This window comes from Candidatus Nanosyncoccus alces (assembly GCF_004138395.1).
GTDB lineage: Bacteria > Patescibacteriota > Saccharimonadia > Saccharimonadales > Saccharimonadaceae > Nanosyncoccus > Nanosyncoccus alces.
This window is the reverse complement of sequence record NZ_PRLM01000006.1, coordinates 111,846-168,209: the sequence shown is the minus strand read 5'-3', so window position 1 is coordinate 168,209 and position 56,364 is coordinate 111,846. Positions and strand designations below refer to the sequence as shown.

The 56,364-nt window shown below is 44.1% G+C and carries 56 protein-coding genes and 2 tRNA genes (2 of these 58 running past the window's edge); 10 read left to right on the top strand and 48 right to left on the bottom strand.

Annotated features, from left to right (window positions below):
- The 5 genes in view from gatB to murJ are tightly spaced (at most 16 nt apart) and all read right to left on the bottom strand, a layout consistent with a single transcriptional unit that may run on beyond the window.
- A protein-coding gene (gatB, locus tag G3RUM_RS03475; RefSeq protein WP_129735409.1) for an Asp-tRNA(Asn)/Glu-tRNA(Gln) amidotransferase subunit GatB crosses the window boundary here: on the bottom strand, positions 1-453 show its 5' portion. The gene continues 960 nt to the left of window position 1, outside the view; only the first 453 of its 1,413 coding nucleotides appear in the window; the start codon lies at positions 451-453; its stop codon lies beyond the left edge, outside the window.
- Positions 453-872: a hypothetical protein gene (locus G3RUM_RS03470; RefSeq protein ID WP_129735407.1), complete on the bottom strand. Its 420-nt coding sequence runs from the start codon at positions 870-872 to the stop codon at positions 453-455. Before G3RUM_RS03470 ends, gatB begins: the two co-directional genes overlap by 1 nt.
- Positions 872-2,242, bottom strand: coding sequence for an Asp-tRNA(Asn)/Glu-tRNA(Gln) amidotransferase subunit GatA (gene gatA / locus G3RUM_RS03465; RefSeq protein ID WP_129735405.1), 1,371 nt, complete (start codon positions 2,240-2,242; stop codon positions 872-874). The genes G3RUM_RS03470 and gatA overlap by 1 nt, the downstream gene beginning before the upstream one ends.
- Positions 2,242-2,529: an Asp-tRNA(Asn)/Glu-tRNA(Gln) amidotransferase subunit GatC gene (gene gatC, locus G3RUM_RS03460; protein ID WP_129735403.1), complete on the bottom strand. Its 288-nt coding sequence runs from the start codon at positions 2,527-2,529 to the stop codon at positions 2,242-2,244. Before gatC ends, gatA begins: the two co-directional genes overlap by 1 nt.
- A 16-nt stretch (positions 2,530-2,545) precedes the next feature.
- Positions 2,546-4,186 carry a murein biosynthesis integral membrane protein MurJ gene (gene murJ, locus G3RUM_RS03455; protein WP_129735401.1) on the bottom strand — a complete coding sequence of 547 codons (1,641 nt, stop codon included), beginning with the start codon at positions 4,184-4,186 and terminating at the stop codon, positions 2,546-2,548.
- Between the two features lie 99 nt (positions 4,187-4,285).
- On the opposite strand from murJ, the gene G3RUM_RS03450 reads away from it, so the two are divergent.
- Entirely contained in the window at positions 4,286-7,015 is a 2,730-nt protein-coding gene (locus G3RUM_RS03450; protein ID WP_129735399.1) for a transglycosylase domain-containing protein, read from the top strand.
- A gap of 52 nt (positions 7,016-7,067) precedes the next feature.
- On the opposite strand, the gene G3RUM_RS03445 is transcribed toward G3RUM_RS03450, so the two are convergent.
- The 4 genes from G3RUM_RS03445 to G3RUM_RS03430 are packed head-to-tail and all read right to left on the bottom strand — an operon-like array spanning position 7,068 to position 11,977.
- Complete coding sequence (locus tag G3RUM_RS03445) at positions 7,068-7,751, bottom strand: PIN/TRAM domain-containing protein (RefSeq protein ID WP_129735397.1); 684 nt, start codon at positions 7,749-7,751, stop codon at positions 7,068-7,070.
- A 7-nt stretch (positions 7,752-7,758) separates the two neighbouring features.
- Complete coding sequence (locus G3RUM_RS03440; RefSeq protein WP_129735395.1) at positions 7,759-8,898, bottom strand: phosphoketolase family protein; 1,140 nt, start codon at positions 8,896-8,898, stop codon at positions 7,759-7,761.
- A complete protein-coding gene (locus G3RUM_RS03435; protein ID WP_129735393.1) occupies positions 8,895-9,830 on the bottom strand; it encodes a phosphoketolase family protein in 936 nt (311 codons plus the stop codon). The genes G3RUM_RS03440 and G3RUM_RS03435 overlap by 4 nt, the downstream gene beginning before the upstream one ends.
- Positions 9,831-9,865: 35 nt before the next feature.
- Positions 9,866-11,977: an excinuclease ABC subunit UvrB gene (locus tag G3RUM_RS03430; protein WP_206660906.1), complete on the bottom strand. Its 2,112-nt coding sequence runs from the start codon at positions 11,975-11,977 to the stop codon at positions 9,866-9,868.
- A 74-nt stretch (positions 11,978-12,051) separates the two neighbouring features.
- Between G3RUM_RS03430 and G3RUM_RS03425 the strand changes: the two genes are divergently transcribed.
- Together G3RUM_RS03425 and G3RUM_RS03420 are read left to right on the top strand one after the other, a co-directional pair.
- The gene (locus G3RUM_RS03425) at positions 12,052-12,558 is read left to right on the top strand and encodes a flavodoxin (RefSeq protein ID WP_129735391.1); all 507 of its coding nucleotides are present in this window, start codon (positions 12,052-12,054) and stop codon (positions 12,556-12,558) included.
- Between the two features lies 1 nt (position 12,559).
- Positions 12,560-12,778, top strand: a complete 219-nt coding sequence (locus tag G3RUM_RS03420; RefSeq protein WP_129735389.1) for a DUF167 domain-containing protein — start codon at positions 12,560-12,562, stop codon at positions 12,776-12,778.
- Here G3RUM_RS03420 and lysS read toward each other — a convergent pair.
- The 9 genes from lysS to rpsB all read right to left on the bottom strand — a co-directional run bounded on the left by lysS (position 12,775) and on the right by rpsB (position 20,800).
- Positions 12,775-14,223, bottom strand: a complete 1,449-nt coding sequence (gene lysS, locus G3RUM_RS03415; RefSeq protein WP_129735387.1) for a lysine--tRNA ligase — start codon at positions 14,221-14,223, stop codon at positions 12,775-12,777. The two genes, G3RUM_RS03420 and lysS, sit on opposite strands and share 4 nt — an antisense overlap.
- 18 nt (positions 14,224-14,241) lie before the next feature.
- Positions 14,242-14,688, bottom strand: a complete 447-nt coding sequence (gene greA, locus G3RUM_RS03410) for a transcription elongation factor GreA (RefSeq protein WP_206660905.1) — start codon at positions 14,686-14,688, stop codon at positions 14,242-14,244.
- 69 nt (positions 14,689-14,757) lie between these two features.
- Entirely contained in the window at positions 14,758-15,984 is a 1,227-nt protein-coding gene (locus G3RUM_RS03405; RefSeq protein ID WP_129735385.1) for an aminoacyl--tRNA ligase-related protein, read from the bottom strand.
- Positions 15,985-16,002: 18 nt separating this feature from the next.
- Positions 16,003-16,857: a CPBP family intramembrane glutamic endopeptidase gene (locus tag G3RUM_RS03400; RefSeq protein WP_129735383.1), complete on the bottom strand. Its 855-nt coding sequence runs from the start codon at positions 16,855-16,857 to the stop codon at positions 16,003-16,005.
- On the bottom strand, positions 16,857-18,167 hold the full coding sequence (locus tag G3RUM_RS03395; RefSeq protein ID WP_129735381.1) for a M50 family metallopeptidase: 1,311 nt from the start codon (positions 18,165-18,167) through the stop codon (positions 16,857-16,859). The genes G3RUM_RS03400 and G3RUM_RS03395 overlap by 1 nt, the downstream gene beginning before the upstream one ends.
- A gap of 15 nt (positions 18,168-18,182) precedes the next feature.
- Positions 18,183-18,854 carry a polyprenyl diphosphate synthase gene (gene uppS, locus G3RUM_RS03390; RefSeq protein WP_129735379.1) on the bottom strand — a complete coding sequence of 224 codons (672 nt, stop codon included), beginning with the start codon at positions 18,852-18,854 and terminating at the stop codon, positions 18,183-18,185.
- A gap of 31 nt (positions 18,855-18,885) precedes the next feature.
- On the bottom strand, positions 18,886-19,431 hold the full coding sequence (gene frr / locus G3RUM_RS03385) for a ribosome recycling factor (protein WP_129735377.1): 546 nt from the start codon (positions 19,429-19,431) through the stop codon (positions 18,886-18,888).
- A 58-nt stretch (positions 19,432-19,489) separates the two neighbouring features.
- Complete coding sequence (gene tsf / locus G3RUM_RS03380) at positions 19,490-20,080, bottom strand: elongation factor Ts (RefSeq protein ID WP_129735375.1); 591 nt, start codon at positions 20,078-20,080, stop codon at positions 19,490-19,492.
- A 33-nt stretch (positions 20,081-20,113) separates the two neighbouring features.
- Positions 20,114-20,800 carry a 30S ribosomal protein S2 gene (rpsB, locus tag G3RUM_RS03375; RefSeq protein WP_129735373.1) on the bottom strand — a complete coding sequence of 229 codons (687 nt, stop codon included), beginning with the start codon at positions 20,798-20,800 and terminating at the stop codon, positions 20,114-20,116.
- A gap of 204 nt (positions 20,801-21,004) precedes the next feature.
- Between rpsB and G3RUM_RS03370 the strand changes: the two genes are divergently transcribed.
- Together G3RUM_RS03370 and G3RUM_RS03365 are read left to right on the top strand one after the other, a co-directional pair.
- Positions 21,005-21,646: an ATP-dependent Clp protease proteolytic subunit gene (locus tag G3RUM_RS03370; protein ID WP_129735371.1), complete on the top strand. Its 642-nt coding sequence runs from the start codon at positions 21,005-21,007 to the stop codon at positions 21,644-21,646.
- Positions 21,647-21,719: 73 nt separating this feature from the next.
- Complete coding sequence (locus G3RUM_RS03365; protein WP_129735369.1) at positions 21,720-22,052, top strand: type B 50S ribosomal protein L31; 333 nt, start codon at positions 21,720-21,722, stop codon at positions 22,050-22,052.
- Between the two features lie 18 nt (positions 22,053-22,070).
- Here the strand turns inward: G3RUM_RS03365 and G3RUM_RS03360 are convergent, their stop codons facing one another.
- Positions 22,071-22,268 carry a hypothetical protein gene (locus tag G3RUM_RS03360; protein WP_129735367.1) on the bottom strand — a complete coding sequence of 66 codons (198 nt, stop codon included), beginning with the start codon at positions 22,266-22,268 and terminating at the stop codon, positions 22,071-22,073.
- A gap of 147 nt (positions 22,269-22,415) precedes the next feature.
- On the opposite strand from G3RUM_RS03360, the gene G3RUM_RS03355 reads away from it, so the two are divergent.
- Positions 22,416-22,506 (top strand) — tRNA-Leu (locus G3RUM_RS03355).
- A gap of 89 nt (positions 22,507-22,595) precedes the next feature.
- Here G3RUM_RS03355 and G3RUM_RS03350 read toward each other — a convergent pair.
- The 6 genes from G3RUM_RS03350 to G3RUM_RS03330 form a co-directional block, all read right to left on the bottom strand.
- Positions 22,596-23,114: a hypothetical protein gene (locus G3RUM_RS03350; RefSeq protein ID WP_129735365.1), complete on the bottom strand. Its 519-nt coding sequence runs from the start codon at positions 23,112-23,114 to the stop codon at positions 22,596-22,598.
- A complete protein-coding gene (locus tag G3RUM_RS03830) occupies positions 23,107-23,259 on the bottom strand; it encodes a hypothetical protein (protein ID WP_164998358.1) in 153 nt (50 codons plus the stop codon). The genes G3RUM_RS03350 and G3RUM_RS03830 overlap by 8 nt, the downstream gene beginning before the upstream one ends.
- A gap of 131 nt (positions 23,260-23,390) precedes the next feature.
- Positions 23,391-25,127 (bottom strand): ABC transporter substrate-binding protein, encoded by a 1,737-nt coding sequence (locus tag G3RUM_RS03345; RefSeq protein WP_129735363.1) that lies wholly within the window; start codon positions 25,125-25,127, stop codon positions 23,391-23,393.
- A gap of 1 nt (position 25,128) precedes the next feature.
- Entirely contained in the window at positions 25,129-25,356 is a 228-nt protein-coding gene (gene secG, locus G3RUM_RS03340; RefSeq protein WP_164998357.1) for a preprotein translocase subunit SecG, read from the bottom strand.
- 16 nt (positions 25,357-25,372) lie between these two features.
- Complete coding sequence (locus G3RUM_RS03335) at positions 25,373-26,695, bottom strand: GIY-YIG nuclease family protein (protein ID WP_129735361.1); 1,323 nt, start codon at positions 26,693-26,695, stop codon at positions 25,373-25,375.
- A gap of 24 nt (positions 26,696-26,719) precedes the next feature.
- Entirely contained in the window at positions 26,720-28,102 is a 1,383-nt protein-coding gene (locus tag G3RUM_RS03330; protein WP_129735359.1) for a hypothetical protein, read from the bottom strand.
- A 60-nt stretch (positions 28,103-28,162) separates the two neighbouring features.
- Here G3RUM_RS03330 and eno point away from each other — a divergent pair, with 60 nt between their 5' ends.
- On the top strand, positions 28,163-29,449 hold the full coding sequence (gene eno, locus G3RUM_RS03325; protein ID WP_320410494.1) for a phosphopyruvate hydratase: 1,287 nt from the start codon (positions 28,163-28,165) through the stop codon (positions 29,447-29,449).
- On the opposite strand, the gene G3RUM_RS03320 is transcribed toward eno, so the two are convergent.
- From G3RUM_RS03320 to G3RUM_RS03235, 18 genes are all read right to left on the bottom strand, one after another.
- Positions 29,435-30,145: an LOG family protein gene (locus tag G3RUM_RS03320; RefSeq protein WP_129735357.1), complete on the bottom strand. Its 711-nt coding sequence runs from the start codon at positions 30,143-30,145 to the stop codon at positions 29,435-29,437. The two genes, eno and G3RUM_RS03320, sit on opposite strands and share 15 nt — an antisense overlap.
- A gap of 8 nt (positions 30,146-30,153) precedes the next feature.
- Positions 30,154-31,116 (bottom strand): carbohydrate kinase family protein, encoded by a 963-nt coding sequence (locus G3RUM_RS03315; protein WP_129735355.1) that lies wholly within the window; start codon positions 31,114-31,116, stop codon positions 30,154-30,156.
- Positions 31,116-31,772, bottom strand: a complete 657-nt coding sequence (locus tag G3RUM_RS03310) for a beta/alpha barrel domain-containing protein (protein WP_129735353.1) — start codon at positions 31,770-31,772, stop codon at positions 31,116-31,118. The genes G3RUM_RS03315 and G3RUM_RS03310 overlap by 1 nt, the downstream gene beginning before the upstream one ends.
- Positions 31,765-32,214 (bottom strand): RpiB/LacA/LacB family sugar-phosphate isomerase, encoded by a 450-nt coding sequence (locus G3RUM_RS03305; protein WP_129735351.1) that lies wholly within the window; start codon positions 32,212-32,214, stop codon positions 31,765-31,767. The genes G3RUM_RS03310 and G3RUM_RS03305 overlap by 8 nt, the downstream gene beginning before the upstream one ends.
- Positions 32,214-33,218 (bottom strand): type I glyceraldehyde-3-phosphate dehydrogenase, encoded by a 1,005-nt coding sequence (gap, locus tag G3RUM_RS03300; RefSeq protein ID WP_129735349.1) that lies wholly within the window; start codon positions 33,216-33,218, stop codon positions 32,214-32,216. Before gap ends, G3RUM_RS03305 begins: the two co-directional genes overlap by 1 nt.
- Before the next feature lie 85 nt (positions 33,219-33,303).
- Entirely contained in the window at positions 33,304-33,780 is a 477-nt protein-coding gene (gene rpsG, locus G3RUM_RS03295; RefSeq protein ID WP_129735347.1) for a 30S ribosomal protein S7, read from the bottom strand.
- A 2-nt stretch (positions 33,781-33,782) separates the two neighbouring features.
- Positions 33,783-34,196, bottom strand: coding sequence for a 30S ribosomal protein S12 (rpsL, locus tag G3RUM_RS03290; protein WP_129735345.1), 414 nt, complete (start codon positions 34,194-34,196; stop codon positions 33,783-33,785).
- A gap of 191 nt (positions 34,197-34,387) precedes the next feature.
- A complete protein-coding gene (gene tig, locus G3RUM_RS03285) occupies positions 34,388-35,668 on the bottom strand; it encodes a trigger factor (RefSeq protein WP_129735343.1) in 1,281 nt (426 codons plus the stop codon).
- A gap of 24 nt (positions 35,669-35,692) precedes the next feature.
- On the bottom strand, positions 35,693-37,285 hold the full coding sequence (locus tag G3RUM_RS03280; RefSeq protein ID WP_129735341.1) for an FAD-binding oxidoreductase: 1,593 nt from the start codon (positions 37,283-37,285) through the stop codon (positions 35,693-35,695).
- Positions 37,286-37,393: 108 nt separating this feature from the next.
- On the bottom strand, positions 37,394-38,299 hold the full coding sequence (locus tag G3RUM_RS03275; RefSeq protein ID WP_129735339.1) for a hypothetical protein: 906 nt from the start codon (positions 38,297-38,299) through the stop codon (positions 37,394-37,396).
- A gap of 113 nt (positions 38,300-38,412) precedes the next feature.
- Positions 38,413-38,497 (bottom strand) — tRNA-Leu (locus tag G3RUM_RS03270).
- Positions 38,498-38,565: 68 nt separating this feature from the next.
- Positions 38,566-39,060, bottom strand: coding sequence for a hypothetical protein (locus G3RUM_RS03265; protein WP_129735337.1), 495 nt, complete (start codon positions 39,058-39,060; stop codon positions 38,566-38,568).
- A gap of 103 nt (positions 39,061-39,163) precedes the next feature.
- A complete protein-coding gene (locus G3RUM_RS03260) occupies positions 39,164-39,679 on the bottom strand; it encodes a hypothetical protein (protein ID WP_129735335.1) in 516 nt (171 codons plus the stop codon).
- Positions 39,680-39,823: 144 nt separating this feature from the next.
- Positions 39,824-40,246, bottom strand: a complete 423-nt coding sequence (locus G3RUM_RS03255; RefSeq protein ID WP_129735333.1) for an S-ribosylhomocysteine lyase — start codon at positions 40,244-40,246, stop codon at positions 39,824-39,826.
- A gap of 104 nt (positions 40,247-40,350) precedes the next feature.
- Positions 40,351-40,875, bottom strand: coding sequence for an RsmD family RNA methyltransferase (locus G3RUM_RS03250; protein WP_129735331.1), 525 nt, complete (start codon positions 40,873-40,875; stop codon positions 40,351-40,353).
- Positions 40,875-42,890, bottom strand: a complete 2,016-nt coding sequence (gene recG, locus G3RUM_RS03245; protein ID WP_129735329.1) for an ATP-dependent DNA helicase RecG — start codon at positions 42,888-42,890, stop codon at positions 40,875-40,877. Before recG ends, G3RUM_RS03250 begins: the two co-directional genes overlap by 1 nt.
- 647 nt (positions 42,891-43,537) lie before the next feature.
- Positions 43,538-44,281, bottom strand: a complete 744-nt coding sequence (locus tag G3RUM_RS03240; protein WP_129735327.1) for a tRNA (guanine(37)-N(1))-methyltransferase — start codon at positions 44,279-44,281, stop codon at positions 43,538-43,540.
- Positions 44,282-44,357: 76 nt separating this feature from the next.
- On the bottom strand, positions 44,358-44,849 hold the full coding sequence (locus tag G3RUM_RS03235; RefSeq protein WP_129735325.1) for a DUF5680 domain-containing protein: 492 nt from the start codon (positions 44,847-44,849) through the stop codon (positions 44,358-44,360).
- A 231-nt stretch (positions 44,850-45,080) separates the two neighbouring features.
- Here G3RUM_RS03235 and G3RUM_RS03230 point away from each other — a divergent pair, with 231 nt between their 5' ends.
- Positions 45,081-45,632, top strand: coding sequence for a hypothetical protein (locus G3RUM_RS03230; protein ID WP_129735323.1), 552 nt, complete (start codon positions 45,081-45,083; stop codon positions 45,630-45,632).
- Between the two features lie 376 nt (positions 45,633-46,008).
- Here G3RUM_RS03230 and G3RUM_RS03225 read toward each other — a convergent pair whose 3' ends face one another.
- Positions 46,009-47,610, bottom strand: coding sequence for an SPFH domain-containing protein (locus tag G3RUM_RS03225; protein WP_129735321.1), 1,602 nt, complete (start codon positions 47,608-47,610; stop codon positions 46,009-46,011).
- Between the two features lie 192 nt (positions 47,611-47,802).
- Between G3RUM_RS03225 and obgE the strand changes: the two genes are divergently transcribed.
- The gene (gene obgE, locus G3RUM_RS03220; RefSeq protein ID WP_129735319.1) at positions 47,803-49,239 is read left to right on the top strand and encodes a GTPase ObgE; all 1,437 of its coding nucleotides are present in this window, start codon (positions 47,803-47,805) and stop codon (positions 49,237-49,239) included.
- 1 nt (position 49,240) lies between these two features.
- On the opposite strand, the gene topA is transcribed toward obgE, so the two are convergent.
- Complete coding sequence (topA, locus tag G3RUM_RS03215; protein WP_129735317.1) at positions 49,241-51,628, bottom strand: type I DNA topoisomerase; 2,388 nt, start codon at positions 51,626-51,628, stop codon at positions 49,241-49,243.
- A gap of 424 nt (positions 51,629-52,052) precedes the next feature.
- Here topA and dprA point away from each other — a divergent pair, with 424 nt between their 5' ends.
- Entirely contained in the window at positions 52,053-53,045 is a 993-nt protein-coding gene (dprA, locus tag G3RUM_RS03210) for a DNA-processing protein DprA (protein WP_129735315.1), read from the top strand.
- An 8-nt stretch (positions 53,046-53,053) separates the two neighbouring features.
- Here the strand turns inward: dprA and G3RUM_RS03205 are convergent, their stop codons facing one another.
- The 3 genes in view from G3RUM_RS03205 to G3RUM_RS03195 are tightly spaced (at most 52 nt apart) and all read right to left on the bottom strand, a layout consistent with a single transcriptional unit that may run on beyond the window.
- On the bottom strand, positions 53,054-54,109 hold the full coding sequence (locus tag G3RUM_RS03205) for a LysM peptidoglycan-binding domain-containing protein (RefSeq protein WP_129735313.1): 1,056 nt from the start codon (positions 54,107-54,109) through the stop codon (positions 53,054-53,056).
- The gene (gene mltG, locus G3RUM_RS03200) at positions 54,106-55,539 is read right to left on the bottom strand and encodes an endolytic transglycosylase MltG (protein ID WP_129735311.1); all 1,434 of its coding nucleotides are present in this window, start codon (positions 55,537-55,539) and stop codon (positions 54,106-54,108) included. Before mltG ends, G3RUM_RS03205 begins: the two co-directional genes overlap by 4 nt.
- Before the next feature lie 52 nt (positions 55,540-55,591).
- Positions 55,592-56,364: the end of a hypothetical protein gene (locus G3RUM_RS03195; RefSeq protein ID WP_129735309.1), read on the bottom strand. It continues 898 nt past the right edge of the window; only the last 773 of its 1,671 coding nucleotides appear in the window; the start codon falls outside the window, past its right edge; it ends in the stop codon at positions 55,592-55,594.

The window sequence follows — 56,364 nt, the reverse complement described above, 5'->3', positions numbered from 1 at the left end:
GGAGACGATTTCAATTAGCGGTGTATCTACACGATTCAGATCTACCAGAGAGTACGTATCGAAATGCGTCAGCTTCCCAGCGTCACCCTCCAGGTGCGCGTGCTCTATCCGAATTTTCGTCCCCGACGGGAGTTCTACGTACCCTGCACCGATGATCGGATGATAGAATTGAGTGATCTGATAACCTTTAGGTGAATCCGGGTAAAAATAATGCTTACGGTCGAACCTAGAGGAAGCGTTAATTTCGCAGTTCATTGCCTTTCCTGCTAAGATTGCAAATTTTATCGCCTCACCGTTTAATCGTGGTAACATCCCAGGCAGAGCGTAATCTACCGGAGATACACAAGAATTCGGCTCTTTATTCCTAGCGTCGTTGTCCACTTCCGAAAATAGCTTTGTCTTTGTTGCTAGTTGCACGTGACACTCAATACCGATCGTTGGAATATATTTCATTAAATTGCTCCTAAATCTTTTAAGGCTTGTTTGTAAATCGCAATGGCATTGGCCGCCTGTTTGTACCCGATCTCTAAATCTGCTTCATGCGCTATAGCGTTACGCAATTTGTGTGCGCGCCATACAGCATTAACGTCGGTAAATTTATCTCCTGACCTTTTCAGTCTATCACCCATAGTCTTGCCCGGAACACCCATTTCCATTAATGCCTTATCCAGTAATTTGTCCGCCTCTATAATCGTAGTCATGAAAGTCGCAGAATTCTCTTTGTTTAATTTATTTTCAATCGCCAAAAACCTTGCCTGGTAAGCCTCCATATTAAAATGGTGCCCACGTTTGCCAGTTAGTAAAATTGCTACGAATATAAAAACTGCGACAATTAAGATTGCCAAAATAAAAATCACTACGCCACCGTCCATTATACTAGCTCCTTAGAAAACTCAATCAAGCTCTTGTCACTACGGCGTGGGCCAATTAACTGTAATCCTAATGCCACCCCGTCTTTGGTTTTACCGGCAGGGATGGTCAATCCTGGCACACCAGCCAAATTAAGTGGTACCGTCATGGCGTCTTCCAGGTACATCGCTACCGGATCGTTGGTTTTCTCGCCTAATTTAAAAGCTGGGTTTGGCGTTACTGGCGACAGCAAGACATCGCATTTCTCAAAAGCTTTCTCGTATTCTTTTACGATGAGAGTACGCGCCTTAGCTGCCTTCAAGAAGTAGGCATCGTAAAAACCACTAGATAATACAAAATTCCCTACCATGATACGACGTTTATTTTCTGGCATGAATCCCTCACCACGGGTGTTTTTGTACAGTGCATCCAAATCTTTCGTATCTTTTGCACGGAATCCATAACGCACTCCGTCATAGCGTGAAAGATTACTAGCTACTTCTGCGGGTACGATAATATAATAAGCCGCTAATGCATACTTTAATGCTGGCATTTCAATTTCTACCACTTCATAACCTTTAGACCTGGCAAGCTCCACTTTTGAAACGAGCGCGTTCCTAATTTCCGAATCGACAGAGGTATTATCAAAATCTTTAATGATGCCAATCTTCTTTATCTTTTTAGCTTCAGACTCATCGTAATAATCTGGTAAGGTAGTTAAATCCTTAGGATCTTGTCCATTCGCAATTTCCATTAGTAAATTCATATCATCTGGGGTTTTAGTGAAAAATCCAATGCAATCTGTGGAAGAGGCCATTGCTACTACCCCGTAGCGGCTAATCGTACCGTAAGTTGGTTTCAGCCCGTATACGCCGTTAAACGATGCCGGCTGGCGAATCGATCCACCGGTATCGGTGCCAGTTGCAAATTCTACAATATCTAGGGCCACCGCTACGGCCGAACCGCCCGAAGATCCGCCTGCTACGCGTTCGCGATCGTGTGCATTCAAGGTTGGACCGTAATAAGAACTTTCGGTCGAAGACCCATGGGCAAATGCGTCCATGTTGGTGCGGCCAATCATAATTGCTCCTTCGCGCTCTAGCTTTTCTACTGCAGTCGCTGTCACTGGTGAGACAAATCCCTCTAAAATATGTGCCGCGGCCGTAGTTTGCCCTTCTGTGCTCAAAAAATTGTCTTTCAAGGCATATGGCACACCAGCCAAACGGCCTACTTTTTCGCCTTTCGCAATTCTTGCATCAATCTCGCGGGCCTTTTTTATCGCACCTTCTTCATTCAGGAATGTAAATATATTATAGTCCGCAAAATGCCTCGCCTTTTCTAAGGCATCTCTTACTAATCTCTCGGCCGTCACTTTTCTATTTGCGATTTTCATTATAGTACCTTCGGAACTTTAATTTGATGATCTTTTTCTTCTTTAGTGAGCGCCAAAAGCTGCTCTCTGCTAGCATCCTGCGATTTAATCTCGTCCTCGCGCCACACATTTTCCATCTCAAACACTTGATAAGTTGGCTCGATATTATCGGTGTCCAACTCCTCTAACTGCGAAATATATCCAATAATGTCTTGTAGATTCCTACCCAGTACATCAATTTCTGATTCCGGCAAAGCAAAATCCGACAAATCTGCCAGGTGTTTAATATCCTCGCGGTTTATATCCATACCCTAAATTATATCATTATTTTGCGTTTCTAAACAAGATTCTCTTGATGTAGGCAAAAATCGGTTTAGCTTCCTTTAAATTCAAGAAATAACTTGCCACTAGGTACGCAATTATCGAGATTGCCGAAATTACCAAAAATTTTGGTATCGTGATAACTAGTGAATTGTCAGTAGCCATCAGCGGAATAAACTTTGTCATCGAAAACGCTACGCATCCCGTAATCGCAGTAGCAAACAGCATTCTAAAGGTTGCCTTCCAGAAGGCTTTATCCAGTAATTCCCCCTTTGACCGACGCTGAAGAATATACATTAAGACAACAATTTCCACAATCGCGCCGAGTGACTGCGCCATGCCTAGCCCATCTACCCCCCAGCCTAAGAAATAGAACCATACCGACAACAGAATTGTCAGCCCAATTGCGAAAATTGACACAACAAAAGGCGTTTTGGTGTCCTGATAGGCATAGAATCCCCGCGATGCAATATGGAACACCGACCTTGCAAAGATCGCAATACACAAGGTCCCCAAAATTGACGCGATGGTGCCGTTGCTGTCGTTGTTGCCAATGTTGGAAATAAAACTTGTCACGTACCCGCGCCCAAAAAACGCGATTATCGACACCGGCAAAGCTATCCAGATAATCGTTCTAAGCGCTTGACGAAAAGTACTGTTGAATTCTTTTTTGTCGCCATTACCGAGTTCTTCAGTTAATTTTGGAAAAAAAGCCGTGGAGATTGCTACGCCAATTAGGTTGACTGGCATCTGATGTAACGATGAGGCTTGGTTAAATGACCTCACCGCACCCGCCCCCATCCGTGAAGAAAGGTTTGTATTAACTATACCATTCACATAATCTATTCCCTGGTCTAACGAACGCGCCGGTAGTAATCTTAAAATCGACCTAAAACCTTGGTTTTTCCAATTTATCTTAAAGTTGTAGTCCATTCCCAAACCAAACAATCCGACTAGTGACACAATTAGCTGCATAATTGCCCCTAGTATCACGCCAAGAGCCACGCCCATGATGCCGCCCTCAAAAATTTGCACGCCAAAAATATTAATTCCACCGGTAAAACAAGTAATACCTATTATGATACCTACGTTGTATATGGCTGGTGCAAAAGCGTAGAATACGAATCTGCCAACTGCCTGCTGGATAGAAGTTAAAACCGTCGCAATACTAAACAAGAAAGGGTTGATTGCAATTACACGAGTCATATTGATGGCGAGTATCATGCCAGACTCATCCAGCCCTGGGCTTACAATATAACGAATCAAAGGATCGGCAAATATCATAATTAATATACTAGTCACGAAAGTCAAAATCGCGAATAGGTTTAGTAGACTAGATGACAGTTCCCAAGCAGATTTTTTGTTCCCTGAAGCTAACCTCTGGTTAAACACAGGTATAAAAGATACCGAAAGTGCCCCAGACGTTAAAATAAAAAACATAAAGTCTGGTATTGTAAATGCTGCAGTGTAGGCGTCTATCCCAGTAGGATAAGTACCTAGGTAATAAGAGTTTAAAAGCCGATCGCGGAAGAGCCCGAGCAAGGCGGACACTAAAGTAGAACTTGCCAGCACTATGGCTGCCGATTTTACCGAAAGCTTCATATTCGCCAATTTTACAACTGACTTAAATCGAAAATGCTTCATGCCTAACTAACATTGTAACATACGGCACGGCCTAAATAAGTTAATTATGCCGATAAAGTTTAATTTCTATTTATAAAACTTTAATGTTATAATCGTTACATGAATAAGAAAAAATCTGAGGTAATTTTGCCGTCCCAAACCAAAAAGACCGCAAAAAAACCTAAAAAAACTGCGAAAAAGAAAATGAATCTATATTCTAGCTTGAGTTATAAACACAAAGCCAAGAAAGAAGCTGATGCTAGGCGCCGCGCAGAAGATTTAGCTAAATTGCCAAAAGATCCGGTCAAGCGCTTCTTTGCCAGACTTCATCCGAAACGCGTTTTTAAATGGTGGTTTTCTAAGCGCGGTCAAAAGACCATCCTTAAGACTATTGCTGCCTGTATTCTAATTTTTATCATTTTCATTGGTGGACTATTCCTCTATTATAAGAAAGATCTCGATGAAATTCGTCTCGATGAAATGTCAATTTCCGAAACAGTTAACACTTATCTAGACCGTAACGGTGAAGTGCTCTGGCGTGATACTGGCAACGAAGACTATCGTCTGGTTGTAGAAGCGGACGAGATTTCCGAGTACATGTATCAAGCTACGGTTGCCATTGAAGACCGCAACTTCTACAATCACGTAGGTGTAGATTTTGGGGCCCTCGTTCGTGCTGCCTTTTCTACTCTGAGCGGGCACGGAGTCCAAGGGGGGTCCACTCTCACTCAACAGCTCATTAAGCAGGTTTATTTCTCTGACGAGGCAGCCAGTGCCAACCGTGGTGGGCTCACTCGTAAAATCAAAGAATTAATTCTCGCCATAGAGTTAGAGAGGATGTATTCCAAAGACCAGATTCTCACGATGTATCTTAACCAGTCTCCTTATGGTGGCCGTCGTAATGGCGTAGAATCCGCTGCGCAGACCTACTTTGGCAAGCACGCCAAAGATCTGACTCTTGCCGAGTCTGCCCTGCTCGCTTCCATTCCAAACAACCCAGGCGTCTTTAATCCGTACAATGAATATGGGCACGAACAACTACTCTGGCGCCAACACTACACTCTAGACGTAATGGCCGAGATGGGCTATATAACCGAAGACGAAGCCGAAGAAGCTAAACAGGTTGCTATTCTTGACACCATCAAACCAGAATCTACACAGTACTCGGATATGCTAGCTCCACATTTTGTGCTAGAAGTACGCAAACAATTAGAAGATAAATACGGCATTCAGACTATGCGCTCTGGTGGGTGGACTATCAAGACTACGCTCGATTACCGTGCACAAAAAATCGCCGAAGACGCAGTGGCCGTAGGAATGACACACACTTATAAAAATCGTAGCGACAACATCGCCCTTGTTTCTGTAGATGTAGAAACCTCTCAGGTTGTTGCCATGGTTGGCTCACAAGATTTCTTTAACGCAACATATGGTGAGCTAAACGTTACTACGGATTCACTAATCGAACCAGGTTCCTCGATCAAGCCTATTTTGGACTACACGCCACTCTTTATGCAAAGAGATGGGGTAAATTATGGTCCAGGATCTGTCTTGCGAGATGAAAATATCAATAAACTTTATTGTGCTGGATATTCTGGCAGTTGCGCTCTGACTAACGCCACAGGTACGTTCTATGGTGACGTCACAATTCGCTTTTCTTTGGGCCACTCCCTTAATATTGCTGCGGTTAAAGCGCTGTATATTAATGGTATAGATAATTCCCTAGAAGTGGCTCACGCACTAGGAGATACTTCGTACTGTGAAAATCGCGAAGGCTACGGCCTGTCAATTGCAATCGGTTCCGGTTGTGGGGTTAAAATGGTAGAACACGCCAACGCCTACGCTTCATTAGCTCGCGGAGGCGCATATAAAGATTTATCTTATGTTCTTGAGGTTAAAAATTCTTCTGGCGAAACTATTGAAAGTTGGGAAGACAAAGAAGCTACTCAAGTTGTAGACGAGCAAGTTGCCTACATGATATCAAATATCCTAAGTGATGGTAGTGCTCGTTTCGGAATCTATGCTCCAGGTGGTTCCCAAAGTTTTGGCTACGTTGTCCCTAACGTTTGGACTGCTACAAAAACTGGTACCACTACTACGGCCAACTCTGCCGTCACCAAGGATTCCCTTATCGAGAGCTACTCTACTGCGTTATCCACCTTTGTTTGGAACGGGAATCATGATGGTGCTGGGCTTTCGTCTAATGCTAACGACGTCGTTAGGAATACAGTCGGTACCTATATGGAACGCGTACACAAAGAAGTTTATGAGCCAGACGGCCGCTGGCATTACGGTGATCAGCCAGCAAAGCCAGCCGGTATCCAGACTTTAACGGTTAATGGAAAAACCGATATTTGGCCGAGCTGGTTCAACTCAGCTAAAAACTCTGGCGTAGCTAAAGAAAAATTAATATTTAACAAATACAATCACCTTCTTGCTTCCAGCTGTACACCAGAGGATTACAAAATAGAAATCGAAGTCACCAAGACTACCGATCCAATGACCGGCAATGATGTCTATAGTGTTCCAGAGCCTTATGATCGCAACACTAGCGACCCCTGCGACTACACTCCACCGCAAATAGCTCTTTCGACTAGTGGAGATCGTATTATTGCTACCGTCAAACGTGGAACTAACGACATTGCTGGATATACACTGTACGTTAATGGAGTAGAACAAAGTGGTATCTCGCTTGGTGTAGACGGCGTAATTAGTGGTTATAAACTTAATGGCACTGAAACATCTATCAAGTTCACCGTGTCAGACTCTGCCGGATACTCCGCTTCTGGAGACATGACTCTAACACCCAAAACAAAAGTAGACGACAATTCAGCTAACTCTGGCAACTAAATAAGCGGGCTTCAAAGCCCGCTTAGCTTTACATTATTTTAAAGAAAAATGGTTACCTTTTTGCTACTTTTGCAAATATCATTTTTCCGGACGAAGTCTCGTGGAATTTAACAAATTCAACAGTTAATTCCTTTCCGATTTTGTTGGCCGCCCTATCTACTACGACCATAGTACCATCATCTAGATATCCTAAGCCCTGACCACGGTTAGAACCTTTTTCTAGTATTTTCAGTTTTATTTTTTCACCTGGCAAGAATTCGCTCCTTACTGCTAGAGCTAAATCGTTGATATTTAACGTAGGTATCTTTTCGGCCTCAGCCACTTTTATTAAGTTGTAATCCAAAGTTAAAACCGCCCCACGGTTTTCTTTCGCTAACCTTAGCAACTCTTCGTCCACTTTTTTGTGTTTTGCTTTTTCATCCAGAATTACGGTATTTACATTTATCACGCGTTCTAATTCTGCAGCTACTTCCAATCCGGCCCGGGCCCGACTACGTTTCTCTGAATCTTTGCCGTCCGCTAAAAGTTGTAACTCCAATAAAACGCTTTTTAAGATAATCAAGTCGCCATCAATAAATCCGGTTCTCGCAATATTTAATATACGTCCATCTATCAGAACCGAAGTATCAACATAAATCCTTCTCCGCCCACTTCTAGTTGGTTTACGCTTGCCGAACGTCAAAAAACTCGTCTCAGCAAAAACCGCCAAAATAACAACTAAGGTAAATAATTCCATAATAACTTTATTTTATCATATCTTCGCCATTCTCTAGTGCATAGGCATGGTTCTTGGCTAAGATTTCTTGGTATTTTAGCACTAAGTTGTCTCTGCCATATATTTTTGCTACATCAGTTGCGATATCGTAGCGCGAAGCCGCATTACGTCTAAGCATCTCAAATGGAGTAGTGGTAGAGCCTTCTTCGTTGAATCCATGCACTCTTAGACGTCCCCTTGTCGTATAGTTTTCCAGGATGTTCTCTAAAGTTTCTGGATAACCGTGGAAATTTGCAACAATCGGCTTATCGACAGTAAAAATTTCTGTGAAATCTTCAACGCTCAACTTGTTTTTTGTGGTACCTATCGCGCGATATGAAAGAGAGTTTATGTACACAAAACGAATTTTTATTTCAGGCAAGTCATCTCTAATTATCTTTATTGCTTCCAATATTTCTTTTGCTACAATATCACCTGCAGCCGCGAAGATGACGTCTGGATTCTCGTCAGAAACAGGTTCATAAATCATCGCTCCGGTTGCAAACCCTCTTTCGGCCTGTTCTATGTTCAAATATCTTGGCTCGTCAATTTTATTAAATGTTGTAAGATTTACAACATCAGTAGAACCAATCATGAAATTATATGCCACTTCTGCCGCTACATCATCTATTGGAAAAATGCAATTAGCTAAATTGCTGGGTAAGTTTAATAAAGTGGAAATTAGTGCTGGCGATTGGTGCGTATAACCATTATGGTCTTGGCGCCAACAGGTTGAAGTCGAGAGCAGGTTTACTGCCGGCATTGGCATCCTCCACGCCACTTCTTTTGCTTGTTTTATAAATTTAATTTGCTGCAAGAGCTGTGCGGTGATAATCGGAAAAAATGCTTCATAGCTTCCCATCATTGCGGGTTCGCCGTTCATCAAGTGGCCAGTCATCACGCTAAAAAGTACATTTTCGGATAACATTTCTATTATTCGTCCATCATCGCTTTCAGGTAAATCCCAAGTCTTAACTGGCATTCCCCAGGCGCGTTTTTCTACTTCAAAAACTTGATCAAATTTATTAGACGTAGTCTCGTCCGGTGAAAAGAAGTAAAAATGCGAGTCCTTCTTTAACTCTCCAGCTAGCAATTCCCCTATCTTTTTTGCGGGTGAATATAGTTTCATATTATTGCTCCATTTTGTTCGCTAAATAATTCTGGAAAATCGTACGACTTTAGCCATTCTTCTAAGGCGTGCAGTTCTCTTTTGTCTGTCTTTGGGTTCTTTAAAGGAATTTGATGCGCTTCGTGGTGGCGGTTGGGTCCGCCATAACCTTTTTCGGTTTTTAATATATAAAACGGTGATTCTATGTTTTTCGCTAGACTTTGCTGGAACTCTTCAGTATCCTCGCCTTTTATCCACACCGGCGTAAAACCAAAACCCCGGATCAACTCATTTAATTCTCGCTCAGATTTACGCGCATAAATCGAAGGTGCAGAAATTTTGTAACCGTTGAGGTGCAGCACGGGCAATACCTTGCCATTTTTTGCGCTAGCTAGCAAGTTTTTTAGATTTAAAGAGTCTATTGCGGTGGCAGTTTCTAGCTCACCATCACCTATCAGCACAGCTGTAGTTTTTTCCGGATGGCCGAGACTTAATCCGTAAGCATTAGCTAATGCATAACCTAGTTCCCCGCCCTCAGCAATAATGCCTGGCGTATATGGACTGGCATGACTTGGGAATCCATCTGGCCACGAAAAGTTCTTACAAATATAAGCAATGCCGTCCGCGTCCACTGTGGCCTTAGGATCTACTTTTTCTAAATCCCCATCCACAAACAAGTTCGCCTGTAGAGCCGGAAACCCATGCCCAGGGCCCAGTATAAAGGCGAAATGTGGATTGTCTTTAAAATAAGTCTTAAGATTCGCGTATGCCACGTTAATGCCATGACAAGTGCCCCAATGTCCAAGCAGTCGGGGTTTAATATCTTTTGTCTCGAGAGGTCGCTTTAATAAGAAATTATCCCTCAAAAACAATTGCGCTACGGATAGATAATCACAAAGCCGTATCCGCCGCCTGACTTTTTCGACTGTCTCAATACTAACATGCCCACTCATGCCATAATTATAGCATAACCACTGTAGCAGGAGATTTACTTTTTTCCGTTAATATAATCTTTAATTTTCTCAACTTCGTCTCTAATAAAAGCAGCACGCTCAAATTCTAGGTTTGCTGCAGCAAGCTGCATTTCTGACGATAATTGTTTAACTAGAGCTGGTAATTCATCTTTTGGTATACGCTCAATGTTCAACTTGTTCTCTTTCTCTTTTTCTGGAATAATTGCGCGCAAACCCGCTGATACTTCTTTCTGTACCGAATGCGGTGTGATATTATGCTTGGAATTATATTCTTTCTGAATTTCGCGTCGCCGGTTAGTCTCCGAAATCGCTTTTTCCATACTTTCAGTGATGAAGTTAGCGTACATTATCACCTTACCTTCTTCATGGCGTGCTGCTCGGCCAATTGTCTGCACTAGGGCCGATTCTGAACGTAAAAACCCCTCTTTGTCGGCATCGAGTATCGCGACTAATGAGACTTCTGGGAGGTCCAATCCTTCACGCAAAAGATTAATACCCACTAAAACATCGTATACGCCGGTACGCAAATCCCGCAAAATATCACCGCGCTCCAAGGTGTCTATATCGGAATGAATGTAAGCGGTTTTGATACCACGTTCTTTCAGATGATCCGTTAAATCCTCTGCCATCCGTTTAGTAAGTGTGGTAATTAGAGTGCGCTGTCCTTTAGCGATACGCTGGTCTATTTCTTCCATTAGATTACCTATTTGGCCGTCGCTACCGCGCACTTCTATTTCTGGATCCAACAAACCGGTCGGACGAATTACTTGTTCTGCCGGTTTTGGCGAATGCTCTAGCTCGTATTCTCCTGGTGTAGCCGAAACGTAAATTGCCTGATTAATGTGTTTCTGAAATTCACCATAAGTCAATGGACGGTTATCTAGAGCAGATGGCAAACGAAACCCGTAGTCCACTAAATTTAGTTTCCGCGCATGGTCACCGTTATACATTCCACGCACTTGTGGCAATGTCATGTGACTTTCATCTACAATTAGCAGCCAATCTTCTGGGAAAAAATCTAATAATGTAGCTGGCGGCTCACCTGCTTGTCTACCGTCCAAGTGGCGCGAATAATTTTCGACTCCTTTTACGAAACCAGTCTCCTTCAACATTTCTAGGTCATACTTAGTACGTTGAGACAAACGCTGTGCTTCCAGGTATTTTTGGTGTCTTTCAAAATATTTTAAGCGCTCATCAAATTCCGCGCGAATTGTGACAAGTGCCTTGTTCAATTGATCTTCAGGAGTGGCATAGTGAGTATTTGGGAAAATATGAATATTATTCGGTTTTTCATACACGTCAAAAGTTAAAGGATCTACAATTTTAACTTCTTCCAGCGCATCAAAGCCAAACTCGAACCTATAGGCATACTCCCCGTTAGCTGGGTATAAATCTATCGTATCTCCCATTACTCGGAAGTTTCCTCGCTCAAAGGCCAGGTCGTTGCGGTGATATTGCATTGCCACGAGCGCGCGGATAAAATCGAGCTGATTTAAAGAGATGCGTGAAAGCTCTTCTGAAGGGGGTTCGGAGCCTAGCAAGGCGGGAAGTAGCGCGCCACCCCCGTGGCGACGGGAGGTAGCGACGCGCCCCGAAGAAGAATCTTTCGGCATCTCTGCCATAAACCATCCATCTTTTCCACGCCACAGTGGCAGTGACATTTCTAGATAATGCATTGGCGAGCCAATACCATAAATACATGACACCGAAGACACCACTATTACATCTCGTCGCGTTAGTAATGCTTCTGTCGCACCATGTCGCAGACGATCGATCTCGTCGTTAATCGCGGAGTCCTTTTCTATATAGGTATCAGTTGAAGCAATGTAAGCTTCTGGCTGGTAATAGTCAAAATAAGAAACGAAATAATGTACTTCATTTTTTGGGAAAAATTCACGAAACTCTGAATATAGCTGTGCCGCCAAAGTTTTATTATGGGCTAGGATTAGTGTTGGCTTCTGTACATTCTGAATGACGTTTGCCATTGTAAAAGTCTTACCCGAACCGGTTACTCCCAACAAGGTCTGTTCTTTAGTGCCCGTCAAAATACTATTAGTCAGCTGTTCAATCGCTTGTGGTTGATCTCCAGTTGGCCGGTATTTGGACACTAACTTAAATCTTGACATACAACTAGATTATATCATATTCGTTTTTCTTGACCGGTTTCCTTAAATTGATTACAATAGCAAAAAGGAGTAAAATGAAGACTTTAGTTGTGTATTATTCTCGTCCAGACGAAAATTACGGCGTTGGCGAAATAGAAATCGGCAACACCGAACTCTTGGCCAAAGAAATCATCAAACAAACTGGTGCTGACGAATTCAAGATTGAACCAACGCAACCTTATCCCAAAGAGTATATGGACTGCGTGAACCAAGCCACCGAAGAACTCAAAAACCAAGCTTGTCCAGCTTATAGCGGAGACATAGACCTCAAAGACTACGATACGATTTACCTCGGTTACCCTATTTGGTGGGGCGACTTGCCAATGGTTTGCTATACTTTTCTAGAAAAACACGATCTCACCGGTAAAATTATCATTCCGTTTAATACTCACGAAGGTTCGGGCAATTCTGGCACCTATGCCAAATTGCGAGAAAAGTTTCCTACCGCTACTTTCAAAGGTGATGGTTTTGCAATGACTGGCCACGAAGCCCGCACTCCTGACGGTATCGCCAAACTTAATACTTGGCTGAAAACTTTATAACATGGCCCGTCACGAAATCATCGTCAAGCCCGGCAGCTCGCAAGAGAAAATCATTCCCGGTGCAGACGATACTCTTACAGTGTATCTGCGCGCCAAACCCCACGACGGCGAGGCTAATGTCACATTGATTAAATTACTTGCTAAATATTTTAGTGTCCCTAAAACCAGCATCCAAATTGTTCGCGGCGCCAAGTCTCGCCACAAAACCATCGAATTCTAGTCTTCTTTAGATTTCATTGTTGGAAACGGCACGGCTTCGCGACCGGGCACACCCTCTAATAGCCAGAAATTACGTTCGCTGTTGCCCCACCCACACGCCGGCGGCATGCCATACTCCAACATTTCTACAAAATCCATATCTAGCATCTGTGCCTCGTCGTCGCCCGCGTCGCGCGCCGCCTGTTGCTCTTCGAACCGCCCCAGCTGGTCTAGTGGATCATTTAGCTCTGAAAAGCCATTTCCCATCTCGGTGCCGGCAATAATCGGATGAAACCGTTCGGTAACTAGTGGGTTTTCGGTGGATTTCTTCGCCAGCGGCGACAAAGATAAGGGCTCTTCTATCAACCAGTATGGTCCCGCTGATGTCTTGCGAATCAGTTTCCATACGTGATCTATCAACCTTGCTTCGCTTACGTCAAAATTTGTCTCTACGTCGTTCTCTTTTAAAATCCGAATCAACTGCTCGCGGTCTGGATTGAACACATCAACAGCAAATTTCTCTTTTAATAAATCTGCATATTTTACGCGCGGCCATTCACAATCCAAATCAATGTCAAATCCACCCACGTGGAACTTCAACGTACCCCAAGTCTCCATTGCCACATACTTTATCATTTCCTCATAAAGTTTCATACCGTCTTCATAATTTTCGTATGCCGCGTAACTTTCAAAAGCAATATGCTCTGGCAGATGTTCATCATCTACACCCTCATTACGAAACCTGGGCCCAATATCATATACTTTTTCAAACCCGCCACCCAACAAGCGCTTCAGAGGCAACTCATGCGAGATCCTTAGATAGAAATCCTCATCCAAAGCATTCATATGGGTAGTAAACGGCGTAGCATCCGCGCCTCCTGTAGTATGCTCCAACACTGGTATATTTACTTCAATAAATCCATGCTTATTCATAAAGTCGCGCGTCGCTTGCCAAAATTTACTGCGCCGCACTAGTCGCTCGCGCACCTCCGGATTTACGTTCATGTCTACATAACGTCTACGATAGCGCTCTTCTTTGTTGGTGAATTTGTCTGGTAATGGCCGCAAAGATTTTGTCAGAAGTCGCACGAAATTTGCAAATACCGAAATTTCGCCAGTTTGTGACTTCCCTACTTTTCCGGTAGCCTCAATAAAATCGCCAGTATCTAGTAGCTTGATATCTCTTGCTCCGAATAGGCCATCTGGTGCGGGACCCTCGGCTTTCATGAAAATTTGCACCTCGCCAAAATAATCCCTTACCTTAATAAACACCAACTTTCCAAATGACCGAATTGCCACAACACGCCCGGCAATCGTTACTTCTTGGCCTTCCTTCTCGTCAAAATGGTCAATAACGTCAGAAATCTTAGTATTTCTTGTGCTTTTTGCTGGGTACGGATCCACCCCGCGAGCACGAATCTCTTCGAGTTTACGTAATCTTTCGTTGCGATAATCTTCAAGTAACATAGTATATATTATACCATATTACTTGATTTCCACAATCTTCACCTTCTTGCTATTAAACTCAAAGCTCTCCCCCGCCTTGCGTCCAAAAATTGCTTTGCCGATAGGTGATTCATTAGAAATTTTACCCTCTAGAGGGTTTGCCTCAGTTGGCCCCACTAAGATGTACTCTACCTTACGTCCGCCCATATCCAAAACCACGGTCACGCCTAGACTTACTTTGTCTTTCTTGCCGCTACGAATAACTTTGGCGTTTTTTAAGATATCTTGAATTTCCAAAATCCTTCCCTCAGCCACTTTCTGTTCATTGCGGGCCGAACTATATTCTTCGTTTTCAGATAAATCGCCAAATGCACGAGCTGTAGCTATACGCTCCGCAACTGCAGGACGATTTTTGATCAGCTCATCCAACTCCTCTTCTAACTCTTTTTTCCCCTCGGCAGTCAAGCTCACGCTCTTTTTTATCATAATATAATTACTCCCACTTATAATCTGCTATCCAGTCTATCGGAAAACAGTTAATTCGTCAATACTCTTTCAAAGTTTGTTTAGATTTGCTAGCTCTATCATCTGACTTTCACCGCTGAAACGGTCAACTAATTCCGCGGCGCCATTGGCCAAAGTCTTGTCAGATATTATAATACGGTACGGCAAGCCAATTAAATCTGCATCAGCGAATTTTTCGCCCGGACGTACGTTACGATTATCAAATAATACCTGATCCTCTCGCCCTCGATAAAACTTCTCGGCTTCTGCCACGCCATTTTCGCCAATCCCCACAAGATAGTATTTGTAAGGCGCTACCTCTTCTGGCCAGACCAAGCCTTTTTCGTCCGCAAACTTCTCAGCTACTACCCCCATCAACCGAGATACGCCGATGCCGTAGCAGCCCATATACACAGTCTGCTGTTTGTTCTTTTCGTCGATATATTTTAGCTCTAGCGGTTCAGAATATTTAAATTTTAGCTTAAAAATATTCCCTACTTCTGCTGCTGTGGTCTCCTCAAACTTCTGGCCCTTTACTCCTAGATCACTTAAAACTTCATCGTTGAATACTTCTTTATTTAATACTGTCGATTTATCAGCATTATAATATACTGTGTCCTCTCCTACTGGCAAAATAGTTTGGAACTCATGTGAGTATCTTGCGAAAATCCCACCACTGGCAAAAGTCTCAAAGGTATCATCGCCAATGCCCAACCGCGCAAAAATTCGTCCATATGCCTGTTCTACTTCAGCATAAAACTTATCTAAATCTTCTTCCGAAGTGTGGAAGCTATACAAATCTTTCATCAAGAACTCACGTCCACGTAAAATCCCGGACTTGGCCCTTAATTCATTACGAAACTTAGTTTGGAACTGATAAACGTAGAGAGGTAAATCTCTATAACTAGAAATATAAGATTTTAGCATGCTAGTAATCGGTTCTTCGTGCGTCGGAGCTAAACCTAGTACCCCGCCGCTAGCTAGCTCAGTCTTGAACCAAATATCTACTTCTTGATCTGAGAATCTGCCAGTCATCTCCCACGGTTCTGGATTTTGCAAAGCAGACATCTGTACCTCTTCACAACCAAGCTTGTTTAATTCCTCACGAATTATACGCTTGATATTTTCAATTACTCTAAGCCCTAACGGTAAGTAGTCGTATACTCCTGCCATTTCTTTATGGATGTATCCCGCACGAGTCAAAAACGCGCCATTTTTGGCCGTCTCGTCTTTTGGGGCTTCTCTTAGCGTCTTTATAAAGGTTTTCGAAAATCTCATACCCTTTATTATACCATACTACCCTATCCCTAATACATACAGCAGATAAAACGCCACACCGTTTTTAACCATATGCATCAAAATCCCAGCATATATTGTACCGGTAGCCTCACGTAGTCCACACAACACGACAGACATCGCAAATACGTTTACGCCAACATTCCATTGCAGATGTATGATCCCGAAAAGTAGCGATACTAAGAATATCGAAATCGCTATTGATGCTGCGTTGGACATTCTTTCTGATAACATTGGCCGAAGTTTGCCATATAACCAACCACGAAAAATTAGCTCCTCAGCTATCGGTGCCACCAGCACCAAAATAACAAATGCTATAATTCGGTCAAATCCAGTGACGTAGATGCTAAACCCTACTTCTTGGGCTTGCTCTGCATCAAACCACGGAAAAATATTAAAAATTGCCACCAATCCAGCTGCAAGTAATGTAGCGACAATAAACCCGACTGGAGCCAATCCGATATCCGTCCAAGTAGGCATACCACTTAATCCTAGGTCATTTCGGCTCATTACGTCTGAAGCCGTTTTGTCATAATGGCCTCCGGTTCTACGGCGATTTGTAATTTTTAATTTTGTTATGATTCTTGGAGTCGCAAACAAAATCCAAATCAAAGCTATAATATATGACAAAGCCGAGTAAAGCGCCGTCGGTACCGGCTGCAAAAAAGTTTCCCGTCCCAGAGTCCACAGCATCAAATATCCTACAACCAGTTGTGCCACAATCACCGCAGCCGCTACCCATATCAATAGCCCCAATACCTTTAAGGCTAATCTCCGCCACTGCTTTTGCAAGGACTTTTGGCGCGAAGTTTTATTGGATGTCTTTTTTGCTATACTGCTTTTGTCTTTTATCATTACTGCACTATCCTCACGATATCCAGAATCGTTACGATAAAGATAATGGCTAGAAGCACCACAAAAGCACGAGATACAATCTTCTCTTCAACTTCCTTGGTAAGCTCTTTTTTGCGTAATTTGTAAATTGCAATAAGGAGCCATCGGCCACCGTCTAGCGCAGGGATTGGCAGCACGTTCATACAAGCCAAAGAAACAGATATTAATGCTGCCAAAAAGGCTAAATTAGTTGGTCCAGCCGAAGTAAACGCGGGGAATAACACGCCGATAATCCCTACTGGCCCAGAAACCGAATCCTTCACCTCATTTAATACTTCCTGCCCTTCTTCTCTGACTTCAGAGTTAGAACTAAACAACTGCGCAGTGCCAGATACCAAATTTCCAATCATGGTCCCGACACCCTTAAATGTCTCGCCAGTAAGTTGCGCAGTAAGCCCAATTCCTACAATCGGCGCCGACCAAGTGGCGTAAGACAATGATTGTGAAGACGACATTGTTACACCCAACAAATATTCGGCATCAGCCGGGTTAAGGGTAACCACGGTTTCGACTATTTCAGCGTTTTTGTTACAATCACAAGTTTCATCTTTGCACTCCGGTAGTTTAATACAATCTTCGCTCACTCCGCGTATTATGGTATATCTCACTTCTTCATTAGCGCGCGCCGAATTATAATCCGTAATATCACTTGAATAAGCCACAGCATTACCGTCTACTGCTAAAATATAATCGTCTACTTTAATTCCGGCTTTATCTGCTGGCGAACCTTCCGCTACCGAAGTTATCTGTACCGGCACAGACTCTATTCTCGTGTCGCTTGCTACCTTGAACTGGTCGTCTAAGAACTCTGGCATTCCTGTCCAGGCCAAAACTGTAAAAACAATTATCGCAATCAACCAGTTCATCGTTACGCCGGCAAATAATATTTTGGTCTTTGCCCAAAATCTAGCTTTGCCAAAGGTTCCCGCCCGCGTGTCGGCTGCTGATTCGCCATCCATCTGGCAGAAACCGCCAATCGGTAACCAGTTTAAGCTAAAAACCATCCCTTTTTGAGCAAAAGCTTTACGCTCGCCATTGGAATAAACCACCTTTGTAGTTTTCTCTTTCTCCCACTCTTTGCGCGGCAGCCGGCGCCATTTGCCGGTCTTCGGATCTTTTATCCAGGCAATCGCTCGCGGCGGGAACCCAATCCCAAATTCTAATACATTCACCCCATTGCGCCTAGCTGCAATAAAATGCCCAAATTCATGTGCTGTCACCAAAAACATCAGCACCAACAATCCTACAACCACACCTATAAATATATCCATAACCCTATTATATCATTATTTTCCAAACCGTCTATTGCGGCTTTCATATTCCTCTAGAATCATCTGGATGTCCGCGGCCTCCATTTCTGGGAAATATTTTTCTAAAAACATAAATTCAGCGTATGCTGCTCGCCATAGCATAAAGCCGCTAATTCGCTCTTCACCGCTAGTTCGCACCACCATATCCAAATCTGGCACTTCTGGGTGGTAGAGATGTTTGCGGATGGTGGCTGGCGTAATTTCGCCTTCTGCCTCTATTGCGATGTTCGCTGCATCAGCAATTTCTTGCTCACCACCATAATTAAAACAAAAACATGCCGTGGTGCCAGTGCAATCTTCCGTAATTTTTTCGGCCTTTTCAGCTAACGAGGTCAAAGTAGGGTTTACCTTGCCTCGCGAACCCAAAATCAGCAACTTTACATTGTTCGCTGCCATCTTTTCGGCCATTTTAAGAATTTTAGTTTCGGCCAGCTTCATAATGTAATCTACTTCTGACTTTTCACGCCCCCAGTTTTCAGTGCTGAAAACATAAAAAGTTACATATGGTATGCCGGCCCTCGCCGCTGCCTCTACCAACGTCTCGATAGTCTTTAATCCCCTCTTGTGGCCTTCTATCTTTGGTAAATTATTTTCTTTCGCCCACCGCCTATTTCCGTCGGCAATAATGCCTAGATGCTTCAAATTCATTGAAAAATTCCTCTAATATGATATAGCAAGACTATAGCTTCATTATTTCTTCTGACTTGCCTTTAAATTCAGCCTCGACTTTATCGTTGAACTCTTTAGTAAGATCGTCAATTTCTTTCTCAGCACGTTTCTTTACATCTTCGCCCATTTCCGTGGCAATTTTTACGGCCTTTCTTGCATCTTCACGCACATTACGAAGTGCTACTTTAGCTTCCTCCACTTTAGCCGAAACGTTTTTAACGATCTCTTTACGACGTTCCTCCGTGAGCGCCGGAATTGGCACACGAATTATACGGCCATCGTCTGCCGGATTGAGTCCCAACGATTGATCAGTCCGAATCGCCGCCGCAATTGCCTGAATATTAGTCGGATCAAACGGAGTTATCACTAGTAAAGTCGCATCGGCCGCAGTGATATTTGCCACTTGGTTTAGGGGCATAAATTGTCCATAAACTTCTACTTTCACACCAGAAAGCATATCCGGATGCGCCCTTCCGGTACGTACTTTCTTCATCTCACCTTTGAACCGTTCAATCACCGCCTCCATTTTTTTACGATCTTCTGCTACGTCAAACATAATAACTCCTTTTTATAACTCTATTATATATCAAAAACAGCCCCGCAGGGCTATTTTCTTATTCGGTTACACCAAGTTCAATGCGTTTGAACTGCCTTACGGTGATATTTTCACCAGTCTTAGCAATTGCTTCCTTAATGAATTGTTCCACAGTTTTAGAATCATCCAAGATATACGGTTGGTTCATCAAGACTTTGTCAGCAAAAGCTTTCTTCATTTGGCCTTCCAAAATCTTCTCTTTCATATTCTCTGGGCCTTTGAAGTTGGCTTCAAGCTCTTTAATCTTGGCAGCGCGCACTTCTTCTGGGATATCTTCTTCTGATACATAAAGTGGTGCCATCGAGGCTACTTGCATTGCAATTTGATGTGCCAAAGTCTTGAACTCGTCAGTCTTGGCCACGAAAGAGGTCTCGCAGTTTACTTCTACGATTGCGCCAAGGCGTCCATCGTGAATATAAGAATCTACCAAACCTTCACGGGTCTCACGGTCGCCACGCTTCTCGGCCTTGGTTAGACCTTTTTTGCGCATTGCCTCAAGTGCTTTGTCGAAATCGCCATCAGCTTCTACTAATGCTTTTTTAGCATCAGTTAATCCTGCGCCAGAGAGCTCCTTTAATTTTTTAATTTGTTCAACTGAAATTTCAGCCATAGTTTTTGCCTCCTTAAGTTAATTTTACGCAAGTTATTTCTTGCCTTCCTTGACTGCTTCTACGAAGTAATCAAGAATCAGTTTAGTTGCCTTGATCGCGTCATCGTTCGCCGGAATTACATAATCAATATTGCTTGGGTCTACGTTGGTATCCGTGATAGCAAATACCGGGATATTTAGCACCTTGGCTTCCTTGATGGCATTCTTGTCTTCAATTGCATCAATTACAATCACTGCCGCTGGCTGCTCGGTCATATCCTTAATGCCGCCATAGCGTTCGTTTAGCATGTCAATTTCTTCTTGGAAGCGTTGAACTTCTAGCTTAGAATAACGATTCTCTAGTTCGCCACTCGCCATCCGGCGTTCCAAATCCTTGAGTTTCTTAATCTGGCGATTTACTGTGGCCACGTTAGTTAGCGTGCCGCCAACCCAGCGTACCGTTACATATGGCATCTCTACAGATTCCGCCGCCTCCTTTACGGCGTCTTTCATCTGCTTTTTAGTGCCGACAAACAATACCTTCTTACCGCTCTTTACAATTTCGGTGATTTTTGGCAAAGCCACTTCTAGGCCTTCCACGGTCTTCTCTAGATTAATAATATGCGCGTTTTGGCGTTTAGAATGGATATATGGCGCCATTTTTGGGTGCCAACGACTCGTTTTGTGACCAAAATGGGCCCCAGCTTCGAGCAAAGCTTTCATATCGACATTCACTGTCATAATATGATTTCCTTCCCTTTGATTACGGACTTTCAGAGCCAAGATACCCCAGGAAACCTCCCGTAATCTGTTTCGTTAAATTAGTATACTTTCTAATTATACCACACATGCTTGCAAAAAGCAAGATTGTTTGTTAAAATCGGCGCAGCACTGCCCTCCTCATGTCATGGGGGGGGGTAGCAATCTTAAAAGGAGGTGGCAGTAATGCTACACAAAATCCCAGACGAAATCGTCAGGATTGGTTGCACGATAGAAGAATACCAAAACCTTAGGTCCACGGAAGAACGGAGACTCTACCTCTCTCGCGCAATCTATTCTCTTGATGATGAGGACAGCGTCAATGAGTATCTGTCCACGGCCGCGCAGATTGTCCAACTCATCTTCGAGTTCAACGCAGAGGATAGGGAGCTCCCACCAGACCAGCGTCGCCCTATCAAACTTTTTATCAATTCTCCTGGTGGGGACGTCGCCGAAGGCTTTCCGCTTGTAGCGGCAATTGAGCTTTCAAAGACTCCCGTCTACACTATCAACATAGGAGAATGGAACTCAATGGCCTTCTTGATCGGTATCACCGGACACAAACGTTTCGCACTGCCGTACACGAAGTTCCTTCTTCATGAGGGGTCACTATTCGCCGGCGGTTCCACCAATAAGGTGCAAGACAGAGTGGAATTCGATAAGCGTTTTGAGCAAGAAATCGTTAAAGAACATATCCTGAAGCACAGTAATATGACGGGGTCAGACTACGATGCTCTTGCTCGCGTAGAGTATTACATGCTTCCCGAGGATGCTATCAAGCGCCATTTCATCGATGAGATCATCGAGGATATCGAAGCTGTCCTATAAGTACCTTAAAGCGGGCTATTGCCCGCTTTTTACTTTACTTTTTTTAATATCTCTGATATAATAGCCAACAATTATGAGTAAAAAAGAGTTACATCCTAAGGATTATCGCGATGTCGTCTTTTCGGACGAAGCTGCAGGTTTTTCATTTTTGACTAAATCTACAGCAAAAAGTGAAGAAACTATCAAGTGGGAAGATGGTAAAGAGTATCCGTTGGTTAAGGTGCAGATCTCTTCTGCTAGCCACCCGTTCTTCACTGGCGAAGAGAAGATTATCGATACCGAAGGTCGCGTCGACCGCTTTAAAGCTCGTGCCGCCAAGGCTGCCAAGATGAAAGAGGCTCTCGAAAACAAAGCCAAAAAGGCCGCCAAAGAGGCTGAGAAAAAAGCCAAGGCTGAAGAAAAATAAAAAATAGCCTCTCCGAGGCTATTTTTTCTGTAGATGTACTGCAGAAGAGTCAGAGCTCATATCCGGCGCTACTCTGCCCATTGCTGAAGATCCCGCATCGGGTAAAAGAGCCGCAAAAACTGTGACCACCGCCACCAAAATCAGACCTAAGATTCCGAAGATTTGCTTTTTCGTTCCTTTCATAGTTACTTTCTTTTTATGTTTATTTTTATTCATAAGGTCACATTGACTATATAGAGTAATGTTCCTTATGGTTCTTATTAGCATTATAGTTTATATGATTATGATCGTCAATGGGGTCATATTGATAAAAAACCTCCTAAATCCTAGATATATGTTATAATATAAAAAGCGCATTGTTATGCGCGCGTGGTGGAATTGGTAGACACGCTACCTTGAGGTGGTAGTGGCTATACTTACGGCTGTGCTGGTTCGAGTCCAGTCGCGCGCACCAACTGCCTAATAGATAACACCGAACGCGGTGTTATTTTTTTAACATGAAATTGCCCCTCCTAAGAGGGGCAAAGTATGAAGTTGGAGCGATTACTCGGTTTCTTCATTGTCGTTTTCGTCTTCAGACTCAATGTCATCAAACAGGCTACCGAACAACATATCGCCGAACTCAATCAGTGCATTGGGGATAGGAGTTCTCAAGGCTGACGCCATATAGGAGAAGATCAGGCAGGGGATCAGCAACTTATGCTGATAGAACCCTCTGATGATGGGTAACGAGAAGCCGATGTTAAGCTCCTCTATTTCTCCACTGACGACATAATTGATCAAAGCGACAAACTCTTCCTGAGAGAGCGCGTCGATCGTCTTCGCGGCTTTTTCGCTGAACTTATTCTCACGAAGAGCCTTTCTTAACTTCTTAGGGATCTGTTCATAATCGTTCTTGCCCTGATCCCAACAACAGCCATTGGCGGCAGGGCGCATAAAGCCGAAAATGTCGACCACGGTCGCGGTGTGGTTGATGATCAGCTGCATAATCTCATCGGTCAGAGCATCTTTTGACGCAGCTATTGCTGCAATCTCCAGCGTGACGAAGGCGAGGCTATGCATGCCTTCTGTGAAGTGGGGGGGGGGTGCCATCTTTTACAAAATTGAACCCCTCCATCACCTCGGCGATAAAAGCACTGTCGTTGGCGTAAATCGCCTCGCAGAGCTCTTCTCTTTCCAGAGAAATATAATCTTCAGTTCTTTTCATGAATATCACTCCAATTCTAAAATTTCAAAGCTCCTGAAGAAAAGCTTCTGCCCTAATTATAACACACATGCTTATTTTTGTCAATACAAAAAAACAATATTGCCACAAAAATCAACAGCTAGGATCACTCTTTACGGTGTTTTGTTTTTTATGGCTTTTGTCACTGCCCAATCAGTAAGATCGGTAAATCGGTCCAGTGCCGTAACTAACCGTACATTATTACTAAATGTTCGCACATTGCGATTATAAAAATACGTCAAATTTGGTTGGTATAAACCGATTGCCGGCACGCCATTTACCCAATATTCCAGGAAAGTCTCATACTTCCTAGCGCGTAGAGTTTCGTCTAAAGTATCGCGCGCACCTAGCAATAAATCATCCACCAAAGCATTACGATAGTTAGATAAGTTCAATCCTGTGCCCGATGCTTGCGATGAATGATAATACGGCAGAGGGTCCGGATCTGCCCCTAACTCTACTTCATAGACTAAAATGTCGTAGGCCCGCTTTGATATAACACCATTCACGAAATCTTGATTTTCTTCATGTGTAGAGACATTTACCTCAAACCCCAAGTTATTCAACTCATCTGCGAGTGCGGTCGCTACCTCAGGTAAAAACCCAGAATTAACTGTGGCTATCTCTATATTCACTGGATCATTCCCTTTGAGTTCAGTAATCTTAGCCTTGGCGGCTTCATAGTCTCTAGTCGGGATTGTCGGATAGCTAGACAATTTTATCTGAGAAGCCAATAATGGATAATCTAGCGCTGTCGTACCTGGTGCTGCCGCCCGAACTTTTTCTATATCTATCCCCTGCCGTATTGCTGCTCGCATTTCGACATTTTTCATAACATTACTCGTAGTATTAAAGAATATGTACGCTCCAGAATTCAAACTAGAATCCTTCTGTATAAATTGATCAGAAGTTACTAAAGGGCTATCCGCGTCGGATAATTCCGCTGTCGCTGTGACCGCACCGGAATTTATAGCGTTTGCTACCGCAGACTTATCCTTATAAGTATGTACCGCAAAGCCGCTCAGCAAACCGCGTCCCTTATAATAATACGGATTTGAAGATAGATAATATACTTTTTCGTCACTGACCGAAGTAGACTGTAGTGCATTAAAACTAAATGCTCCCGACGTTACTGGCGAATTGGAAAAACTGTCTTCTAACAGTGTTCTAGGGTCTGAATCTTCCAGCTCGTGTTTTGGCACGACTGGTATGTTAAGTGCAGAAAGAAAATCAGCATAAATAGACGGCAAAATAAAAACAATCTCCCCATTCTCTCCTTCCGATATTTTTACATTAGCAAGGTTCGCATCGTAAACCGAGTTTACCGCTGGATTTTTAATTAAATCCAAGGTAAAAATGACATCCTCGTTCGTAATCGGCATGCCGTCAGACCACTTTAGCCCCTCGCGAAGTTTCAAGGTCCAGACTTTGCCATTCTCGCTCGGTAGTACCGACTCTGCTAACCCGACTCCCGGATGCCCAGAATAATCTATTGTAGTAAGGGTAGCAAACATTAATCGGCTCAACACTTTTTCGCTATTAGTAGTAGCAAAAAGCGGGTTCAGAGAGTTAACGTCTCCAACGGTAGCTTCAGTATAGGTTCCACCGTTACTAAACACGTCTTCAGAATAGGAATCGCCAAACCACAGGGCCTGAGTAATGGCCAACATAATTAGTGCCACTATGAGCAAACTCCACTCCAAGATGAGCAACCTAATATTTGCAATATGCGAGAAACGACCAATTAAGTTTTCTTTGATATGTTCTTTGCTTTCCTCGCTTGCCTTAATTGAGGCGCGCGAAAACTTTCTCAAGAACTTTTGCCCACGCTTTTTGATAGAATTTTCCATATTATGCCGGAATTAATAATAGCCCCAAGATAGATAATACAAACACTATTGCAAACACGATTGTTGCAATAAAAAGAGATTTTTCTAAGCCACGTCTAGTCGTATATAGCTCACCAGAGCTACCAAACCCCGCCCCCAAAGACGCTCCACGTTGTTGCAATAATATCAGAAGAATAGTCAAAATCGCCGAAATAAAAGTAACAATTTCTAGAAAATTTCCTATTTGCATAAAATAACTCCTAGAATTATTTTAGCATGTTCTTTCTTTTGAGTAAAGAGTGGTAGGCGATAGCGAATCTATGTGCCTCTTCATCTATCCGCGCAATCAGGCGTGAAATATGCGAGCCACTGGGTAGTTCCAGATGTTCCAATCCGGGGGAATCTGGAGGCTGGCAATCCGAAGAAGAGGACTTTGGACGCGCCTCAAGGTCGGAACGCTTTGGAAACACTAGAGTCACGCTCGCACTTTTTGAGTGATTGCCCGACTTATTGCGTCCGATCACTGGTATATTATACTGTTCCACTAATGGCAGAACCGCTTTTACTTGCGTAATCCCACCGTCTAAGATCATTAAATCCGGATATTCCCACTCCTTATGCTTTAGTCTTCGCGAAATCACCTCTCGCAAACTCTTTAAATCATCACTCGTGCTAGTGCGAACCTTAAATTTACGATACTCGCTTCTCGCCGCCGCCCCATTAATAAATACTACCATACTTCCTACCGTGTTGACCCCAGATTGGTGTGAAATATCGTAACCCTCTATACGGCGCGGTGGCTCGGACAAGTTTAGTAACTCTTGCAATTGTCGCAAAGCCTGATCATTTGAAATATCCAAGAATTCTTTGTCTGAAAAGACAATTTTTTTCTTTAGCTCTCTTAAGCCAAACAACTGGTTGCGTGCCTCGGCGGCAAGTTCGTAATTCCCCTTGCTGGACTCGTTCAACATAGTTTTTTCTAACTCTTTCAGTAATTTTTCACGGTCACCCTCTAAATACCGAATTAACTTCCTAAGATTCCGTTTGTAATCTTTGGCCGAGGTTTTCCCAATTTCTATTCCTGGAGTTAGTCCTAGGTCAGTATCCAAAGTCTTTTTACCATTATAGGGGCGGGTATAATATGGGAAAATTCGCCTCAAGACTCTTACGGCTTTTTCTACTGCAGACTTCCCGTAAAACGGTCCAATATAAGTCGCCTTGTCGTCCATTGGATTACGTGTGAAAGATACATAAGGAACCTCGTCTTTCATGTTGATCCTCACATAGCTCACGGTTTTATCGTCGCGAAGCAAAATATTCCACTTTGGCATGTAGCGTTTAATCATCTCGGATTCCAAAAATAGTGCATCCATTTCGGTATCCACTACAATCCAATCAGTATCGGCAATCTCACGCACCAAAGCTTCAGTTTTTACATCCTTGTGTGTTTTTTGGAAATATTGTCTTACGCGATTTTTTAACACTGCCGCCTTCCCTACATATATTATTTCGCCTACAGTGTTCTTATGAAAATAAACCCCCGGAGCCACCGGGAGTTTACTGAGTTTTTGTTTTAAAGCCTCATTCATCTTCTAATTATATCACACTTATGTCTAATTGTCAACTGGTAGATCATACATACTAGAGAAAACCTCTTGCAATACATCCGAAAAGTCCGTGTATTCTACCGGTTCCGGCACATTGACATTAGTCGGGTAAGAAAAGCCTAAATCAATCGTTAAGGTGACTTTGTTGTCATTAAGACTGGAAGCAAGATAAAGACGAGTAAAATTATAATCATTGTCGACTTCTGCGTAAATTGTCGGGAAGTCATTCACTATTTCTACCACGTCTTCTCCACTGATTCTAACGTTATCGCTCCAGTTTAAACAAGAATATAGATTTGCTGTCATTTCAGAATTTTGGATAGAATTGACATAATTTGCAAAATTTTCGCTGTCTACTACAACCTGGTACACAGGGTAATCTTTGCTTTCGATCGAGACGTTCTCATTTGTGGAGGTTATGAACGGATATTTGCTATATAACTCCGCTGAACTATTGCTATTAGTATTGATGTCGCTCACTAAATTGGTGATACAGCTTATATCACTCTCTGCTACAAGCCCTTCATTCAGGACATTTAATTCGTCCACCGAGACTCTCAACCATTCTCCATCAATCACATCTACGATTTCGAGCATAGAAGCAAAATACTCGATAGTATCTGAGTTCAGCATATTCTGTGCGCCATCACCCAAGACATTCAGCTCTGTGTCATTAATTTCCAGGCCTTCGCACTCTTCGTCGGTGCAAAGTATTTCCTCGAGCTCCGTTGTCTGGCAATAACCATCATCGCCACAATCTACCTCCGCCGGCAACTGTCCGGATAGGTTCAAAAGATACAACAAACCAGACTCTTCGAGAGCACTTTGTGCCCCATCGATCTTGAAGTATAGGTCGCCATTTCCTGCATAAACTTCGTCAAAATCAATCGATAAATCCCCTACATTGCGGATGGTCGCCGTCACCTTTGCCGAAGAATTGTTAATCATCGAACTGGTGATTAAACCCGAATTCAGGGTAATCTTCACGTTAGAAATTGGCGAGAATTGATCATTTATTGCTATGTTGATATCTCCATCAATTGCTACGTTAGCCGGAGCATTACCGCTCATGATCTTATTCATAGCCGCAGTGACAGGGTCGGTCTTATTGAGATTAATAAGAACTATAGCGGCTGCAACGCCACCTATTAGCAGCACTGCTGCTGCGGCAATTATCCCAGCAATTAGCCCGGTCTTCTTCTTTTTCACCGGAAGCGTTGCTGGTGCAGCTTGTTCCATCGGCCGGCCAGTCGGTGCTAGAGATCCTACTGCCACTGTAGAGGTCATGTTTCCTGATACCTGTTGCGCCGGCGCAGATACCGGGTTAGGCTGGCTCATGACCGGGTTTGGGTTAAGAGGATTTGGCGTTTCCCCTGGGTTTTCATTCATTAAAAAACTCCTTGTTTTAACGATTCTTATGTTTAATTATAACATGTTATAATAATGTTTATGGATAATTTTATGATTTCAGATATCAAAGCAAGACAAGTTTTAGATTCTAGAGGCAACCCAACGGTAGAAGCTGAAGTCTTTCTAGAGAATGGTACCTTCGGTCGGGCTATTGTGCCTTCTGGAGCCTCCACTGGTACTCTCGAAGCACTGGAACTCAGAGATGGCGACGAGAGCCGCTATAATGGAAAAAGTGTTTTTAAAGCTGTTTGGAATGTGAATTCTAAGATTAGGGACGTGCTGGTAGGCAATACGGCCGATCTACGTGCGGTGGACGAGATGATGCTAGAACTAGATGGCACCGAGAATAAATCCAATCTTGGCGCCAATGCAATATTGGCTGTTTCCCTGGCTAACGCTAAAGCCAATGCGCGTGCTCGGAAGATGCCATTCTATAAATATATTGCAGAACTTGCTGGTACTACAAGAGAAATGTCTATTCCCTTGCCGATGATGAACGTTATGAATGGTGGTGAACATGCTTCATGGGCTACAGATTTTCAAGAATACATGATTGTGCCAGTTGGTGCCGGCAATATTGCTGAAGCCGTGCAAATGGGAGCGGAAGTCTTCCATGCCTTAAAAAAAGTTCTGGAAGAACGTAACTATCCGACCACGGTAGGCGATGAAGGCGGTTACGCTCCTAGGGTACGTGAAGGTAACAACGAACCACTCGAATGCATTAAATATGCAGTAGACAAAACAAGATATCAATTCGGCAAAGATATCGCTATTGCCATGGATATTGCTGCTAGCGAGTTTTACGACAAGGATCATTACGTGCTTAAAACTAATGGAGACTGGAAATCAGCAGACGATTTAATTAATTGGTATACGTGGATCATTGACAATTATCCAGTAGTGTCTATTGAGGATGGCCTAGCTGAAAACGATTGGGCCAACTGGAAAATCCTGACTGAACGCCTCGGTAATCGCGTACAACTAGTAGGGGACGATTTATTCGTCACTAATGTTAAGTTACTAGAACGCGGTATTACCGAAAAAGCGGCCAATGCCATATTGATCAAACCAAACCAGATTGGCACTTTGTCGGAAACTATTGACGCGGTGCTTTTAGCTAAAAAATCTGGTTACAAAACTATTATGTCACACCGTTCTGGCGAAACCGAAGATGTCTCTATCGCCCACTTGGCAGTCGGCCTTGGCACTGGACAAATCAAAACCGGTTCTCTTTCCCGTTCTGAACGTATTGCCAAATATAATGAATTAATTCGCATCTCGGAGAGCAATTCTAGGCTTGGTTTGACGAACTTATTTTGTCGCTAATGATGATGCTTCCCTAAACCCGTCATAGAAATTCTCCGAAATCTTCGGATGCCCAATCTTATTAGCAGCATCTACTACTTTTTGCACATCATCTGTAATCGTAAAAATCCCTGCATCTTTTACGTTTATCAGTTTCAGCATCATCATCTTACCAATAATTTTATCAAATGCCTTCCAGTAATCTTTTCCAATCAAAAATACTGGCATTTTCGGCATTTTTGCTTCTTGCATCAAACACAAAATTTCGGACAACTCATCCATTGTTCCGAATCCGCCTGGAAAAAATACAAAAACCTTTGCCGACATCGCGAGCGAAACTTTACGCGCAAAAAAATACTCAAAAGTTATGCAGTCCGTAAGGTATGGGTTGGGAAATTGTTCATGCGCAAGCGTAATGTTAAGACCAATGGATCTGCCGCCTAATTCGTAGGCGCCATGGTTGGCTGCTTCCATGATTCCTGGCCCACCACCAGTAATCACGGTGTGCCCATTTTCTGCTAGTAGCCCTCCTAACTTATAGGCCATTTTACAATACTTATTATTCTGTGCTAGCCTTGCCGAGCCAAAGAAGGTCACCCCTTGCGAAAACGATCGTACTATCTGTAATCCCCGCCCTAAATCTTTGGCATAAGCGTTAGCACGTTCCAAATCGGCAATCGATAATTTTTTTAATAATTCCTCTTCAGTTTTTAACATAAAATTCCTTACAATTTTTGCATTGGCATTGGGTGAAGCGGTTCACTGCCAGTAAGAATCCCTTTGTTCGCGCCAAGCTTGGACACTACCGCAGTAGAGTTAGCTGAAGCGAATATTAACGAGCTTTTGAATGATTTGCCGGCCGCCAAATGTGCCAAGAGTCCTGAACCAAACGCATCACCAGCCCCGGTTGCGTCCTTTACCTGGCGGTCTTCGTAGATGCCAAATCTATAAACTTCCGCACCATTTCCAGCAATACCGCCCATCGCACCATCTGTAATAATCACTGTTTCCACGTAGCTGCTCAACCTATACAACAATTCAACCAACGTCGCACCTGGCACGATTTTGGCTGCCTCAGATTTATTAACGTTCAATACATCTACATACTTTAATAAACCAATTAACTCTTTGGCGTTCTCTAACTCCTTTACTCCAGGATTGAACATAATCTTTACGCCCATCGCATGAGCTTTTTTAAAGAATCGCGTTAAAGTATCCATATCGCCACGCAAAGTCGTAACATAAAGCCAATCTGGTTGGGCCAAATCTAAATCTCCCTCTGAAAAATTCCCAAACTGCTCGCTCGCTCCACGACAAGTCAATATTGTACGCTCTCCACTTTTGGTATCTAGTAATACTACAGAAGTACCAGTAGTCTTGCGCTCCAAAAAATTAATGTAGCTCGTATCTACACCCTCGCGGTCCAAAGCTTTGATAATTGCTGCCCCAGCTGGGTCGCGCGCAACATTGCCTAAAAAGATTGCTTCATGACCATGCCGCGCAAAAGTAATCGCCGAGTTAACTCCGCCACCACCCACTTCGTAAGAAAGCTTATCAATGTCTACCTTGGACCCAACTAAGACTTTACCAAAAATTGACGCATCGCCAATGCTAGTTGCCACTAGGTCATCGTGGTCTATTAGATAAATATCCTGTAGAGCACTTCCGAGCGAGACAATTCTTGCCATCACAAAACTACCCCATTTTTATCAATTTCGGCCACTAACTCTTGGAATGTTTCAGCAGGATTAGGAGACAGCGCTATCGCCGCACCTACATTAATTACATCCAGATCTGCATGCGCAAGGGCACGCACGTTGGAGATATTAGCTCCGCCATCCCAGCCAATCTCTACCTCTGGCTTCATATTGCGAACTAGCGGGATTTTTTCTGTTTGCATCATATCGGCTTGTCCCCCTTGCACCCCCAAATGTCCAGCGAAGATTAATACATGGTCCGCTGCCTCGATATATTGTTTTACATTACCCGGGTATGTAGTTGGCAGCAATGCCACACCCACTCTAATACCCGCATTTTTTAAAGTATTGAAAGTCGGCAATAAATCTTCGCTGGCCTCAGCATGCAAAATACATAAAGCTGGACTGAGTTTTAAAATAGTGTCGACATATTCCGAAGGTTTGGATACCATAAGATGCAAATCAGCTTCCCAGTTCTTCGGCCACCAAATATTGGTGATGTCTAACGTTTCGGAAGGAGCAAATTCGCCATCCGTAACATCTATCTGTACACGACGCGTAAAGGCATTAATCCTCTCTATTTGCTCGCGATACTCTTGTTTATTATCGGACAAAACCGTCGGCACTATCGAGACAGTTCTAATCATAATCTCCCCTTTCGTCTAAACGATTAATTCGCCGCACTCGGCGTTCCAAATTCTCAAAACCTGTTTCAATAAAAGTAGATGCAATTTTGTTTGCCTTTTCGTCATCAACGAAGTGCGCAGATAAACATAGCACATTGGCATCATCGTGCTCACGAGCCAATCTTGCGGATTCTGTATTCTCACAGTGTGCCGCTCGGACGCCCTTGAATCGGTTGGCCTGTATAGTCACACCATGTGCCGAATCACAAACCAAAACTCCTAGAGTATTAGGATTTTCACGTACTTCCTTCGCTACTGCTATTGCTGCATCGTTAAAGTCGTCGCCCTCAACGTATTCATAGGCGCCCTTATCGACCACCTCGCAACCCTGTTCTACTAAAAACTTTGCCAAACTATCCTTTAGCTTCAACCCGCGATAGTCTGCACCCACAAAGACCTTCATTAAGCGCCCTTTCCAAAGTCTACAGCTAGCTCTACTAAGCGATTAGAATACCCCCACTCATTATCGTACCAAGCCACGATTTTTACCATATTGCCACCAACGACATCAATTAATGGCAAATCTACTACGCAAGAATGTGGATCACCAATAAAATCAGATGATACTAACTCCTCTTCAGTTACCCCAATGATCCCCTCGTAGTATGGCTCTTTGGCAGTCTTCTTAAAGAGGCGGACTAGATCTTCTTTGGTAGTATCACGTTTTAAAATCGCGGTAATATCGGACAACGAAACTACCGGTGTAGGTACGCGAATTGACAGTCCATTGAATCTATCCTTTAGGCTAGGAATAGTCAAAGCCGCAGCCTTAGACGCTCCAGTAGAAGTCGGTACTATGTTTTCTGCTGCGCTTCTAGCCTCGCGTAAGTCTTTGGCTGGCGCATCTAGGATTCGTTGTGAACCAGTGTAAGAATGTACAGTAGTCATCATGGCCTTATCTATGCCGAACTCATCCTCTAGTACTTTCATAACTGGCGCTATGCAATTAGTAGTACAAGAAGCGTTGGAAATGATTTCATCATCCGTTTTTACGATTTCCTCATTTACACCTAGTACTACGGTTTTGGCGCCCCCACCTTTAGCTGGGGCCGAAATCACCACCTTCTTCGCGCCAGCCTTAATATGCGCACGAGCATCTTCTGGTTTAGTAAAAAATCCGGTAGATTCTATTACCACATCTACACCCAAGTTTTTCCACGGTAAGGCTGCCGGATCTTTTTCGGCAAAAACTGGGATTTCGCGTGAATTTATAAAAATCGATTTTTCGCCCGCGGAAATCTTTTTGTCGTAAGCTCCGTAGGAAGAATCATGTTTCAAAAGATGTGCCAAAGTTTTAGCATCAGTGATGTCATTAATCGCTACCACTTGCGCGTCCCGACGCTCTAATAATATTTTCAACGCATTCCGGCCAATTCTCCCAAAGCCGTTAATCGCCACCTTTACCATGTTACCTCCTAATTCTACTTATGTCTATTATATCACGAAAACACAAAAAACAACCGTACGAAACGGTTGTTTTTGGTTGCAAGATTTATCTTGCAAAGTGTGCGAATGCGCGGTTCGCCTCCGCCATGCGGTGACAATCTTCTTTCTTCTTGAAAGCAGCACCGGTTTCATTATAAGCGTCTACGATCTCTGCTTCTAGGCGTTTAGCATAAGGCATGCCGCTGCGAGCGCGTGCAGACTGCACTAGCCAAGAAAACGCAAAGTGGAGTTGTCGGTGTCCGGCAATCGGGAACGGAATCTGGTAGTTAGCGCCGCCTACCCGACGTGATTTTACTTCAAAATCCGGAGAGACATTAGCAATTGCTTTTTCCAAAACTTCTACTGGGTTCTCGGACTTTAGTTTCTTGGCAGCACCTTCGATTGCGGAATATACTGCACGTTCAGCTACTTGCTTTTTGCCATCCAACATAGACTTATTGATAAGCCTCTGTACTAGCATGGATTGATACTTACGATCCGGGTTAACTTTACGAACCAAAGATTTGGTAGTCTTACGTGGCATAATTACTTACCCTCCTTCTTTGCGCCGTATTTACTACGACCTTGCTTGCGACCTTGTACTCCTTGAAGATCTAAGGTTCCGCGTACGATGTGGTAGCGTACACCTGGAAGGTCCGGCACACGACCGCCACGCACCAACACCACAGCGTGCTCTTGTAAGTTGTGGCCCTCGCCACCAATGTAGGCCCAAACTTCTTGCCCATTGGTAAGACGGACACGAGCAACTTTTCGCATCGCAGAGTTTGGTTTTTTCGGAGTCTTAGTTGTTACTTTGATACATACCCCACGCTTCAAAGGCGCTGCCTTTTCGTAGCGCTTGGTTTTTAGAGTGTTCACGATGGAACCCAGCGCTGGGGACTTGGATTTTTTCGCAGCTTTCTTACGAGGCTTACGAATCAACTGATTAATAGTTGGCATTAAATCTTTCCTCTTTAGATTAACATATAATATATAGTGAACTTCAACACGCTACATATAGCGTTCCAATGGCTAAAACACGCCATAAAACCCTACATCTAGTGTCCACTATTTGCCAGTCTGCTCACAGCAATCACAAAACCGGCTGAAACTCTTGCGCCTATTATATCACAAATCTCTTAATTTTTCCACTATTTTTCGTTTTCTTTGGCCAAAAACTCTAACGTCTTTTCGATAATCATCCGATTTTTGATATCCATTTTTACATTTGGATCTTTTAAGCTCTTGAGCGCTTCGGGCGACTTCTTGTATACGTCTTTTAGTTCGGCGATTTTTGCCGTCACTAAATCATCAGAAACGGTAATTTTTTGTTCTACTGCCAAAGTTTGTAGGGCTAATGAAGCCTTCACTCTTGCTTCGGCAATTTTGCGAGCTTCTTTCTCCCAATTTTCCATTGTTTCGTTATTGTTCTTCAGAAAATCATCAAAGCTCATACCTTGAGAAGCGGCATTACGAGTTATATCGTCTTTAATCATCCGCACCTGGTCGTCTATTAAAATCTCTGGCGCTGGAATCTTAGATTTCTTTACTAGTGCGTTTAAAAGGTCGTCTTTAAATTTTTCCTCTAACTTATGCGAATTCTGTGCAGCCAAATTCTTCTCGATATCGGCTTTTAACTCCTTCAGATTTTTGAAAGGACCGCATTTTTTCGCCATTTCGTCGTTTACGGCCGGCTTTGTCACCTCATTAATTTGTTTTACCAATACTTCAAACACTGTTTTGGTGCCAGCCAAATCTTTTACACCGTAATCTTTCGGGAAAGTAAGTTTAAGGTCAAATTTATCGCCTGGCTCGTGCCCGACAATACCGTCTTCAAAACCCGGGATAAACGTCTTGGACCCTAGCGTCAGATGATAATCTTTTGCTGAGCCGCCCTTAAAAGCTTCGCCATCTTTTTTGCCTACAAAATCAATGATTACCTCGTCGCCATCGGCCGCAGCACGTTTTACCGTCTTTTTCTCGGCAAAAGATGTTGCAATATTGTCTAATACTTCCCCAATTTCTTTATCTGATATCTTAGCTTCTTCTTTTTTTACTCCAAGCTTCTTGAAATCACCGAGCTTGATTTCTGGGATAATATCTGCCGTAGCGGTATACTCTACGACCTCATCTGGTACATATTTGGTAACATTGACGTTCGGCAGCACTAAAGGCGATTTTTCATTCTTAGAAAAAGCCTCTATCACTGTAGCGCGCACTGCAGCATCTACCGTTTCGGCATTCAGGTCATTCTCTGGAATAAACTTCTTTGCCACATCTACAGGCACTTTGCCTTTGCGGAACCCCTCAACGTGAATTTCTTTGGCTAATTTTTCCAAAGCCTTCTCTTTAGCTGGCTTCAAATCTTTTGCGTCCAAAACGACTTTAATCTCCACGCGCGAAGCAGACAGTTTTTTGACTGTAGTTTTCATAATAACTCCTATATGTTACATGTATTATAACATAATTTTCGGCAGACTCGTACTCCGAAAGTGTGTCAACGTAAATTTAGAATTAGCGCCCAGCTTAACGTCTGGATTCAAAATGTTGTTTTGGTCAAAAATCCTTTTAACTTCGCTGTACAAAATCTGTTCAGCATCCTTCATATTAGTATTAGTTACTACGGCTTTCAACCTTCCTTCGGGCGTACCACCGGCTAATTTACCATCCTGCCGATCAATAATATAAGCCCCCGCGCGAAGAAAAGTAGCCGCCTTTTTATTAAAATCTTTGTCTTCCAGATTAAATTTTGGTCGCAGGCTGTAAATAGAAGTAGCATACGAGCCAAACAAAGCCAAGTCCAAATCTAATTTCTGCTCCAATACCTTTAGATCTTTGAGGAAACCACTAACATTGCGGGCTGGTAAATAGAAATCTGTCAGAATCGGCACGCGCTCGCTACTCTTAGCTGAGTTTAAGTACGCCGCAAGAGCGTTCTCAAATTCGTTCAAAATTAGGCGATTCTCTGGTGTTTCAAAGATAAACTTTGTGTTACGTGGAAACTCTTTTTGTATATTGGCAACTTTTTTAACGCAACTATTTATTCGCCCGTCAAAGCTCACTAGTACTACAAAACCGTCCTCTAGCTTACGAATTACGCCGTCTAAGTTTTTACCGGATTCGCGCGCCTCCTGAATAATTTTTAGATCGTAAAAATTGATTTTGCGTGGTCTTAAAGATTTTACTTTATGGGCAAACTCCAAAGCTGCGTCCAGCTCTTTAAACGTGGCTACGACACGCGACGGGCGCTTGCTTAGTGGTACTGCCTTCAAAATCACTTCAGAGATAACGCCCAACGTGCCTTGAGCCCCGAAAAACAACGGCATCAAATCTAGCGTGTCTTTATATTGAAGTTTTACAATCGCTGGGTAACCACTATAATCATGTGTGGGATTCTTGCTCATCTCGCTAACTAACTCGGCATTTGTCTTGAGCAGTTTTGAAATTTTGCGGTAGATATCGCCTTCTAAAGATTTTTCTGTTGCTTTCTTGGCGATATTATATTTTTTTAAACGGCTAGTCTGCAGGCATTCACCGTTCGCCAGTATCACTTCTACTCGCTCGACAAAGCTTTCAATTCCACCATATTTCCCTGCACTGTCATCTACTGGTGTATTGGAAATCAATCCCCCAATCGTGTCATTGTTATGACCGCCAATCGGGATAGTTAGCCCGGATACCGATAATGCGGTATTTAATTCTCTCAAAGTAATTCCTGCTTGCACGCGTACTAATCTCTCGCGCGGGTCGATTTCTAGCATTCGGTTTAATTTTTCGGTGGAAATTACCAAACCACCCGACGACAGGTCTGCCCCACCTTCATCTAACCCTGTTCCTCGGGCCGTCACTGATACAGGTATTTCTTTCGCGGCGATTTGATTAAAAAACCGCATTAGCTTGCGAATGTCTTCAGTAGACTCTGGGAAAGCTACAAATTTTGGCTTTATTTTTAAAACTGAACGGTCAGTAGAATAAGCCTCTAAAATCTCTGGAGTATCAAAAACATTACCAACAATCAACTGATTCAAGTATTTCGTAATTTTCCCCATCTTGGTTATGATTATAACATATAAAATGCCTTATCAAAATTTCGGAATTTAAAAATAAAAACCTAAAAAATACCCCGGCTAAAAGTCGGGGTATAAAGGTCAATAAGATTAGTCCGCGAAGAACATCGGCCGGAAGAGAATATCCAGACGGATTTTCGCTACCTTGAGTGTTATTGCTGGATAGATGGTTCCGGTGATTACTGCCTTGCCGGCAATTTTTCTAACCGCTTCGGTGTAGCGGGCACCTTTCTTTAGAATAATCTCTCTCAACGGAGTCCTACCTTTGTTCGTAACTTTGCTCTTGGGCGATTCAAGCAGGCGCCATTCCTCGTCTGAGATTGTCCAGTAGTCCACACAGAGCGCGTGCACTATCTTGTCTGCGCCGAAAGGATTAGCCTTCAGAAAATCTTTATAAGTGGACTCCAGATAGGTATTGGGTTCGTTCTGTCGGTTGTCCAGAGCATCAATCAGCGCCGTCAGCATTCTGGTCTGGTCGACGTTGTCGATGGAACTGATTAATTCAGCTATGCCGCTGACGCTCGAAGATATCTTACCGATACTGTTGGTCATGTAGTCTTTAACCAGCTTGTGAACATCAGTGTCTCTCGAATAAATTTCTACCGCCTCGACTATTGGCACCAGTCCATCCGGCATCATGGCATCTTCTTCGTATGCGCCGGTAGTATCGTTGCTCATAATCTCGGCCACGAGCTCGGGATCGGTGTAAGTCTCGAACTCCTCCAGAGTCATTTTAGAACCTTCCAGCGCAATCCATTTTTTGCCCTCAAACTGGAGCGTCGCCAGAGTCCCGACCTTATCACCAGTGACCGTGACTCGCTTTTTGCCGTCTTTCTCGCTTTCGCACACAGTAAGCTTCAAAGGCTTACAAAACTCTGAGCGTGTCAGCTGCAGAATTTCTTCTGCCGCCAGTATCTTCAAATCGCTGTACGCAGCTCGCGCGGTCTTTTCGTTGAACTTCTTATTGATTGCTTTTGAAATTACTTTGTTATCCATTTTTCGTAGCACCTCCAAAAAATTAATTGTCGTAGATAACAACCTCCCTACTATAGCATTCTTTTTCCTAAAAGTCAACTATCACAACAAAAATAGCCCGACTGGGCCAGCTGTGGTGCCCGGAACAGGATTTGAACCTGCACACCTTGCGGCATATGCTCCTAAGGCATACGTGTCTACCAATTCCACCATCCGGGCGTATTCCAATTATAGCATAAACTACCAAAAAAGCGAGTTCTTTTGCTCGCTTTTTTGAAGTACTAATCCTAAGCTTCTCTTTTAGTAAGAACCGCCGAAGTTAAATAAGTCGCCAACATCCCAGCCATCAAAGCAACAGGAAGGAAATCTTCTGGTCCAGTATTCGGCATGTCTCCCCTGCTATCGCTAACTACTACAGTAGCGTTTTCGGTCTTTTGCTCGGCTTTTGTTGATTCTGTGCTCTTGTTATCTTCTTTAGCCTTAGTCTTTTCCGTTGAGATAGTTCCAATCGCAGGAGTCTGGCCCGCTTCGGAGTTTTCATTGGTTTCCTCCTCAGATTTCTGATCTGCCTGGTCCTTGGTCTCGTCTTCGGTATTTTCCGACGACTCGTCCTTTAGCTCAAAAGAACTATTTTCTTCTTTGCTGATACTGGTACGACTAGACTTTTTAGTCGCAACTACGATGATTGCCACAATCAAAATCAAAATCAAGGCAACAGCCACCGTTGCGGCAGCGATAATTTTGCGACGTTCTTTTTTCTCCACCTCTTGTTGCTGATACATAACAAACTCCTTATCCTTCTATTATAGCACACTTTATTAAAAATGTCAAAATTAGGGAGCGAGAAAAAAAGCCAGCACTACGTGCTGGCTAAAGGAGACTCCTTTACGAAATTTGACGAACCAGACGAATCTTGGCTCCGCTTTCGGCGCAGAAAGTTTGCAACTTCGGCAGCCCATGTCGCCTTACAAGAATCGCATACAGCGAATTCTTATCCGGATTTTCTACCCAGAAGCGCCCCTCCAGATAGTTGCCGTCGATAGTCTCATAGGCAGCAGCAGAGGGATCCTCGTTATATCTCTGCATCTTAGGGTATACGTAGCCGCTGAAATCGAGCTTGAGCTTGTTCACGAAACCGTGGCTCGTATTGTCGGATTTCTCGACGAATTCCTCGAGTAGCGCCTCTGCCTCCTCGTAAGTGGGCAGTTCCCAGCCCTTAGGGAGCTGGTTCTGTTTCCGCAGAGCTTCAACCTCTGCATAAGTGAAGAAAGCTTTTCCCTTGCGCAAGGTCACGCCCGTGTCAATGAGGACGACGTCGCGTCTCAGCTCGAAGCTCTCCGGAGCGATAATCAGCCCAGTAGACTTTGACTTTGTGCCATTTTCGATCCATAAATCTGTCATTTTTTATTCTCCTTTTAAGGTGCAAATTCCAGGATTCCGCCTGGTACGGGATAATTAAAATACCACCTGAATTATATCACACTTATGTAAAAATGTCAATGTTGCCGTATGACTCACTGGCTTTACGTCAAGAAAAAACCAGCACTATGTGCTGGCCGAGTGTCGACGCAGTACTTGACTAAGCATGGTGACATAATACATTATTATCCACTGAGCCCCGGGCAAATCAAAACCTGCTGTATCTATGTCCGAACCGTCAACGGTGTCTAGGAACGCATAAAACTTTTGCATAGTATTGGCAATAGCCTTATCGTCATACTGTCCATTCAAAATTAAGACGAAACCAGTTCCGCTACCGTTCGGACCAAAATGTATTAAATTCTTGCCAAAATGTTGTTGCATAAATTCGTTGCCGAAATAATCTATCGTGTGGATTATCTCTCTAGACATTGTAGAATACTGCTCAGTAGAAGTTGGTAGAATTTCGTATTTTTCAATACAACATTTCCGCCATTGCGTCTTTTTCTGCAAAGATATACCCAATATATAGGTAGGCTGATCTTTCATTCTTTGTTCTCCTAAAGTACTAAATTTCGAGATTACGCTCGATCCGTCCGGCAATAATATCACAATTAATGCAACAATGCAAGTCGCCAATAAGTAAGAGCAGACTACTTTATGTAAACCGAAATATGCGCTGCGGCATAAGTACGCGTTTTTTGTAGAGTCAATCCATTAATCTCTGGGGTCTCAGTCGGATGAGATAGTACTAAAATCCCGCCCTTCTTCAAAAACTTTACCAAAAGCTCTGTGCTTCGCACTTCAAAATCATCATATGGTGGGTCAGCGATGATAATATCAAAGCTGTTAGGTGCCAGGAAGTTCTTCACGTCCCCCTCAGACACTCCAGCACTTTTCAAAAGCTCTAAATTTGTCAAATTCTTACGAATTACCGCGGCGGCGCGTGAATTTTTCTCTACAAACATCGCGTAACTCGCTCCGCGTGAAAGTGCTTCTATCCCTAGCGCTCCCGAGCCGGCATAAGCATCTAATACATTTGCCCCAGGTAAATAATCAGCAATCATGTTAAATAGCGCCAACTTTTCCCTTGCTCCCATCGGGTGGGTAGCCTTAGAATCGGGCGATTCGATCGTCCGTCCTCTAAATTTTCCAGATGTAATTTTGATATTGCTCATTAGTTTAGGGTGGTTATTTGTTGGTATCTGGTAATACCGCTCATTAATTCCTTGTATTTTACCATATTTTCAGGATTTTTCAAGAACTCTTTAACGTCTGCTTGGACGCGGTGAATCAGTTTAGTATCGGAAAGTGTAGCAATGCGCAAATCTAACGCTCCATGTTGTAGGGCGCCATAAATCTCCCCTGGGCCGCGCAGCTTCAAATCTACTTCCGCCAGATGGAACCCGTCGGTAGATTTCTCTAATTCTCTTAGTCGCCGTGAAGGCGGGTTATCGCCAGGGGTTAGCAGATAGCAAAAAGATGCTTTGCTTCCTCGCCCCACCCGGCCCCTTAATTGATGTAATTGAGCTAGGCCATAGCTTTCGGCGTTCTCTATTACCATCAAAGTGGCATTTGGTACATCTACCCCCACTTCTACTACTGTGGTAGATATCAGTATCTGAATTTCATTCCTGGAAAATCGCTCCATTATATCATCTTTCTCGGCCGGTTTCATCCGCCCGTGCAAAAACTCGATCTTCGCCCCCGGGAAGACCTTTTTCAGTTTTTCGCAACGCGATTTTACCGAAGTAGTCTCGGTGCGCGGATCATCATCTATTGCCTTGCATACCCAGTATGCTTGGCTTTTTTCGCTCAAAGTTTCGCGGATTTTCGGGTACAAAGTCTCTCTAGTTTCTAGCTCTGTTAAAATTTTGGTGGCGATTGGTTGCCGCCCTTTAGGCAGCTCGTTTAAAATAGATACATCCAAATCTCCAAATACGGTCAGCTGCAAAGACCGCGGTATAGGGGTGGCAGTCATCGCAAGTAGGTGCGGCGCCAGGCCGCTAGGGGATTTTAACAGCAACTTTTGCCGCTGCCCCACCCCAAAACGGTGCTGTTCGTCTATCACTACCAGAGATAACCGTTGGAACTCCGTATCGTCTGTGAGCAGCGCGTGTGTACCAATTACCACATCTATCCTCCCTGTAGCGATTTGTTTCTTTAGCTCAGATTTTTGCTTGGTGGCACCCGTCAGCAGTGCCACCTTCACTCCAAACGCGCCTAGAAGCTTTGAGAGCCCTTCATAGTGCTGAGTGGCTAGTATAGCGGTGGGCGCGAGCAGGGCCACCTGACGGCACTCTAGCGCGACCGCATAGGCCGCCAGAGCTGCCACCATCGTTTTGCCTGCCCCTACATCTCCCTGTAAAAGTCTATTCATTGGCGTGTCTTTTTCCATATTCTGGAAAATTTCCCACGCCGCCAATCTCTGCGCTCCCGTTAGTTGAAAAGGCAATTTCGCCACAAAATCCTTAATTTTTGCTGCATTAAAGGGAATTTTTTCAGCTTTTAGCTTGTCGTTCTCTTGGCGGTTGAGCTTTGCCGCCAGTATCAGTTCGAATAGCTCTTCGTAGGCCAGATAATCTCTGGCGTTTTGGGCGGATTTAATGGAATTGGGAAAATGGGCGTAAAACAGGGCGTTTTTGCGCGTGCCGGGCTTCACCGTAGGCAAAAGATCAGGGATGCTGGCGAATTTACTACGCGAATTTGCGATGAGCCGCCTAAAATCATGCGATTTCAACGCCCCGTGAGCCACGTAGATGGGGCTAAGACCGTTCCTGGGATCTATCTCGGCTACTTCGGCGGCCGACGGCGAAATCAAGCTGTAACGCCCGTTTTTGAGCTCAAAATTACCGGTAAAAAAATATTCCTTCTCTGGCGAGAACTGTCGCATCCGGTAGGATTGGTTAAACCACACTACTTTTACTGCCCCGGTACCATCCCTAATCACGCCTTCCACTATAGAGAGCCGCCGCCTCCGCGCCTGCCGCACGGAAAGGCTATCTATTTTTCCCTTTATCGCCACCTTGCCGGGGCGCATTTCGGCAATAGAAGTGGGCGTTTCGTAATTGTTGTAATCTCTCGGTAAATTGTAAAAAAAATCCCGTACCGTGCGGATGCCGGCTTTTTTCAAAATCTCTGCCCGTTTCGGGCCTATCCCTGGTAAAGTCTCCACTCCGGCAAACAAATCCATGATCCCATTATACTATAGTTATTAAATCTGCCCTTGCCTACATCTATGATTGACAAGTTAATCAATTGGCTGTTATACTAAAAATGCATATGTTTGAAATATTTGGCGAAGCAGCAAGATGGGAGATAGATAGTGGCTACTACATGCTAATGAGTGGAACCTACCTACTCATGACAGTCTTTTATATGTTGGCTCTGCTCTCCATTGTTTTATTAGCTTTTGTTACTCTTAAAAAAGATTCACTATATAGCAAAAGGAGTAAGTTTACAAGAGGCTTAATTACTATAACTTCCTTTATATCGATATTTCTGGGTTTGTTTGACCTGATAAATTTCTATTTTGATTCTTATAATTGGTCTGTTGCCGCAATTTTGTATTCTGCAGTCTCACTTGTATTTATTATATCCAGCGCCACGTTGCTAGCATTTTTTTACAAATTTTTATTTAGGAAAAAAATATTTCTTTATATATCGTTTTTCGTTATGATAATTTCTACATCTATATTCTGTTTACCAATCGCAATAGACAATTACCAGGAACTTCATCAGGAATATCATTGTGATTGTGAAGACAAATATATAGAGATTAACGGCAGACGAACTCTTGTGCCTTGTTGTCCAATGTAAAAATAGTCTTACGACCGATTTTTATCCGGCCTTACCGCTATGTTCCGCGCGCCATTTGGCGACTTCACCATGATTACCAGAGAGTAAAATGTCTGGCACCGTCATCCCACGAAAATCATAGGGTTTGGTATATTGCGGGTATTCTAGATTATCTCCATCCGAAAAACTTTCAATCTCAGCCGACTTTTCACCCCCTAGCACCCCTGGAATTAGTCGCACTACCGAATCAATAATAATTAGCGCCGGCAATTCTCCGCCAGTTAGCACATATTTTCCTAGAGAAATTTTATAGTCTACAATAGATAAAATCCGCTCGTCGTACCCCTCGTAGTGAGGACACAGAATGATAAAATGAGAATTTGCGTTTTGATTCGGGGTATTTCGGAGCGCGGCAGCGCGAGAATTAGTGCCGTCCGCCCATGGCGATAGGCCGGACGGACACAGCCCCGAATTAAATGCAAACTCTCTTGCTAGCTTCTGGCTCCAGATCACTCCTACTGGGGTAGGCAAAATCACTTTCGCGTCTGGATCCTTCGCTTTTACTGGTTCTATTGCATTAAATACCGGTTCACATCGAAGCAACATTCCATCTCCGCCTCCATAAGGTGTGTCGTCTACTGATTTATGCGGTCCTAGGCCAAAATCTCTTAAATTCACAAAGTCGAATTCTGCTAAACCCTTCTCGGTGGCCTTCCACATCATCGAAGTCTTGAGGTATGGCTCCAGCGCTTCCCGAAACAGCGTAACAATTGTAAACTTAATCATACCTATATTATACCATTTTTCGGCTTATTCATCTATCCCAAGAAAAAGCCGCCGCTAAAGTAGCGACGGCCAGCAATCATCTCCGGTCTACGAACCCGCCCTCGTATTTGCATTCGTACAGACGGGTGCCGCCTTTCTCGTAGATGTTTTCTTTACCGCTGAATTTATTTATATCACCGTGCCATTCGTTGACGTAGCGCATGCCGTTCTCGGCGATGTATACCTCAGGTCCACGCCACGGGCTGACATGATTCCTAGCCACCAAAGCGGGGCGCAAGCAGGCATACACGGCCTCCTTGTCTACGCCAGGGGATACTTCTCCACCGTAGGTCATCACCCAACATACAATGCCTTTGCACCGTATTACCGTAATCCCACGAAACGGTTCCCCACCGTACCAAGTGTCAGACAAAGACAACCCGCTTCTTCTGTCCGTATAGGATAAAGTGTGTGTCCCGTCTACGCCGTCGTGCGGTTTTACGTTTCCGCCGTAACCGTACTTCTGTGCGCGGTAAAGAAATTCGCGCAATTCGTTAATGAACTTCTCGTTGACAATACGCTTTTCCATTTTTTTTCACCCCCTAATTTAGTTAACAGGATAAACGTACTACTCTATACTATATCACAAAATATCTAAAAAATCAAATAATCTATGGAATTAATCCGTAAGAAAAAGTTACTCCCAAAGTAACAATAATAAAACTGCGCAGAACATTGACTTTTAAGAGTGGATAAGAGATAATGAGCCCGGAAGCTTAGACGTTGTAGTCAGAGAGTACCTTAGAAAGGAGGAATCGCAATGAAAGATTTTATGCGCAATTATTCTCTCGACTTGGCAACCCAAACCAAGAGCGGACTCTTCATAGCTCAATCGGATTTTTATCTCCCGGAAGACGTCACTCTTGAAGATGGTACCATCTTCAGACAAGGCAAAAAGTATTTTACCTTGTCTGAGATTGATGCTTTAAAGGCCCTCAAATCCCCACATACTGTTATCCCTTGCGGCTGGGACGTGCCTAGCTACAAAGAGTTGAGGGAGATCGCCGCGGAATTTAGCGTGAGGGATGGCAATCGTCATTCACACCATCTAATGACGTCTCTTGGGCTGGGGCTGTACGGGAACATCATCGGCGAGAGCCTTTATGTACACTATAATGCCGACCCTCAGAACGGTCTGTGTTATGTAGATGGATATAACGTCAGCGGATGTTATCTTGGCCGGAGTGCCCTCTCCCCCGATATCCCTTGTGCACTCTACATGTATGGTGGGAACGACAATATTGTAGTATCTAAGCAGTGCAATCCTAGCGCTAACGCTACAGTTCGCTTGGTCTTCAGGAGCTTATCTTAGCCTTTAAGGCAGTTCCAACTTCCTTTCTTTAAACCGGCACTAAAGTGCCGGTTTTTTCCTGCCCTCATGGGCTAAACTATCATTTTGTATTGTGTATCCAATAGAAAAAAGACGACCTCCGGTAGTCGTCTTCCCTTCGCGCTGATGCGCGCCCACCCTTGGGGCACATTGGTTTGTTTTAATCCGCTGTTTTTGTTTTAATGTAAGTCTCCACACTTCACTAACTATTCAGTGGAACCCCTGTGAAGCGTATCAGCTTACTCTCATGATAAAGCATAAGCGTGCAACTGTCAAGCATATTTTTAAAATAAAAATGTCCCGTCCGAAGACGGGACATAGTGTGAGTTTTTGGCGGAACTTTATTCCGTAGCGTCCTCTACTCCTGGGGGGGGGTCATATCCTGTCCTTTAATAGGTCCTGCAATGGATGAAACAAGACGCTTAATGGTCTCGTCTACTTTTTCTCCATTCAATGCCTCGCCGGTCAGATCCGCTTTCGCGAATAGCTGCGGGAGACGGCCTATAACGCTGGTAAGGAGATCACCGCCACCTCCATCCTTAGCTCCGCCGCCGAAATCATAGAACTTAGCGTTCTTGCCGACCTCGGCCATGACAGTAGCAATGTTGGTTGCTACCTGGACTTTGGTGTTCTGTTCAATCTCGATCTTCTTCAGTTCGAAGTTGATCTTGTCATTCGCGGCCTGTGCATCGGAAAGTGCCTTTGCGGCTTCTGCCTCCGCTTTGCCTTTGGCTTCGATAGCTTCTGCCTCCGCTTTACCTTTAGCAGAAATGGCGGCAGCTTCAGCTTCGCCCTTCAGTTTGGTAGCTTCAGCATCTGCGTTAGCCTGGGTTTTAGTGGCTTCCGCTTCCGCGGTTGCTTCGGTCTTGCGCGCTTCGGCATTACCTTCGGCTTCAGTCCTGCGTGCTGTCGCAGCCGCCTGAGCTTCGCGCGTCTTACGGGTTGCAGCCGCCTCGGCTTCACCCTCTGCTTCGGCCTTCTTCTTGCCCGCTTCCGCTTCCGCGTTGATGATAGTAGTACGTTTGGCAGTTTCCGCCTTGGTGACTTCAACTTCCTGCTGCTTCTTAGCAGCAAGGTTCTGCTGTTCAGCCTGTGTGACTGCTACGGCACCCTTGCGCTCTTCGAGCTGTCTGTTGATGTCTTCCCTTTCGAGTTCGCCGGCCATTTCGGATTTGGCCTGCTCACGGGCGGTTTCCGCCTGGAATTGGGCTTTTTTAACGTCGGTATCGCGCTGTTTCTCGGCAATAGTCACCTGAGCCGCCAGTTCTTTTTCCTGAGCCGCCTTATCGGTCTCAGCTCTGGTCTCACGGATCTGCTGATCGTTTTCAGCTGTGATATTTGCCGCCTCACGGCGTTTAGTTTCGCGGTCCTTAGCTGCCAAGTCTTTGTAATAAGTGCTGCCAGACGCATCTTCAACTTCATGAATGGAAAGAATGGCGTTAAAACCAAGATCTTTCATCTGAGCCGAGATAGACTCCTTGACCTGATCATCAAGTTTATCTTTGCCGTTCATGACTTCTTCCGGAGTCATTTTAGCAATTACGGCACGTACGCCGCCAGAGACTACGTCCAGAATAACACGCTTCAGCTCGGTGTCATCCTTGTCAAGAAAATTGCAAACTGCGCGTTGCAAACTCTCGTCAGAGGATATATCAGGGCTGTACGCAACAGCCCAATCAATCTGAATCGGTACACCGGTCTGAGTTTTGGTCACATCGCCTTCAACTTTCGCCGTGCGGACACAAAGGTCAAAATATTTTGCCTTTTGGATAAAAGGTATCACGACTCTGCCGCCGGCGCGCTTAATTTTGGGGTTCCCTTTTTTATCGGTAGCCCCGACGCCGGAAACCACGAGTGCTTCGTTACCATTAGCGGTTCTTATCATCGAAAAGAGCAGTATAACTACTGCTAACACGATGACGGCCCCAATTATGATGGGTAAAAATAATTCGAATGACATATAATGCCTCCCTTTCAAAACAAATCTACTTATGTATATTCGAACAAAAAGGAGGTCATACCTTGCATAAAACTCACAAAAATGCTAAAGTACTCCCCCATAAGACCAGATTATATCACACTTATGTCAAAAAGTCAATAGTAATGACATCTTTTATTTTATAAAACCAGGATAATGTGCTATAATAAAACTATGTTTGTCGATACTGCCAAAGTTAGTTTAAAAGCCGGTGATGGCGGCAATGGAGCCGTTTCTTTTCGTCGTGAAATCTACATTCCTAAAGGTGGTCCAGATGGCGGTGATGGTGGCAAAGGCGGCAATATCGTTTTCAAAGCGGATAAAGACACTAACACGCTGATTGACTTTCGTTTTACTCCTATTTTGACAGCCGAAAATGGCAAAAATGGGGCTGGTCAACGTGCCGCTGGACGTAGTGGCAAAGATTTGATTGTAGAAGTGCCAATTGGCACCGTAGTATATAAAATCGGCACAAAATCCGTGAATGGTTCGGTTGAGGACCGTAAGCTCGGGCGAGCGCCCTTGAGCGTGTCCGAAACCGAATATTCGCGTATTTTACTTGCCGATTTAACCTACGATGGTCAAGAAGCGATTATCGCTAAAGGTGGCGACGGCGGTTTTGGTAATGCTCACTTCAAAAGCTCTACCCGCCAAGCTCCAATTATTGCTGAAGTTGGCGAGCCAGGCGAAGAGTTCGAAGCCGAGTTAGAGCTTAAAACTATGGCTGACGTCGGGCTGGTGGGTTTACCAAATGCTGGTAAATCTACTTTTCTCTCGGTAGTTTCTAACGCCAAGCCCGAAATTGCCGACTATCCATTTACTACTATCACGCCAAATCTCGGCGTTGCTACTATTGACGGCCGCGATTTGTTAATTGCTGATATCCCCGGCTTAATCGAGGGCGCCGCCGAAGGCAAGGGTCTAGGGCACGATTTTCTTCGCCACGTGGATCGCACTGCAGTTTTGCTCCACCTAGTAGATATTTATAGTAATGACGCTGGCGAGGCCTACACCACCATCCGAAAAGAACTCGAAAAATACTCGGACTTAAAAGACCGCCCAGAAATTGTGGCACTTACCAAATGCGAAGGCGTAGACGAAGATATTATCAAGATGCAAATGGCTGCTATCTTGGCTAAAAACCCCGCCGCCAAAATCTTCACGATTTCTTCTAGTGCACATTTGGGGCTGAAAGAGCTGCTGCGTGAACTGTCGCAAGTGATAGTTTCGTCTCAGCGAAGGGGGGTTCGGAGCTTGGCAAAGCGAGAAGTAGCGCCGCCCGCCCATGGCGATGGGCCGGGCGGACGCGCCCCCGAGCGAGATGAAACTATCACGACCGATGATACTCTGCCTGTCATTTCTCTCAATCCTAAAGAGCTCAAAACCGCCTGGAAAGTCGAAAAAACCGAAGATGGTAAATTTATCGTCACCGGTGAGAAAATTGAAAAATTTGCCCGTCGTACGGATTTAAACAATTACGCCAGTGTTAACCGCTTACGCGATATTATGAAAAAGTTGGGTATCCGCGGCGAGCTCACTACCATGGGGGCCGAGCCAGATTCCATTATCTCTATCGCTGGTAAGGAATTTACTTTTGTAGAAGATTATTAAACTATTTCTTTGCAGACTTTTTCGCAGGTTTTTTAGCTGTCGTTTTTCCAGCAGCAGTTTTCTTTTTCGCCCCGCCACGCACGCCCCGCCGCGTAGTTTTCGGCTTATTTTTTAGCATTTCTTCTGCCTGTTCGCGCGTGATAGTTTTTGGATCGGTTTCTTTCGGTATTTTGACGTTATTTCTCCGCCCCGGCCCCTTGATATATGGCCCATAAGCACCATTAACAATCATGATTTCGTCCCAATCCGCGATAATAGAATCCACCTTAGCCTGGTACAAAGGCAAAGCTTCCTCTAAGCTTACGGTATAAGGGTCCAAATCTTTCATCGGAATATTGTATTTGCCGCCCTTGAGATATGGTCCAAACGGCCCATTGGCGGCAACGATTACCGCGCCGTCAGGTGCTTTGCCTAGCTCTCTCGGTAGCACCGGCAAAGCTAGCTGCTTTAGCGCTTGTTCCAGGCTCACTGTTTTAACGGATTTTCGTTTTGGCAATGGTGCAAAGCGTGGTTTTTCGCCAGTCTCCTTCTCGTTGTCCCCCAATTGGATGAAACCACCATTTTTTCCTACTTTGGCATAGATTGGCTTGCCAGTTTTTGGGTCGTGACCCAAGAGACGCGCATTATTATATCGCTCTACCCCATTCGCCACCAGCACTGTATCGCGAAACGGCCCGTAAAAGTCCTTCAGCATTTTTACCCGTTCCAGCTTGGCATCTGCCACTAGGTCCAAATCTTTCTCAATGTTTGCGGTAAATTTATAATCCACGATATTTTTAAAATTGTCTGTCAGAAACCCAGACACTAGCTCGCCAATCGGCGTAGGGATTAATTTACCCTTATTAGCGCCAAATTTTTCTTTCACTACTGCGCGCGAAACTTTACCTTTGGAGGCCTTTAATTCCACTATCTCGCGCTCTTCGCCTTCGTTTTCGCCCTTTACCACGTAACCCCGCGCCTGAATCGCTGTCATAATGGATGCATAGGTAGACGGTCGGCCAATCCCTAGCTCTTCTAGTTTTTTCACTAGTGAGCCTTCGGTGTATCTAGCTGCTGGCTTGGCGAAAGTCTGACGTGCGGTTAACTCCAGGCAATCCATTTTATCGCCCTTGGCCAACTTTGGCAGCTCTAGATCCTTAGACTTTCCATAAACTTTTAAAAACCCATCAAATATCACTACTTCGCCCTTGGCAACAAAAGTTTCGTCTGCCCCAGCAGCAATCTTGATAGTGGTTTTTGCGACTTTGGCATTGGCCATCTGTGTGGCTACCGTTCGTGCCCAAATCAAACGATACAGCCGCTTCTCATAATCGTTTTTTCCGGCATTTAAATTCGCAATATTGGTTGGGCGGATTGCCTCGTGCGCTTCTTGCGCGCTGGCATCTTTGGTTTTAAAATGCCGCACCTTTAGATATTCTTTCCCAAAATTCGTTTCGATATAGCCAGATATCGCCCCAATTGCTTGACTAGACAGGTTTAGCGAGTCGGTTCTGTGGTAAGTAATCAGCCCGGCTTGGTATAGTCCCTGTGCCGCACTCATCGTGGTGCGCGAAGTAAATCCTAGCTTACTATTAGCTTCTATCTGTAGCGCCGCCGTAGTAAATGGTACCGGATTAGCCTTGGTGCCTTCCGTTTCTTCTACATCTGCTACAACAAAATCAGCTCGAGATAACGATTCAAGCAATTTGTTGGCACTTTGTTCATCTTCGGGAGATTTACTTTCATAAGAAGCCGAAAATGTTTGATTTGGGACCGTAAGCTCGGCTGAACGACCTTGAGTGTGTCCCGAATCAAACATTTCGGCTTCTTTCTGTATAAACTCACCAGCGATTTTAAAGCTAAACTTACTCTCAAATTTCTCAATCTCTTTTTCGCGCTCTACTACTAGGCGCAGCGCTGGGCTCTGTACCCGCCCCGCCGAAATTGCCCCTGGCACCTTTTTTCGTACGATATCAGAGAGATCGTACCCCACTAGCATATCCAGTGTTTGCCGCGCCTGCTGGCTGGCTACCATATCCATATCCACCGTGCGCGGGTTCTTAATAGCATTCTCTAGCGCTGGCTTAGTAATCTCGTGAAAGGTAATCCTGGCTGTGTCTTTCGGTAACTTTAATACTTCGCACAGATGCCAAGAAATTGATTCTCCCTCGCGGTCTTCGTCCGTTGCTAGCCAAATCCGTTCGGCCGCTTTGGCTTCTTTTTTTAGTTCCGCAATAATTGATTTGTGCCCTGGATCAATCTCATAGGTCACATCAAAAGTAGTTTTATCAACCTTGGTGTCCTTACGAATGTGCCCTACACTTGCCAACACTTTAAAATCCGATCCGAGATATTTCTCGATCGTATGTGCTTTTGCTGGGCTCTCTACTATCACCAAGTTTTTAGACATAATACTATAATATCACATCATGCAAGCATAAATATTATGAATCCAGAACCCTTTACGACCTACTTCTCTAGCTTTTATAATCGTATCAAAAAAGCCTCAGGTAAGGGTGGGCATCACCTGAGGCTATTTTGGCCCTCTAACGCTTCACTACTATACCGGGTGAACCCCGGAGCGTAACCCACCTCACACAATTGGGGCCCGCCGGTTAGAGGGATTGCTATGCCTTCGAAATGGGCCTTTCTAAGTGGAGGTAATACTTAAAAACTTGTGAACCATGAAGAAATTCAAAAGTCGAAAGGGTTTCAAAAGCACGCAATTTCTGCTACACTGGAAGTAGTATAGCCGAAATTATAATTTATTTAGGTGCGGTGTGGTGCACTTTTTTGTGCCCCAACTGACTTCATTATATCACACGAGGAAAAATATGTCAACACTATTTTCACACTTTTTTACAAAAATCAACCAAATTTCACCCCTAGAAGCCAATTTTACAGAGGTGTTAGACAGTATTGCGCTTAAGCCTAAAACATTGTATTTTTATGGCAAAATGCCGGAAAATATGGCCGAAATTTCTAAAAGTACTGACCAAAAACAAAACAAATCTAGACAAAAATCAAGTGAGAAAAACCGAACAGACGCCAGAGCGAAGCGGCCCAAAACTGTTGCCATTGTCGGTAGCCGTCATAACACCAAGTACGGCGAGGAAGTAGCCTACAAATTAGCCTATGAGCTTGGGAAACGTGGGGTTGTCGTGGTGTCTGGGTTAGCTTTTGGGGTTGATTCAATTGCCCATCGAGGGTGTCTAGACGCCAACGGAGTTACCGTAGCAATACTCGGTACACCAATTGATCATATCTACCCAGCCTCTCACAAGCCATTGGCCGCAGAAATTATTAAGAAAGGTGGCGCCGTAATGAGCGAATATGCCCCAGGAGCCAATGTCTTTACTAAGGTTAGTTTTCTTGAGCGGAATCGCCTTATCTCTGGGCTCTCCGACATTGTTGTAGTCGTGGAAGCCGCTGAAAGGTCTGGCTCACTTAATACTGCTACCCATGCCTTAGAACAAAGTAAAGAAGTTTTTGCTGTACCCGGTAATATTAATAATCCCTATTCCCAAGGATGTAATAAACTTATCAAACAGGGGGCAATTCCTTACACTGAACCAAAAGACATACTAGAGCTACTTTTTCCAGAAGATTATACTAAAAAGTACAAAAAACTCTGTCAGGCCAACCTTATCGGCGACAATGATGTTGAAACAAAGATCCTCCAGGCCTTAGCTAGTGGCCTTCGTTCCGGCGAAGATATAATGACGGCAACCAGTCTCCCGCCCGAAGTATTCAATGAAGCCACAACTTTGCTAGAGATTAAATCTCGTATCCGTTCTCTCGGGCTCAATAATTGGAGCCTAATCTAAAAACACTACTAATGAATATAATTGAAGTTCCCCACTGCGCTGGCAGGAATAGTAGAGTAAAGCACGCCGTAGCAGCCCGAGTAGTTCCGCTCAGATACGTTAATTGACCCATCACCGTTGACTGATTCCACATACCCCACGTGGCCATACCAGCCTGAATCTGTCTGGAAAATTGCGCCAGCCGACGGGCTATGGTCGACTAAACGTCCGCTGTTTCTGGCAATATCGTCCCATCTGTTAGCATTGGCTTGGATAAAAGTAAGATCTGGTCGTTTTAACCATGCCCAGGTCGTACATTGCCCCGCGCCTAAGCTTCGGTTACAAACAAGGTTCTCCCTGGTGGACGTATTACCCAGATAGGTATATGTCGCATAATAACGCACCGTTGGCGCTACATATTCTGGCCGCTCTGTCTCTGGTAGAGAGCCGCCCTTCACTATAATCTTCATCCCTTCAGACACGCCCGATACCTCAAGGTCATTCAGGGCAACAATCTCCGCCGCGTTGGAACCATACTTTTCCGCAATGCTCTCCACCGTGTCGCCAGACTTCACAGTGTATACAATGCCAGAAGTACTTGGCACATAAAGCACTGAACCCGGTGATACATCAGTAGTTTTAAGACCATTAGACCAACGAATTTCATCAGTAGAAACGCCATACTCAGCCGCAATTGTATCCATGCTTTCCCCCTCCTCGACGGTATGCTCTATTACGCCGCGCGAGGCGGAGATATTAGTTATGTTGGGTTTTTCAAGCTTACCAGTAGATGTTTGGCCCGAATCGTACATCGTGGTGGCTATAACATAGTTTGATGCCACATCAGACGCACTCGCCAAACCCAACGCGTCTGATAAATCCGCTACCACATACAGCTCAGATAGCTGATCGACCGAAACATTGTAGTCATTTGCAGCAAAAGTATCCAGGCTCAAGCTTGTGTCGCTATTATGTTTATCTATAGAACCAACAAAAACTAGCATCAGTATTGCCAAACTGGCAACCAGATATAACAAACCGCTCTTATAGCGCTCAAAATCAAATTTTTTCTTACGTTTCGTCATAATGATATGTTACAGAGGTCTCGGCAATGGCTGGCAATATTCTGGATATGCTCGGCCTCCGTGTAACTATAATACATCATTCCATCGTCTCCTGTCAAGAAGTAAAGATAAGAGGTATCTGATGGCTCAGCCACTGCTAACAGAGCAGATAGACCAGGGTTGGAGATTGGGCCACAGGGCAAACCAGTATAAAGGCGTGTATTATAACATGAATCTACGCTTAGGGCTGCTTGGTTATCTGCATAAATCTGTCTATTAGGATCGATTTGGTCAATCGCATAGGATACTGTTACATCACTTCCAAGTGGTATTCCGTATGATAAACGTGTCAAAAATATTTGTGCCACAGTAGGTTGCTCTCCTGAAGGAGCCTCTTTTTGTACTACCGACGCTAACGTAATCCCCTCAAATAAAGATAGCCCTTGGGCAGCATATTTAACCTCCAATTCGTTTTCGGTGATCACTCTCTCCATCCCTGCGAGGTATGTTTCAATAATCTCTCCGACGGGGGTATTTTTATAGAATTCGTGCGTTTCGCCATAAAGGTAACCTTCTAAGCTTGCCCCATCTGGCCGGTTCTGTAAAAACGCAAAATTGTAATCAGCGTTCAGGGCGGCCTCCACTTCCGTGGTGCTGTAACCTAGTTCTACCAGATTATCTTTAATATCGGATATTGTTTCGCCGGGTTTTATAGTAAAATCAAACACTTCAGCCTGCATATTTGCTTCTATCTGGGCAAATTGCTCAGCATAATCTTTATAACGCTGGTCTCTAATAAACATTGCCACTCCCGCCGCCGCTAGCCCTATTATCGCCAATATAATTAGTCCAGATATCCACTTCGTTGTTGTTTTCATTTTATGTTTTGCCTTTTTTGCGTTTAACTTTACCTTATCTGCCTCCCTTTTTGCCAAATTGGCAGCACCTTGTAATCGTTCGGTGCTATCCCCTGAGGACCATGAGTTTAGGCGAGCACCATTACTCTCCATATAATTCTGCGCATCGGGAGAAGACGGCATCGCAGTATCCCTCCCAAGACTCTCCAAAAAATCTTGCAATATAATCGAGGCGGCCTCTGCATCGACCTCGCCTTTTTCGTAGCGCTTCTTGCGAGATTTCAGTCTTTCCTCTGCCACTACCGAAGTGAGAGATTCATCTTGGAATCTGATCTTTACTCCTGGGATACGCTCTACCATTTTCTTAGCAAATTGCCTTACGTATAGGGACTGGGCAGTTTCGTTCCCGTCATTGCTACGCGGCAGCCCCAATACAAAGAAGCTAGTGCTATTCAAACGTGCAACTTTTGCAATTTCTTGCCACTCTGAGCCATTTACCTCAATAAATCCCACGGGAACGGCAATCCTAGTATCAGAATCAGCACGTGCTACTCCAATACGTTTTTCGCCCACATCCAAAGCTAAAATCTTCATTCTCTAGCCTTCCCGCAGCTATCGACCAGTCCACTAATTAATTCTGGGAACACTATTCTTCCTCAATGCTGACGTTTACGGTGATTTTGTTTGTATCGCCAGGTATCGCATTTACCCATGGGTAAGAAGTCTCAATTTCAACCTTGGCAACACCGTTGATATTATTGAGATCATGTCTGGCGTCCCCAACACCCTTCCCCTTGACGATTTCTACTACATCGCTATCGGTGATTTTAGGTCCGGAGGCATAAGTAGTTTTAAGTTTACCAGTATATCCGTCACCAGTTTTAAGGAAATTCTCAATGAACGGGTCTTTAATTTCATAAATTTTCTGGTCATCTCCAAGTTTAGCCTTTTCCTTAATAAATTCCTCCACCTTGGTTTTATCAATCACATACACAGAAGCTGTAGTAGTAGCTTTTAGTGTGGGCTGCTCACCGTCTTTTACCGATTCTCCGGCGGCCGGTGTGGCTACAGCAGCAGAAGTATCTTGGTTGAAGCTAGCCTCTATCACTAGTACGTCTTCGCCTAAACTGTCAAATAACTTTTCCTTGTTCTCGTCCTCATTAGAAGCCTTGAGCTCATTTTTTGCCTTTTCAATGTCAGCTTGCTCCACTACTGTTACAATATCGTCAGTGCCGCCAGACATGGCCTTATCAGAATATACGCTCACATTCGCAGTAGTGCTCCAGCCAGAGTTAGAAGCTGCGATGTTATATTTTGTCCCAGCTCCGGTAGCCGTCACCGTTACTCTGCCGGATATTTGACAACCAGAATTTGTAATCTGGGTGGCATTGTTTTTATTGTCGCAGTCATTAAAATCGT

What these genes read in the sequence shown, in the direction of transcription:
- rpsG (WP_129735347.1), bottom strand. Translation starts at nt 33,780, where the DNA reads ATGCCACGTAAGACTACCAAATCTTTGGTTCGTAAAGTTAACCCGGAT.
- G3RUM_RS03235 (WP_129735325.1), bottom strand. Translation starts at nt 44,849, where the DNA reads ATGGAAAAGCGTATTGTCAACGAGAAGTTCATTAACGAATTGCGCGAA.
- G3RUM_RS03450 (WP_129735399.1), top strand. Translation starts at nt 4,286, where the DNA reads ATGAATAAGAAAAAATCTGAGGTAATTTTGCCGTCCCAAACCAAAAAG.
- gatA (WP_129735405.1), bottom strand. Translation starts at nt 2,242, where the DNA reads ATGAAAATCGCAAATAGAAAAGTGACGGCCGAGAGATTAGTAAGAGAT.
- G3RUM_RS03430 (WP_206660906.1), bottom strand. Translation starts at nt 11,977, where the DNA reads ATGTCAAGATTTAAGTTAGTGTCCAAATACCGGCCAACTGGAGATCAA.
- mltG (WP_129735311.1), bottom strand. Translation starts at nt 55,539, where the DNA reads ATGAAGATTTTAGCTTTGGATGTGGGCGAAAAACGTATTGGAGTAGCA.
- G3RUM_RS03345 (WP_129735363.1), bottom strand. Translation starts at nt 25,127, where the DNA reads ATGGAAAATTCTATCAAAAAGCGTGGGCAAAAGTTCTTGAGAAAGTTT.
- G3RUM_RS03260 (WP_129735335.1), bottom strand. Translation starts at nt 39,679, where the DNA reads ATGACAGATTTATGGATCGAAAATGGCACAAAGTCAAAGTCTACTGGG.
- G3RUM_RS03350 (WP_129735365.1), bottom strand. Translation starts at nt 23,114, where the DNA reads ATGCATAGCCTCGCCTTCGTCACGCTGGAGATTGCAGCAATAGCTGCG.
- obgE (WP_129735319.1), top strand. Translation starts at nt 47,803, where the DNA reads ATGTTTGTCGATACTGCCAAAGTTAGTTTAAAAGCCGGTGATGGCGGC.
- eno (WP_320410494.1), top strand. Translation starts at nt 28,163, where the DNA reads ATGGATAATTTTATGATTTCAGATATCAAAGCAAGACAAGTTTTAGAT.
- G3RUM_RS03225 (WP_129735321.1), bottom strand. Translation starts at nt 47,610, where the DNA reads ATGTCATTCGAATTATTTTTACCCATCATAATTGGGGCCGTCATCGTG.
- G3RUM_RS03275 (WP_129735339.1), bottom strand. Translation starts at nt 38,299, where the DNA reads ATGGATAACAAAGTAATTTCAAAAGCAATCAATAAGAAGTTCAACGAA.
- G3RUM_RS03240 (WP_129735327.1), bottom strand. Translation starts at nt 44,281, where the DNA reads ATGATTAAGTTTACAATTGTTACGCTGTTTCGGGAAGCGCTGGAGCCA.
- G3RUM_RS03255 (WP_129735333.1), bottom strand. Translation starts at nt 40,246, where the DNA reads ATGAAAGATCAGCCTACCTATATATTGGGTATATCTTTGCAGAAAAAG.
- recG (WP_129735329.1), bottom strand. Translation starts at nt 42,890, where the DNA reads ATGGATTTGTTTGCCGGAGTGGAGACTTTACCAGGGATAGGCCCGAAA.
- dprA (WP_129735315.1), top strand. Translation starts at nt 52,053, where the DNA reads ATGTCAACACTATTTTCACACTTTTTTACAAAAATCAACCAAATTTCA.
- G3RUM_RS03330 (WP_129735359.1), bottom strand. Translation starts at nt 28,102, where the DNA reads ATGAATGAAAACCCAGGGGAAACGCCAAATCCTCTTAACCCAAACCCG.
- tig (WP_129735343.1), bottom strand. Translation starts at nt 35,668, where the DNA reads ATGAAAACTACAGTCAAAAAACTGTCTGCTTCGCGCGTGGAGATTAAA.
- lysS (WP_129735387.1), bottom strand. Translation starts at nt 14,223, where the DNA reads ATGTTACTTGAAGATTATCGCAACGAAAGATTACGTAAACTCGAAGAG.
- frr (WP_129735377.1), bottom strand. Translation starts at nt 19,431, where the DNA reads ATGTTTGACGTAGCAGAAGATCGTAAAAAAATGGAGGCGGTGATTGAA.
- G3RUM_RS03420 (WP_129735389.1), top strand. Translation starts at nt 12,560, where the DNA reads ATGGCCCGTCACGAAATCATCGTCAAGCCCGGCAGCTCGCAAGAGAAA.
- uppS (WP_129735379.1), bottom strand. Translation starts at nt 18,854, where the DNA reads ATGAATTTGAAGCATCTAGGCATTATTGCCGACGGAAATAGGCGGTGG.
- G3RUM_RS03395 (WP_129735381.1), bottom strand. Translation starts at nt 18,167, where the DNA reads ATGGATATATTTATAGGTGTGGTTGTAGGATTGTTGGTGCTGATGTTT.
- G3RUM_RS03315 (WP_129735355.1), bottom strand. Translation starts at nt 31,116, where the DNA reads ATGGCAAGAATTGTCTCGCTCGGAAGTGCTCTACAGGATATTTATCTA.
- G3RUM_RS03405 (WP_129735385.1), bottom strand. Translation starts at nt 15,984, where the DNA reads ATGAGATTTTCGAAAACCTTTATAAAGACGCTAAGAGAAGCCCCAAAA.
- G3RUM_RS03830 (WP_164998358.1), bottom strand. Translation starts at nt 23,259, where the DNA reads ATGAAAAGAACTGAAGATTATATTTCTCTGGAAAGAGAAGAGCTCTGC.
- G3RUM_RS03305 (WP_129735351.1), bottom strand. Translation starts at nt 32,214, where the DNA reads ATGAAGGTCTTTGTGGGTGCAGACTATCGCGGGTTGAAGCTAAAGGAT.
- tsf (WP_129735375.1), bottom strand. Translation starts at nt 20,080, where the DNA reads ATGGCTGAAATTTCAGTTGAACAAATTAAAAAATTAAAGGAGCTCTCT.
- G3RUM_RS03230 (WP_129735323.1), top strand. Translation starts at nt 45,081, where the DNA reads ATGAAAGATTTTATGCGCAATTATTCTCTCGACTTGGCAACCCAAACC.
- G3RUM_RS03320 (WP_129735357.1), bottom strand. Translation starts at nt 30,145, where the DNA reads ATGTTAAAAACTGAAGAGGAATTATTAAAAAAATTATCGATTGCCGAT.
- G3RUM_RS03435 (WP_129735393.1), bottom strand. Translation starts at nt 9,830, where the DNA reads ATGAGTGGGCATGTTAGTATTGAGACAGTCGAAAAAGTCAGGCGGCGG.
- rpsL (WP_129735345.1), bottom strand. Translation starts at nt 34,196, where the DNA reads ATGCCAACTATTAATCAGTTGATTCGTAAGCCTCGTAAGAAAGCTGCG.
- G3RUM_RS03365 (WP_129735369.1), top strand. Translation starts at nt 21,720, where the DNA reads ATGAGTAAAAAAGAGTTACATCCTAAGGATTATCGCGATGTCGTCTTT.
- G3RUM_RS03360 (WP_129735367.1), bottom strand. Translation starts at nt 22,268, where the DNA reads ATGAATAAAAATAAACATAAAAAGAAAGTAACTATGAAAGGAACGAAA.
- murJ (WP_129735401.1), bottom strand. Translation starts at nt 4,186, where the DNA reads ATGAAGCATTTTCGATTTAAGTCAGTTGTAAAATTGGCGAATATGAAG.
- G3RUM_RS03205 (WP_129735313.1), bottom strand. Translation starts at nt 54,109, where the DNA reads ATGACGAAACGTAAGAAAAAATTTGATTTTGAGCGCTATAAGAGCGGT.
- G3RUM_RS03445 (WP_129735397.1), bottom strand. Translation starts at nt 7,751, where the DNA reads ATGGAATTATTTACCTTAGTTGTTATTTTGGCGGTTTTTGCTGAGACG.
- rpsB (WP_129735373.1), bottom strand. Translation starts at nt 20,800, where the DNA reads ATGACAGTGAATGTCGATATGAAAGCTTTGCTCGAAGCTGGGGCCCAT.
- G3RUM_RS03400 (WP_129735383.1), bottom strand. Translation starts at nt 16,857, where the DNA reads ATGATAAAAGACAAAAGCAGTATAGCAAAAAAGACATCCAATAAAACT.
- G3RUM_RS03335 (WP_129735361.1), bottom strand. Translation starts at nt 26,695, where the DNA reads ATGAATGAGGCTTTAAAACAAAAACTCAGTAAACTCCCGGTGGCTCCG.
- G3RUM_RS03265 (WP_129735337.1), bottom strand. Translation starts at nt 39,060, where the DNA reads ATGTATCAGCAACAAGAGGTGGAGAAAAAAGAACGTCGCAAAATTATC.
- greA (WP_206660905.1), bottom strand. Translation starts at nt 14,688, where the DNA reads ATGATAAAAAAGAGCGTGAGCTTGACTGCCGAGGGGAAAAAAGAGTTA.
- secG (WP_164998357.1), bottom strand. Translation starts at nt 25,356, where the DNA reads ATGCAAATAGGAAATTTTCTAGAAATTGTTACTTTTATTTCGGCGATT.
- G3RUM_RS03425 (WP_129735391.1), top strand. Translation starts at nt 12,052, where the DNA reads ATGAAGACTTTAGTTGTGTATTATTCTCGTCCAGACGAAAATTACGGC.
- G3RUM_RS03310 (WP_129735353.1), bottom strand. Translation starts at nt 31,772, where the DNA reads ATGATTAGAACTGTCTCGATAGTGCCGACGGTTTTGTCCGATAATAAA.
- G3RUM_RS03470 (WP_129735407.1), bottom strand. Translation starts at nt 872, where the DNA reads ATGGACGGTGGCGTAGTGATTTTTATTTTGGCAATCTTAATTGTCGCA.
- G3RUM_RS03440 (WP_129735395.1), bottom strand. Translation starts at nt 8,898, where the DNA reads ATGAAACTATATTCACCCGCAAAAAAGATAGGGGAATTGCTAGCTGGA.
- topA (WP_129735317.1), bottom strand. Translation starts at nt 51,628, where the DNA reads ATGTCTAAAAACTTGGTGATAGTAGAGAGCCCAGCAAAAGCACATACG.
- gatC (WP_129735403.1), bottom strand. Translation starts at nt 2,529, where the DNA reads ATGGATATAAACCGCGAGGATATTAAACACCTGGCAGATTTGTCGGAT.
- G3RUM_RS03370 (WP_129735371.1), top strand. Translation starts at nt 21,005, where the DNA reads ATGCTACACAAAATCCCAGACGAAATCGTCAGGATTGGTTGCACGATA.
- G3RUM_RS03250 (WP_129735331.1), bottom strand. Translation starts at nt 40,875, where the DNA reads ATGAGCAATATCAAAATTACATCTGGAAAATTTAGAGGACGGACGATC.
- G3RUM_RS03280 (WP_129735341.1), bottom strand. Translation starts at nt 37,285, where the DNA reads ATGGGGAAAATTACGAAATACTTGAATCAGTTGATTGTTGGTAATGTT.
- gap (WP_129735349.1), bottom strand. Translation starts at nt 33,218, where the DNA reads ATGGTAAAGGTGGCGATTAACGGCTTTGGGAGAATTGGCCGGAATGCG.